This window comes from Methylobacterium sp. WL69 (genome assembly GCF_008039485.1).
GTDB lineage: Bacteria > Pseudomonadota > Alphaproteobacteria > Rhizobiales > Beijerinckiaceae > Methylobacterium.
Window position 1 is genome coordinate 1 of record NZ_VRUZ01000003.1, and the last position, 56,839, is coordinate 56,839.

At 68.9% G+C, this 56,839-nt stretch carries 53 protein-coding genes, 1 tRNA gene and 1 pseudogene (1 of these 55 cut by a window edge); 12 read left to right on the forward strand and 43 right to left on the reverse strand.

Annotated elements, in window-relative coordinates; all coding sequences use genetic code 11:
* Both FV218_RS22590 and FV218_RS01540 read left to right on the forward strand, forming a co-directional pair.
* Positions 1-388 (forward strand): hypothetical protein (locus FV218_RS22590; RefSeq protein WP_187272933.1); only part of this gene is annotated, 388 nt, incomplete at its 5' end.
* A complete protein-coding gene (locus FV218_RS01540) occupies positions 385-687 on the forward strand; it encodes a hypothetical protein (protein ID WP_246684943.1) in 303 nt (100 codons plus the stop codon). The genes FV218_RS22590 and FV218_RS01540, both read left to right, overlap by 4 nt.
* A gap of 54 nt (positions 688-741) precedes the next feature.
* Here the strand turns inward: FV218_RS01540 and FV218_RS01545 are convergent, their stop codons facing one another.
* The 9 genes from FV218_RS01545 to FV218_RS01585 form a co-directional block, all read right to left on the reverse strand.
* Positions 742-951, reverse strand: coding sequence for a hypothetical protein (locus FV218_RS01545; RefSeq protein ID WP_056094509.1), 210 nt, complete (start codon positions 949-951; stop codon positions 742-744).
* Positions 952-1,139: 188 nt separating this feature from the next.
* Positions 1,140-1,814: an HAD family hydrolase gene (locus FV218_RS01550; RefSeq protein WP_147708454.1), complete on the reverse strand. Its 675-nt coding sequence runs from the start codon at positions 1,812-1,814 to the stop codon at positions 1,140-1,142.
* A 124-nt stretch (positions 1,815-1,938) separates the two neighbouring features.
* The gene (locus FV218_RS01555) at positions 1,939-2,223 is read right to left on the reverse strand and encodes a hypothetical protein (protein ID WP_056094515.1); all 285 of its coding nucleotides are present in this window, start codon (positions 2,221-2,223) and stop codon (positions 1,939-1,941) included.
* 185 nt (positions 2,224-2,408) lie between these two features.
* A complete protein-coding gene (locus FV218_RS01560; RefSeq protein WP_147708455.1) occupies positions 2,409-2,855 on the reverse strand; it encodes a DUF2934 domain-containing protein in 447 nt (148 codons plus the stop codon).
* A 74-nt stretch (positions 2,856-2,929) separates the two neighbouring features.
* Positions 2,930-3,190, reverse strand: coding sequence for a hypothetical protein (locus FV218_RS01565; RefSeq protein ID WP_147708456.1), 261 nt, complete (start codon positions 3,188-3,190; stop codon positions 2,930-2,932).
* Positions 3,191-3,221: 31 nt separating this feature from the next.
* Positions 3,222-3,452, reverse strand: coding sequence for a hypothetical protein (locus FV218_RS23050; protein ID WP_246684944.1), 231 nt, complete (start codon positions 3,450-3,452; stop codon positions 3,222-3,224).
* Positions 3,453-4,089: 637 nt separating this feature from the next.
* Complete coding sequence (locus FV218_RS01575) at positions 4,090-4,566, reverse strand: hypothetical protein (RefSeq protein WP_246684945.1); 477 nt, start codon at positions 4,564-4,566, stop codon at positions 4,090-4,092.
* Between the two features lie 27 nt (positions 4,567-4,593).
* Entirely contained in the window at positions 4,594-5,856 is a 1,263-nt protein-coding gene (locus FV218_RS01580; protein ID WP_056094531.1) for a methyltransferase, read from the reverse strand.
* On the reverse strand, positions 5,853-6,599 hold the full coding sequence (locus tag FV218_RS01585) for a TlyA family RNA methyltransferase (protein ID WP_056094533.1): 747 nt from the start codon (positions 6,597-6,599) through the stop codon (positions 5,853-5,855). Before FV218_RS01585 ends, FV218_RS01580 begins: the two co-directional genes overlap by 4 nt.
* 241 nt (positions 6,600-6,840) lie before the next feature.
* On the opposite strand from FV218_RS01585, the gene FV218_RS01590 reads away from it, so the two are divergent.
* Positions 6,841-8,394, forward strand: coding sequence for a CYTH and CHAD domain-containing protein (locus FV218_RS01590; protein WP_056094535.1), 1,554 nt, complete (start codon positions 6,841-6,843; stop codon positions 8,392-8,394).
* Between the two features lie 13 nt (positions 8,395-8,407).
* Here the strand turns inward: FV218_RS01590 and rlmB are convergent, their stop codons facing one another.
* Positions 8,408-9,205, reverse strand: a complete 798-nt coding sequence (gene rlmB / locus FV218_RS01595; RefSeq protein WP_056094537.1) for a 23S rRNA (guanosine(2251)-2'-O)-methyltransferase RlmB — start codon at positions 9,203-9,205, stop codon at positions 8,408-8,410.
* Between the two features lie 156 nt (positions 9,206-9,361).
* Between rlmB and FV218_RS01600 the strand changes: the two genes are divergently transcribed.
* Positions 9,362-9,437, forward strand: a tRNA-Glu gene (locus FV218_RS01600).
* A gap of 270 nt (positions 9,438-9,707) precedes the next feature.
* On the opposite strand, the gene FV218_RS01605 is transcribed toward FV218_RS01600, so the two are convergent.
* The 3 genes from FV218_RS01605 to FV218_RS01615 all read right to left on the reverse strand — a co-directional run bounded on the left by FV218_RS01605 (position 9,708) and on the right by FV218_RS01615 (position 15,098).
* Positions 9,708-11,582 carry a hypothetical protein gene (locus FV218_RS01605; RefSeq protein WP_147708458.1) on the reverse strand — a complete coding sequence of 625 codons (1,875 nt, stop codon included), beginning with the start codon at positions 11,580-11,582 and terminating at the stop codon, positions 9,708-9,710.
* A 50-nt stretch (positions 11,583-11,632) separates the two neighbouring features.
* Positions 11,633-13,459, reverse strand: a complete 1,827-nt coding sequence (flgK, locus tag FV218_RS01610; protein WP_147708459.1) for a flagellar hook-associated protein FlgK — start codon at positions 13,457-13,459, stop codon at positions 11,633-11,635.
* A gap of 187 nt (positions 13,460-13,646) precedes the next feature.
* A complete protein-coding gene (locus tag FV218_RS01615) occupies positions 13,647-15,098 on the reverse strand; it encodes a flagellar hook-basal body complex protein (RefSeq protein WP_147708460.1) in 1,452 nt (483 codons plus the stop codon).
* A gap of 536 nt (positions 15,099-15,634) precedes the next feature.
* On the opposite strand from FV218_RS01615, the gene FV218_RS01620 reads away from it, so the two are divergent.
* Positions 15,635-16,672, forward strand: coding sequence for a hypothetical protein (locus tag FV218_RS01620; RefSeq protein WP_147708461.1), 1,038 nt, complete (start codon positions 15,635-15,637; stop codon positions 16,670-16,672).
* Positions 16,673-16,811: 139 nt separating this feature from the next.
* On the opposite strand, the gene FV218_RS01625 is transcribed toward FV218_RS01620, so the two are convergent.
* The 17 genes from FV218_RS01625 to FV218_RS01700 all read right to left on the reverse strand — a co-directional run bounded on the left by FV218_RS01625 (position 16,812) and on the right by FV218_RS01700 (position 31,570).
* On the reverse strand, positions 16,812-17,408 hold the full coding sequence (locus FV218_RS01625) for an acyltransferase (RefSeq protein ID WP_187272934.1): 597 nt from the start codon (positions 17,406-17,408) through the stop codon (positions 16,812-16,814).
* A gap of 44 nt (positions 17,409-17,452) precedes the next feature.
* A complete protein-coding gene (locus tag FV218_RS22595) occupies positions 17,453-17,770 on the reverse strand; it encodes a hypothetical protein (protein WP_187272935.1) in 318 nt (105 codons plus the stop codon).
* Between the two features lie 29 nt (positions 17,771-17,799).
* Positions 17,800-19,272: a type II and III secretion system protein family protein gene (locus FV218_RS01630; RefSeq protein WP_187272936.1), complete on the reverse strand. Its 1,473-nt coding sequence runs from the start codon at positions 19,270-19,272 to the stop codon at positions 17,800-17,802.
* Between the two features lie 207 nt (positions 19,273-19,479).
* Positions 19,480-19,977: a tetratricopeptide repeat protein gene (locus FV218_RS01635; protein ID WP_246684946.1), complete on the reverse strand. Its 498-nt coding sequence runs from the start codon at positions 19,975-19,977 to the stop codon at positions 19,480-19,482.
* 419 nt (positions 19,978-20,396) lie between these two features.
* Positions 20,397-20,978 (reverse strand): hypothetical protein, encoded by a 582-nt coding sequence (locus FV218_RS01640; protein ID WP_147708464.1) that lies wholly within the window; start codon positions 20,976-20,978, stop codon positions 20,397-20,399.
* Between the two features lie 56 nt (positions 20,979-21,034).
* Complete coding sequence (locus tag FV218_RS01645; protein ID WP_147708465.1) at positions 21,035-21,550, reverse strand: hypothetical protein; 516 nt, start codon at positions 21,548-21,550, stop codon at positions 21,035-21,037.
* 72 nt (positions 21,551-21,622) lie between these two features.
* Entirely contained in the window at positions 21,623-23,098 is a 1,476-nt protein-coding gene (locus FV218_RS01650) for a pilus assembly protein TadG-related protein (protein WP_147708466.1), read from the reverse strand.
* Entirely contained in the window at positions 23,095-23,715 is a 621-nt protein-coding gene (locus FV218_RS01655) for a TadE/TadG family type IV pilus assembly protein (RefSeq protein ID WP_056094571.1), read from the reverse strand. The genes FV218_RS01650 and FV218_RS01655 overlap by 4 nt, the downstream gene beginning before the upstream one ends.
* Positions 23,705-24,172 carry a TadE/TadG family type IV pilus assembly protein gene (locus tag FV218_RS01660; protein WP_147708467.1) on the reverse strand — a complete coding sequence of 156 codons (468 nt, stop codon included), beginning with the start codon at positions 24,170-24,172 and terminating at the stop codon, positions 23,705-23,707. Before FV218_RS01660 ends, FV218_RS01655 begins: the two co-directional genes overlap by 11 nt.
* Entirely contained in the window at positions 24,156-25,064 is a 909-nt protein-coding gene (locus FV218_RS01665; protein WP_147708468.1) for a type II secretion system F family protein, read from the reverse strand. Before FV218_RS01665 ends, FV218_RS01660 begins: the two co-directional genes overlap by 17 nt.
* Positions 25,065-25,070: 6 nt before the next feature.
* The gene (locus FV218_RS01670) at positions 25,071-26,003 is read right to left on the reverse strand and encodes a type II secretion system F family protein (protein WP_056094580.1); all 933 of its coding nucleotides are present in this window, start codon (positions 26,001-26,003) and stop codon (positions 25,071-25,073) included.
* Between the two features lie 24 nt (positions 26,004-26,027).
* Complete coding sequence (locus tag FV218_RS01675) at positions 26,028-27,347, reverse strand: CpaF family protein (RefSeq protein WP_246684951.1); 1,320 nt, start codon at positions 27,345-27,347, stop codon at positions 26,028-26,030.
* A gap of 109 nt (positions 27,348-27,456) precedes the next feature.
* A complete protein-coding gene (locus FV218_RS01680; RefSeq protein WP_187272937.1) occupies positions 27,457-28,587 on the reverse strand; it encodes an AAA family ATPase in 1,131 nt (376 codons plus the stop codon).
* 80 nt (positions 28,588-28,667) lie between these two features.
* The gene (gene cpaB, locus FV218_RS01685) at positions 28,668-29,642 is read right to left on the reverse strand and encodes a Flp pilus assembly protein CpaB (RefSeq protein WP_147708471.1); all 975 of its coding nucleotides are present in this window, start codon (positions 29,640-29,642) and stop codon (positions 28,668-28,670) included.
* A gap of 100 nt (positions 29,643-29,742) precedes the next feature.
* The gene (locus FV218_RS01690) at positions 29,743-29,937 is read right to left on the reverse strand and encodes a Flp family type IVb pilin (RefSeq protein WP_147708472.1); all 195 of its coding nucleotides are present in this window, start codon (positions 29,935-29,937) and stop codon (positions 29,743-29,745) included.
* A gap of 164 nt (positions 29,938-30,101) precedes the next feature.
* Positions 30,102-30,620, reverse strand: a complete 519-nt coding sequence (locus tag FV218_RS01695; protein ID WP_147708473.1) for a prepilin peptidase — start codon at positions 30,618-30,620, stop codon at positions 30,102-30,104.
* 62 nt (positions 30,621-30,682) lie between these two features.
* Positions 30,683-31,570: a ferritin-like domain-containing protein gene (locus FV218_RS01700; protein ID WP_147708474.1), complete on the reverse strand. Its 888-nt coding sequence runs from the start codon at positions 31,568-31,570 to the stop codon at positions 30,683-30,685.
* A gap of 959 nt (positions 31,571-32,529) precedes the next feature.
* Between FV218_RS01700 and FV218_RS01705 the strand changes: the two genes are divergently transcribed.
* Together FV218_RS01705 and FV218_RS01710 are read left to right on the forward strand one after the other, a co-directional pair.
* Positions 32,530-32,946: a hypothetical protein gene (locus FV218_RS01705; RefSeq protein WP_147708475.1), complete on the forward strand. Its 417-nt coding sequence runs from the start codon at positions 32,530-32,532 to the stop codon at positions 32,944-32,946.
* A gap of 12 nt (positions 32,947-32,958) precedes the next feature.
* Positions 32,959-33,672 carry a glycosyltransferase family 61 protein gene (locus FV218_RS01710; protein ID WP_147708476.1) on the forward strand — a complete coding sequence of 238 codons (714 nt, stop codon included), beginning with the start codon at positions 32,959-32,961 and terminating at the stop codon, positions 33,670-33,672.
* A gap of 36 nt (positions 33,673-33,708) precedes the next feature.
* Here the strand turns inward: FV218_RS01710 and FV218_RS01715 are convergent, their stop codons facing one another.
* A complete protein-coding gene (locus tag FV218_RS01715; protein WP_246684952.1) occupies positions 33,709-34,500 on the reverse strand; it encodes a transporter in 792 nt (263 codons plus the stop codon).
* A 564-nt stretch (positions 34,501-35,064) separates the two neighbouring features.
* Here FV218_RS01715 and FV218_RS01720 point away from each other — a divergent pair.
* Positions 35,065-36,609: a hypothetical protein gene (locus tag FV218_RS01720; protein ID WP_147708478.1), complete on the forward strand. Its 1,545-nt coding sequence runs from the start codon at positions 35,065-35,067 to the stop codon at positions 36,607-36,609.
* Positions 36,610-36,847: 238 nt separating this feature from the next.
* On the opposite strand, the gene FV218_RS01725 is transcribed toward FV218_RS01720, so the two are convergent.
* The 6 genes from FV218_RS01725 to FV218_RS01750 form a co-directional block, all read right to left on the reverse strand.
* Positions 36,848-37,945, reverse strand: coding sequence for an endo-1,4-beta-xylanase (locus FV218_RS01725; protein ID WP_246684953.1), 1,098 nt, complete (start codon positions 37,943-37,945; stop codon positions 36,848-36,850).
* A 225-nt stretch (positions 37,946-38,170) separates the two neighbouring features.
* Positions 38,171-39,586 (reverse strand): VpsF family polysaccharide biosynthesis protein, encoded by a 1,416-nt coding sequence (locus FV218_RS01730; protein ID WP_147708480.1) that lies wholly within the window; start codon positions 39,584-39,586, stop codon positions 38,171-38,173.
* A gap of 207 nt (positions 39,587-39,793) precedes the next feature.
* On the reverse strand, positions 39,794-40,330 hold the full coding sequence (locus FV218_RS01735; protein WP_147708481.1) for a cupin domain-containing protein: 537 nt from the start codon (positions 40,328-40,330) through the stop codon (positions 39,794-39,796).
* 38 nt (positions 40,331-40,368) lie between these two features.
* On the reverse strand, positions 40,369-41,304 hold the full coding sequence (locus FV218_RS01740; RefSeq protein ID WP_147708482.1) for an ABC transporter substrate-binding protein: 936 nt from the start codon (positions 41,302-41,304) through the stop codon (positions 40,369-40,371).
* Positions 41,304-42,407 (reverse strand): LLM class flavin-dependent oxidoreductase, encoded by a 1,104-nt coding sequence (locus tag FV218_RS01745; protein ID WP_147708483.1) that lies wholly within the window; start codon positions 42,405-42,407, stop codon positions 41,304-41,306. Before FV218_RS01745 ends, FV218_RS01740 begins: the two co-directional genes overlap by 1 nt.
* A 24-nt stretch (positions 42,408-42,431) precedes the next feature.
* Positions 42,432-43,574 (reverse strand): acyl-CoA dehydrogenase family protein, encoded by a 1,143-nt coding sequence (locus FV218_RS01750; protein ID WP_147708484.1) that lies wholly within the window; start codon positions 43,572-43,574, stop codon positions 42,432-42,434.
* 318 nt (positions 43,575-43,892) lie between these two features.
* Here FV218_RS01750 and FV218_RS01755 point away from each other — a divergent pair.
* Positions 43,893-44,179, forward strand: a pseudogene (locus tag FV218_RS01755) (ABC transporter permease subunit); the annotation flags it as partial.
* A 164-nt stretch (positions 44,180-44,343) separates the two neighbouring features.
* The gene (locus FV218_RS01760; RefSeq protein WP_246684948.1) at positions 44,344-45,297 is read left to right on the forward strand and encodes an aliphatic sulfonate ABC transporter substrate-binding protein; all 954 of its coding nucleotides are present in this window, start codon (positions 44,344-44,346) and stop codon (positions 45,295-45,297) included.
* Between the two features lie 70 nt (positions 45,298-45,367).
* Here the strand turns inward: FV218_RS01760 and FV218_RS01765 are convergent, their stop codons facing one another.
* On the reverse strand, positions 45,368-45,691 hold the full coding sequence (locus FV218_RS01765) for a hypothetical protein (RefSeq protein WP_056094628.1): 324 nt from the start codon (positions 45,689-45,691) through the stop codon (positions 45,368-45,370).
* 243 nt (positions 45,692-45,934) lie between these two features.
* On the opposite strand from FV218_RS01765, the gene FV218_RS01770 reads away from it, so the two are divergent.
* Positions 45,935-46,498: a PAS domain-containing protein gene (locus tag FV218_RS01770; RefSeq protein ID WP_187272940.1), complete on the forward strand. Its 564-nt coding sequence runs from the start codon at positions 45,935-45,937 to the stop codon at positions 46,496-46,498.
* A 109-nt stretch (positions 46,499-46,607) separates the two neighbouring features.
* Here the strand turns inward: FV218_RS01770 and FV218_RS01775 are convergent, their stop codons facing one another.
* Positions 46,608-48,662 carry a nitrate- and nitrite sensing domain-containing protein gene (locus tag FV218_RS01775; RefSeq protein ID WP_147708488.1) on the reverse strand — a complete coding sequence of 685 codons (2,055 nt, stop codon included), beginning with the start codon at positions 48,660-48,662 and terminating at the stop codon, positions 46,608-46,610.
* Between the two features lie 508 nt (positions 48,663-49,170).
* Between FV218_RS01775 and hflX the strand changes: the two genes are divergently transcribed.
* Complete coding sequence (gene hflX, locus FV218_RS01780) at positions 49,171-50,583, forward strand: GTPase HflX (protein WP_147708489.1); 1,413 nt, start codon at positions 49,171-49,173, stop codon at positions 50,581-50,583.
* A gap of 148 nt (positions 50,584-50,731) precedes the next feature.
* On the opposite strand, the gene FV218_RS01785 is transcribed toward hflX, so the two are convergent.
* The 4 genes from FV218_RS01785 to FV218_RS01800 all read right to left on the reverse strand — a co-directional run.
* Positions 50,732-51,691, reverse strand: coding sequence for a transporter (locus tag FV218_RS01785; protein ID WP_147708490.1), 960 nt, complete (start codon positions 51,689-51,691; stop codon positions 50,732-50,734).
* A gap of 562 nt (positions 51,692-52,253) precedes the next feature.
* A complete protein-coding gene (gene uvrA / locus FV218_RS01790; protein WP_056094642.1) occupies positions 52,254-55,247 on the reverse strand; it encodes an excinuclease ABC subunit UvrA in 2,994 nt (997 codons plus the stop codon).
* A 212-nt stretch (positions 55,248-55,459) separates the two neighbouring features.
* On the reverse strand, positions 55,460-55,720 hold the full coding sequence (hfq, locus tag FV218_RS01795) for an RNA chaperone Hfq (RefSeq protein ID WP_056094645.1): 261 nt from the start codon (positions 55,718-55,720) through the stop codon (positions 55,460-55,462).
* Between the two features lie 181 nt (positions 55,721-55,901).
* Positions 55,902-56,839, reverse strand: the 3' portion of a protein-coding gene (locus tag FV218_RS01800) for a sigma-54 dependent transcriptional regulator (protein WP_147708491.1). It continues 433 nt past the right edge of the window; the window shows 938 of its 1,371 coding nt (coding positions 434-1,371); the start codon falls outside the window, past its right edge; it ends in the stop codon at positions 55,902-55,904.

Consider the following 56,839-nt stretch of genomic DNA (forward strand, 5'->3'; position numbering starts at 1 on the left):
GGCCGCCCCCGCCCCCGTCGCGGCCCCGGCGGCGCCCGCCGTGATCGGTTGCGCGTCGCTCGCCAATCTGCGCCTCCTCCTGCGCCAGACCGGCAACGATCCCGCCAAGGCGGCGACCCACCTGTCCGACGACAAGGCGGACCATCTGGGATGCTCGATTCTCGGCCGCGAGGCCGTGACGGCGCTCGCCGACCATGCCGCCCTCAACGGAAGTGCCTACGATTGCGTCACGATTCGGACAACAAGCGTGTGTCAGTGGACCGTCGCCGGGTCCGTGACGCCGGCCGAGCAGGCGCGTCCGGGACGCCGGGCCCAGCCCGATACCGGTAAGGCTGCACCGGGCAAGAGCGCGCCGGACAAGGGCGGACAGGAAAAAACGCCGCGATGAAACATGCCATTGGTGCCTTGGGCGGCGCAGTCCTGTTGCTGGCCGGGGCCGCGGCCGCCGCGCCGGAGTCCGCACGGCCGATCATCGCCTGCGAGACCCTCGTTGGGCTTCGCCTGCTGATGGGCGACGGTGCCATGGACCACATGGCCGCCCTGGCGCGCCTCTCCCGGCATCCGGCCTGCCGCTTGGTTCCGCGTGACCGGGTCGGTGCCGCCGAGCAGCGGGCGATGATCGGCGGCGCACCGTTCGAGTGCCTTACGGTTCGGGACGAGGGCCGCTGCGGCTGGGTGATGCCCTGAAGACCCGCTCGGCCAAGCTCGGCCGCGACCCCGGCTGATCCTGCGCCGGGACGTTCAGGCGCTCAGGGGAGCACCGATTCTGGCGCGGAGCTGATGGCGCAGGTTCTGGTTGGCGGTCGCATCGGCGTCGAGGGCAGACATCAGACGCAGGAGGCGGCTGATGGGTGTCGAACGGTCCTGAACCGCTGCGGCGATCAGGTCCTGAAGCGGCGTCTGCTCGCAGGGAAACTGGGTGGTCTCGCTCGAAAGGGCCGGCTGGAGCATGGGTCCGCGAATCCGTCGCTGTGTTCAGGCTAATCCCGCGCGGCTCGCTACGCCATGGGATCGCGCGGCGCCACCCCTTTTTGCCGCCTATCCATAGCCGGCATGGAATTTATCGCCCGACTGGCCGTATTCGTCGGAAATGCGTGGATATCCATGTGTGGGAAAGCACACGGTTCCGGCGGGGCGCTTCACCGGGCCAGGGGCGATTCGCCGTAGCGGTCGCACAGATCCTGCGGGTCCGACGCGATGGCGACGCACCCGGCCGTGCGCAGTTCGGTTTCCGAGACTCCGCCGCACAGGACACCGATGGTCGGCAGGCCAGCCTTGGCCGCGGCCTGCACATCGTAGGCGGTGTCGCCGACCACGAGGCTGTCCCAGGCGTTCAGGGGGGCGAGCTTGGCAAGCGCCGACGCGAAGATGTCGGGAAACGGCTTCGAGCGCTCGGCATCGTCCGATGTCGTAGTCACCGAAACCAGGTCGGCGATGTCCAGAAGCTCCTTGTAATGCGCGACCTCGTCGGCCTTGCCGGACGAGGCCAGCGCGATGGTCTGGCCCTCGGTCCTGATCCGCTCGAACAGGGGGCGGACGCCCGGGAACGGCCGGACCTTGTCGAGGAAGTTCCGCTTGAACAGGTCGGAGCGGTAGGCCTCCATGGCCTTGCCCTCGCGCTTCACCCGGTCCCGGTCGACGAAGACGGGAAGCAACTGGTCCCCGCCCTTGCCGATCTGGCTGCGGACCTTCGCGTGCTCCGTCTCGATGCCGAAATGCGCGAAAGCCTCGACCCAGGCCTGGGCATGGAGATCGACGCTGTCGAGGAGCGTCCCATCGATATCGAAGATCACCGCCCTGACCGCTGACGCCATGTGTCCTGCCCCGTATCGACGGACAGGGCGCGCGTCCGGACGGGACGCGCCGGCCGAACCGTCGATGCTGCGCGAACGGTCGGCGTGCTCCGTCGTTCCGTCTCCGCCTAGAAGATGTGCTGCCTCAGCGCGGGAAGATGTGCAGGCCGTCGTCGGGCAGAAGGTTGCGGGCGGGGCCGCCGGTCTGCTGGCCGCGGCCCTGCTGGTAGTAGGGCAACTCGGGGCGGCGGTCGTTGTCGCTGCCGGAATCGTACTCGTAGGGGCGGCTCCACGGGGCGCGGCCGCCGACACCCGCCACGGTCTCGACCTCGCCCGGGATGGGGGCGGTGCCGTAGCCGTAGGGCGTGGCCTGCCCGGTCACGGGGACGGCGATGGCGAGGGCGACGAGGGTGGGAAGAAGGGTCTTCATGAGCGACCTCGCGGAATGCGGCCGGAGCCAAGGTCGCCGGCGGCACGGCAACGGACGGGGAGTGTTCCGTGACCCAACGTCACGCTTGATCGGCCTGTTCCCGTGTGGACGCTCGAAACGGCGAAGCCCGCCGTCCTGTTCGAACGGCGGGCTTCGAGGGCATTGGAAACGGGCGCGGGACGCCGTCAGTGCATGACCACTCCGGCCTCGAACGCCTTGGCGCGGGACGCCGCAGTCCGGGCGGAGGGGGCCTTGGCGGGAGCGGCTGTGGCCGAAGCCGCCTTGGCGGAGGCCGACTTCGTGGACGCCGACTTGGTCGTCGCGGATTTGGCTGCGGCCGTCTTCGGGGCGGCGGTCTTGGTGGTCTTGGCAACCGCGGCCTTGGCGGGCTTCGCGGTCTCGGCGACTGCCTTGGCGGCGGCGCTGCGGGCACCGGCCTTGGGCTTCAGGGCGCGGGCTGGGCTCGGCGCCAAGCTGATCTCGGCGGCCACCGGACGGACCTGGACGGGCGTGTCGGCGCAGAACTCGCGCTCGGCCCGCAGCCAATGCTCGGTGGCGTGGCCGAACACCCGGCCTTCGCCCTCCCAGATGAAGTAGGCGCGTTCGCGCACCTGTTGCTCGAAAGGATGCATCGCGGTCTCCCCGTGGATTCGAGGCCGACGATGAAAGCGGACGGTTAATGCCGGGTTAACCGTTCCCGGAGGCCTCAGCCCCTGGTCAGGCGCCGGACATTGGCCCGCACCTTTCGGCGATATCCGGCGACCACCTTGGCGGTGGAGCCGCCCGCGGCCATGAGCAGGGCCGCCTCGTTGGCGGCCGTGATCTTCTCGCTCACCATGCGGTGCGCCTCGGCCTGGGCACCGCTTCCGCCGGCGGCGAGCTTGGCCAGCCGCAGGCCGATCACCTGCTGGGATTCCATCGCCAGCAGCGTCGCGTCGAGACCCAGCTTCCACCACGCACCGTACATGCTGTCTTCTCCGTGCGCGGTTACCCCGCCGTCAATCGAACGAGCGGCCCTTCGCGGCGGACCCGCCCAGGCTGATCTTCTTCGGGGGCGAGCCGGCGAGGCTGATCTTGCGGGCCGGAGCGGGCGCGGCCTCCGTCGGGACGGCGGGCCGGGCCGGCTTCATCCGCGACTGGCCAAAGACCACCGAGCCGATCTCGCCGGCGACGCGCACGAGGTCGTCGCGTTCGCAGGCCCGGGCCACCGTGAGGCCGAGCTGGTGCATGTGGCTCTTGCCGTAGAGGTAGACCGCGAGCTTCGAGCGGGTCGGTTCGGCGATGGTGGCCAGGAGTTCGGGCAGGTCGTCGGCATCGGCCCGGTAGACCTCTCCCAGGAGATCGAGGGAGACCGGGCAGGCAGCCGGTGCAGACCGACGCGATGGCGATACGGGCGCGGCGCTCGGCCCGTGCCCAGACCGCCTCGTTGCGGGCGCGGGCCTGACGGACCTCGTCGTCCGTCATCGCCCCCGATCCGACGCCGAGGTCGCGCGGCGTCTCACCGGGCGGCCTGATGCGCAGGAGAAGCGGTTCCAGCGCCGGCTCCTGTGCCCTAGCCGGCGGGATAGCAGCCGGGAGGCTCAGTACGCCAGTGGCCAGGACGGCGAAGCGGACGAGGATCGAACGGCGCATCGGCTCCCCGGTCGGCTGTGGTGCCGGCGGACGATCGCCGCCGCATGGTTAAGAAGAGCTTACCGCCATGAACCGTGCGATGACGCAGCGGCAACCCGCCCAATCGACCGCACTGCAGCATGACCCTACCGTCGCGCCATGGACACCACAATCTGGCTCTGGATGGCCGCGGCCGTTACCTACTCCGGCTACATGGTCTTCGCGATGCGGTCGTGAGGGCGTCGCGGTTGCGCGTCAGGTCCGGTCGTCCTTGTCGATGACCGCGCAGGCCGTGACCGGACCGTCGGCGGAATTTGAGACCGAGCAGGTGACCAGAGCCTTGCCCGCGTCGACCTTGCTGTGGCGCTTGGTCTCGGCACTCGTCCGTGCCGTGCGGCCGGCCTCAGCGATAGCCTCTGCGGTGAGCCCGTTGATGGCCTGCCCGGCACGCCCGAACAGCGCGAAGTAGCCCGCCGGCAGGGTCGGCCCCTTGAACTGGGCGCCCACGGCCGAGAGGTCGCCGCAGGCCAGGGTCAGGCCGACATCCTCGGCGGCCTTGAACTCGGCGAAGTCGATGGTTCGCCGCACCAGGGTCGCCCCCGTCGCCGCCATCACACGGTCGATGAGATCCCCGCATCGATCCGCCCGGGCCGGCGTTGCAAGGGCGAGGGAGAGGCCGAGGATCGTCAACGGGATGCGCATGAGGCGCCAACTAGGGGAGGCTCCGCGCATGTCGAGCCGGATCTTCTCTAGGGGGAATCACGCCAGGGACGCACGGCGCTTGCGCACGACGGTCCGGCGAAACACCCCCACCACCTCGACGTGGCTCGAATACTTGAACTGGTCCACGGGGGTGACGGTCTCCAGGCGGTAGCCGCCCGCCACCAGGGCGGCGGCGTCACGCGCGAAGGTGCCGGCATCGCACGCGACACCCACGACCAGGGGCACCTTGCTCTCGGCGATGCGGGCGGCTTGCGCCTGCGCTCCGGCGCGGGGCGGATCGAACACCACGGCGTCGTAGGCGTCGAGCTCGATGGGCAGGAGCGGGCGCCGGAACAGGTCGCGCCGCTCCGTGGTCACCCGGCGCAGGGACGGGGTCGCCCGCACGGCCCGGTCGAGGCTCGCCAGCGCCGCCGCCTCGCCCTCGACGGCGTGAACGTCGCAGCGTTGGGCGAGGGCCAAACTGAACGGTCCGCTGCCGGCGAAGAGATCGACGACGCGCTTGGTCTTCCTATCGAGGGCGGCGAGCACCAGGGCCGTCAGGGCTGTCTCGCCGGCCTGCGTCGCCTGGAGGAAGCCACCCGGCGGGGGGCTGAGACGGATGCCGCCGGCCTCGATGACGGGCGCGCGGCGCTCGACCAGGATCTCGCCGTGGAGCGACAGGCGGGCGAGGTCCAGCTCACCGGCCAGACGCACGAGGACGGCGCGGACGCCCTCGGCGACGGGTCCATGGCCCCGGACATCGACGTCGAGGCCGGCATCGGTGGCCGTGAAGGCGACGTCGAGGGGTTTGCGCCCATGGCCGAGGGGGGCGCTCAGCGCCGTCGCCACGACGGGGGCCCGGTGGAGGGCCTCCACGGTGATCGGGCAATGGTCGATGGCGACGAGGTCGTGGCTGCGGGCCGCCATCAGGCCGGCCCGGGCCCCCGATTCACCGGCCCGAACATGCAACGTCAGGCGGCGGCGGCCCTCGCCATGGGCGTCCCGAAGAGCCTCGGGCTCGGCGTCGAGGCCGGATTGCGACAGGGCCTGACCGACGAGCGCCCGCTTCCAGGCGGCGTAGGGCTCGGGGGCCCAATGCTGGACGGCACAGCCGCCGCAGGTTCCGAAATACGGGCAGAACGGATCGATCCGCTCCGGCGAGGCGGTCTCGACGGACAGAAGCTGCCCGCGCACGCCCTCGCGCCGGATGGCGACGCGCTCGCCCGGCAGGGCATAGGCCACCGCCGTGCCGTCCGTGGCCATGCCGTCGCCCCGCGCGCCGAGCTTGGCGATGGTGACGAGGTCGGGGGAATCGATCATGGAACTGCTTTCCGGCGTGCCCCGATGAGGAACTCGCGATTGCCGTCGCCGCCGGTGACGGGGGACGGGATCAGGCCGAGGATGGAGAATCCCACGCCTGCGATGAAGTCTCGGATCTCGGCGCAGACCGCGTCGTGGACGGCGGCGTCGCGGACGATGCCGCCGCGTCCGATCCGATCGCGGCCCGCCTCGAATTGGGGTTTGACGAGTGCGGCCAGGGCCGCCCCCTCCCCCATCAGGGTGGCGACCGCAGGCACCACGAGGCGGAGCGAGATGAAACTCACGTCGATGGCCACCAGCATCGGCGCCACCGGGATCGTCGCCGCGTCGAGGCTGCGGGCGTCGCGTCCTTCCAGGCTCGTCACCCGGGGATGGGTGCGCAGGGACGCGTGCAGCTGGTCGCGCCCGACATCGACGGCATAGACATAGGCGGCCCCGCGCCCGAGGAGCGCGTCGGTGAACCCGCCCGTGGAGGCCCCGACATCGAGGCAGGTCAGCCCAGCCGGAGCGAACCCGAAGGCGTCGAGGGCGGCGACGAGCTTGAGTCCACCGCGCGAGACGAAGGGGTGCGGCGCCTCAGCCTCGATCCGCGCATCCGGTGCGACGAGGTCGGAGGCACGCGCCACCACGCGGCCATCGGCCCGCACGAGGCCCGCCGCGATGGCGCCCTGCGCCCGGGCCCGGCTCTCGAAATGGCCGCGCTCGACCAGAAGGCGATCGGCCCTGATCCGGTCCCGCGTCATTCCCAAACTCAAACCTTCGGCGTCCTGCTGTCCGCACGCCGGCACGGATGGCCCTCCGCTACACCACAAAGTGGCGTCCGCGAACGAAAATCATGCACGCCTGGGTCGCGCCGCCGTCCACACCTGTCGCATACTGGCAAGCCAGAGCGCGACCGCCCATGGGGGAACGGACGCGGGACCACGGTCTTGAGGTCCCACCGTTCGGCCCTCTCCCGACCCGGCCGCCACAACAGGACTGACCATGACAACGCCGCGCGAGATCGAGCTGAAGCTGGAATGCGAGGTCGCCGACCTGGCCGCCCTCGCGAACCATCCCCTGCTGCGGGCGGACGGGACACCCGAGGCGGTGGTTCTCACCTCGACCTACTTCGACACGGCCAAGGGCGATCTGCGCAAGGGCGGCCTGACCCTGCGGGTGCGCCGGGAGGGCGACCGTCGCATCCAGACGGTGAAGGCGGCCTCCGCGAGCGCGGGCCTGTTCGACCGGGCGGAGTGGGAGTCCGATATCGCGGGCGAGACCCCCGACCTCGCGGTTCTGGCGGAGACGCCGGTGCCCGCCCTCCTGGCGGCGGCATCCAAAGCCGATCTCGTGCCTGTCTTCACCACCGTGGTCGACCGCACGACGCGTCTCGTCGTGCACGGCGCCTCGCTCATTTCCGCGACCCTCGATCAGGGGCGCATCGAGACGCCGGAGGGCGACGTGCCCCTCTGCGAAGTCGAGCTCGAACTCGACGAGGGCAGTCCCGCCGACCTGTTCGGCCTCGCCCAGGTGCTCGCCCAGACCGTGCCCCTGCGTCTCGGTGCCCTGAGCAAGAGCGCCCGGGGCTGGAGCCTCGTCGACGGCACCCTGCGCAAGTCCAGCAAGGCGGGTGCCGTGCGCCTCAATCCGGATGCCACGGCCGGTGAGGCGTTCCGGGCCGTCGCCCAAGCCTGCCTGCATCACCTGCGCCTGAACGAGGACGTGTTCCTCCACGGCCGCCACCCGGAGGGCCTGCACCAGATCCGCGTCGCCCTGCGGCGCCTGCGCTCGGCCCTCACCCTGTTCAAGCCGATCCTGGCGCCCGATCCCACCGCCGCGCAGTTGCGCGACGAGATCAAGCGGGTGACCGAGCCGTTCGGCCGGGCGCGCAATCTCGACGTCTTCCTCGAGACCACCCTCCCGGCGGAACTCGAGAAGCGGCCCGACGAGGCCGGTCTCCTCGACCTGCGCACGCGCCTGGAAGCCGAGCGCGACCGGGCGCACGATGCCGTCATCGCCACCCTCGAATCGCCGGCCTGGCGCAGCCTGATCCTCGATGTCGCCGCCTGGATCGAGACGGGGGCCTGGCGCACGGAAGGGGATGCGCAGGGCGATGGGCCCGCCCGCGACGCTCCGGCGGCGGAGTTTGCCGCCGATATCCTCGACCGCATCCGCGGCCGCATCCGCAAGCGCGGCCGCCACCTCGAACGCCTCGATGCCGAAGCCCGCCACCGCGTGCGCATCGAAGGCAAGAAGCTGCGCTACGGGGCCGAGTTCTTCGCCAGCCTCTACACCGACAAGAAACCGCACCGGCGCCACAAGGCCTTCGTCCAGGCCGTGTCCGAACTCCAGGACCACCTCGGCGCCCTGAACGACATGGCCACCGCCCACGAGGTTCTGGCCAGCTTGGCCACGGAGGGCAGCACGATCCCGGCCCCGACCCTGTTCGCCGCCGGTCTCACGGCGGGCGACAACGAGGTCGAAACCAAGGCGCTGCTCGGCAAGGCGGCGGACGCCCATGCCGACCTCGTCGATCTCAAGCCGTTCTGGCGCTGAGGCGGCCGCGCCCTCAGCGCTCGACGCTGAGGGCGTAGAGGGTGATGGCGGCGGCGTTCGAGACGTTGATGCTGCGGATCTCGCCCCGGAACGGGATCCGCGCCAGCACGTCGCAATTGTCGCGGGTGCGCTGGCGCAGGCCCTTGCCCTCGGCACCCAGCACGATCACCGCCGGACGCTTGGCCCCCAGGGTGTCGAGGTCGGTGCCGGCCTCCGAATCGAGGCCGATGCGGGTGAAGCCGCGCTTGCCCAGATCGATCAGCGCTTCCGAGAGGTTGCGCACGACGACGAGGGGCACGTGCTCCAGGCCACCCGAGGCCGACTTGGCGAGGACGCCGGTGGCGGTGGGCGAATGGCGCGCCGTGGTGATGATGCCCGCCACGCCGAAGGCGGCGGCGGTGCGCACGATGGCCCCGACATTGTGCGGATCGGTGATCTGATCGAGCGCCAGGAGCAGCGCGTCGTCCGGCAGGTCTTCGAGATCCGGCCCCGGCAGCGGATCGGCTTCGAGGTAGAGGCCCTGATGCACGGCGTCCGGTCCCAGGAGCGCGTTGATGGCGCTCGGCCGCACCAGTTCGGGATCGATGCGCAGCTGACCGATCTCCTCCGTCAGTCGCACCATGGCATTCTCCGTGGCGAGCAGCCGGTGCAGGCGCCGACCCTCGTTGGCGAGCGCCTGGGCCACGGGATGCCAGCCGTAGAGCACCACGTGGTCGCCCTCCGGCCCGGCCGGTCGGGGCCGGAACCGGTCGCCGCCGGGCCCGGGCCGTCTCGTCTGCCGGCCCGGCGGGCCGTCGCGTCGCGTGGTCATGAGGGTCGTCCGCTGTTGTCGTGCGCGGGCGGGACGCGCCCGCCGCTGTCTCCCGCGACAAACCGGCCACCGGCCCATTCGTCAAGCGACAAACTTGTCCGGAAACGCCCGTTGCCCCCGCCTCCGATCCCGCCTATAGAGGCCTCGCTCCGACCAGCGCCCTTCGTCTAGCGGTCCAGGACGTCGCCCTTTCACGGCGAAAACACGGGTTCGATTCCCGTAGGGCGCGCCATTCTCGGTGCAATCAGCGACCTTGCGGATGCTCATCGCCTCGTCGCGATGCAGGCGACTTCGCGGACGAGATGTCCCTTCAGTCAAACGGCGGCGTTCGGCGCTTCATACGCTTGACGGTGCCGGCTCGCGATCGGCCCGCAATTGTACCTATCCCGTAACTGCTTGAAGTTCGTTGATTTCGAAGGTCAATCAAACTTTGAATTCGACGTCTCGATCGATGCCGAGATCTTCGGCCTCGGGCTGCTGAGGCCGATCCTGAAATCTTCGATCACGACATGTAGTTCACCAGGGTTAGTTTCGAGAGCATCGAGGTGACCTGATAGCTCGCCTGCAACTGGTTCTGCACGGCGAGAAGGTTGGCCGCGACTTCCTCGGTGGAGATCGTGTCCGTCCCGTCGAGGGTATTCTGGAGCTGGGCGCGGGTGGCGCCGTTCTGCGCCTTGGCGTTGGTGATCTGGGCCGAGGCGAGGCTCAGTTCCGTGGCCACCTGGGCGATGCCCTGATCGTCCTGTTTGGGCGTGAGGACGGAGCGGACACGGTCGGTCAGCGCCGTGTAGCGGCTGCGCTCGCTCAACGCCAAGGTCCGGTCCGTGGCCGAGAGGGTCGCGTCGTTGGGGTCCTTGGTGCTGGCGAAGCCCTCGCTCGCCAGGGCGGCGATGCCCGACAGGGCATTGCGAATGCCGGTCTCGTTGGCCTGGGCACCGATCCCGATGGATTGGCCGCTGCTGACCTGCACGGTGGCCGTCCCGCGCGGGTCCGCCAGGCTCTCGTCGCCCGTGTACCAGATCACGGTCTTGCCGGCCGGGTTACTGGCGAAGCCGCCCTTGGCGGTATCCACCCGGCGGGGCGCGAACACGTCGGACTTCGAGCCCGCGAAAAAATCCTTCGCGGCCAGAACGGCGGACGAGGCCGAGAGCGTGGTGCCGGCGCTGGCCTTGGTTGTCGCGAACAGGGCCTGCTGCAGGTTCTGCGCGGTCACCACCGGGTCGGCGTCGATGAGGAACACCGACGGGTCCTTGCCGTCCGTGGTGGTCTTGGCCGTGAGGGTCAGTGTCGTCGTGGTGCCGTCGCGCAGGCCGAGGGTCACCGTGATGGTGTCGCCGTTCTGGGGCGGCGTCGTGCTGCTGACCGTCAGGGTGGTGCTGGCGGCCGTCCCGCCATTGAACGTCGCCGTGACGCCGGGCGGGGACGAACTCTGGGCGGCCGCGATCTGGCTGGTCCCGAGGGCGGTCTTCAAGCTGGCCCCGCTCGCGGCGGCATTTGCGCCGATGACGAATTCGTTGGTCGCTCCCGTCGTCGCCGTCCGCGCCGTGTAGTCGACGAAGGTCTGGCTGCCATCGGCCTGGTTGACGCTCACCCGGACCACGTCGCCGTCCTTCGGCTGCGTGCCGAATCCCAGGGTTACGGTCGGCGCGGCGGCCGCGGCGGCCACGGTGGGGCTGAACGCGGTCGGGTTGGAGCTTGTGATCGTCCCCAGGGTGAAGCCGAAATTGGCGCGGTCGGCCGCGGTCTTGCCGTTGTCGCCGGTGACGTTCGCGGGCTCCGAGATCGTGACCGTCGCCGTCGTGGTGGCCGGGATGCTCAGATTGCCCGTCCCTGGCGATCCGGTGGCCCCGTCGGCCGCCTTGCGCTCGGCGATCATCGCGGTGAGGCCGGCCTTGGTGCCCTCGCCGTTGAGGATCGCGTCGGCGGACGCCACCGGCGGGGTGTCGGTGGCGCGCCCCCCGAAAATGTAGGTTCCGGCGTAGTTCTGGTTCAGGGTATCGACGAACAGGTCGAGGTTGGCCGCCGCCGTGGTGCGGGTAGTGTCGCGGGCCGAGGATGAGCTCGTGTTGGTCAGTCCCGTGGCGATGGTGCTGACGGTGGTCGACGTGACCTTCGACAGGTTCTGCAGGCTGGCCGATCCGAGGGTGATGCGGTTGAGGGCGCCGGTGATGCTGGCGGCATACCCGTCGAGGCGGGCGACCTGCGCGTGCGCGGTCAGGCTCGTGGTGCGGGCGGCCCCCAGACCGCCATAGGTTTCCGCCACCCGCCCCGTGGAGAGCTGAGTGGTGAGGCCGTCAAGCTTCTCCTTGGTCGCGAGCAGGCGCTGCGTGTTCAGGGTGGTGTTGTAGCTGCCGGCCGCGAAAGGCGTGATGGTCATGGGCGCGAACTCGGGATCGAGGGGCGGTCGGTGGTCTGCGGGGGCATGCGTCAGATCCGCAGCAGGGTGTCGAGCATGTCGCGGGCGGCCGTGAGCACCCGCGCGTTGGCCCCATAGGCCGTCTGAAGCTGGATCAGGTTGGCCATCTCCTCGTCGATCTTGACGCCGGATTCGCCAGCGAATCGGCTCTGGGCCGTCGCGAGGGCGATCTGCTGGCCCTCGTCGAGGCTCAGGCTCGAGGCGGCGTTCGCCCCCTGCGCGTCGATGATGCGCAGGGCGAAGTCGGCCACGTTGGTGGTGAACGGCGCGCGCACGCCGCCGATACCGGAGGCGGACGAGAACGTGTGGGTGTTGGTCGTTAGTCCGGCCAGGAGGCGCTGAGGCCGCGTCGCGTCGCCGGATTGCGTGGTGGGGGACGAAAGGACGAGGGCACTGGTGTCGGCCTTGATCGCCGGGTTGAGGGCGATGCGCTGGGCAAACCCCGTCAGCTGTGAACCACCGTCGAAGTTGCCCGTGTAGAGGCCGTTGGCCCGGCCGGAATCGACGAACAGGGCGATCTCGGCGTTGTTGGCCGAGTTCTTGGTCTCGGTGGCGCTGGACGGCACCGTCACGGTGGCGCCCACCGTCCCGACGGCCGGCGTCGGCGACGCGGCGCTGCGGGTGATCGTGAGCTTTCCGCCGGTGACCGCGACGGAATAGTCCGCCCCGAGGGCCGCGCCGATGTTGGTCGCCATGGCGGCGTCGGTGGTGCCGAGGGTGAAGCTTCGGACCGAGCCGGCATCCACATCCCCGGGCCGGAACGCCGCGTTGCCGTCCTTCGAGGCGACGAGGGCGATCTGCGAGCCGTCCGCCAGGGCGAGGGTGATGCGGTTGCCGCTTTTCAGCCCGGCGATGTCGATGGCTGTGCCAGCCGGGGCGCTCACCGTGCGGTCGGTGGTGGATTGCGCCAGTCCGGCCGCCAGCTCGTCGAGCTGACGCTGGGCCTGAACCAGGGTGTCGTCGCGGGCGGTCACGGCGGCCGCGAGGGAGCCCGACCGCAGGGCACCCGTGGCGATGAGGTCGATCCGGGCGCCGCCGGGCGTGGTCGCCGTGATGGTGCCAACGCCGCTCTTCCCCGCATCGGCCGAATACAGGTTCCCGGGGCCGAGCACCGTGCGGCTGTCGAAGCCAAGCGACGCGGCTGTGCCGTGATCGACCAGGGTGACGCCCGACTGGGTCATGACCGTGATCGAGCCGTCGCCCACCTGGTTGGCCTGCACGTCCATGTACTGGGCGAGCTGGTTTATGGCCTGGTCGCGCTGGTCGAGGAGGTCGGGGCTCGCGCCGATGCCGTTGGCGGCGACGATCTTCACGTTGAGCTGGGCGATGGATTTGAGGAGCGAGCCGGCGCTCTTCACGTCGCTGGCGATCTGCGATTCCATCCCGGTGCGCAGGGTCTGGATGCCGTTGGCGATGGTGCCGATCCGGCTGGCCAGGGTCGCGCCGTTGCTGGCCACGGTGGCGCGCACCGAGCTGACCGTGGGATCGTTGGCCAGCGCCTGAAGCGACTGGGTGTAGCCGTTCACTACCCCGTCCAGCGACGTGCTGGAGCCGGGCACGCCGTAGAGCGCGTCGAGCTGCGTCGCGACGTTGGCGGCGGTGTTGGTGTAGGCCGCGCCCGAGGTCTCCAGGCGCAACTGCTTCTGCGAGGTTGCGTTCAGGATACGCGAGACCGTGCCGGCGTTGACGCCCGTCCCGTCGTTCTGGCTGACGGGCGACTGAATGCGCTTGACGTAGCCGACGGTGTTGACGTTGGCGATGTTCTGCGAAACGACGCCGATCTGCGCCTGCACGGCCTGCAGGCCGGCCGTGGCCGTGTTGATCGCATTCAGCGACATCGGGACAGCCTTTCTTCGTCGCGCACGGGTCTCGCCACCGCGGGACCATCGGAGGAGCGTTGGTCTCGCATCGGGGGCCGCCACCGCCACCCTGCCGCGGAATCGGGGTGGGAAAAGCGTCGGTTATTGGGCGTACCCGAAGAAATGATCCGGATGGTTACCCATCGGTTGACATCCGGATCGAACATTATCGGATGATATTGATCAGGTCGCTCATCATCGTCTGCGCCGTGGACATCACCCGGGTGTTGGCCGAGTAGGCCTGCTGGGTCACGATCATCTTCGAGAACTCGGCCGCGATGTCCGTATTCGACTGCTCGATCTCGCCACCGACCACGGACGAGCCGTTCAGGCCGGAGATCGGTGCGCCCGAATCCAGGGTCTGCGTGTAGTTGCCGTTGGCCTCGCCCTTCAGCGCGTCCGGGTTCTTGAACTGAACGATGCCGACCTGGGCGAGGGCGGCGGAGTTGCCGTTGGAATAGGTGCCGGTGATCTTGCCGTCCCTCGTCACCGCCAGCGAGGTCAGGGTGCCGGAGGCGTAGCCGTCCTGCTGGATCGTGTCCGTGCGGACAATGCCCTCGCTGGCGGCGTACTGGGTCAGGCCGCCGGCGGGGATGTTGAGGCCGATATTGCTGAGCTTGACCCCGTCCACGGTCAGGTTGGGGATCACCGGTGATGTCGGCTCGGTGAGCTGGCCGCCTTTGAAAATGAAGGCCTGCCCGGTGTTCTGCCAGGCGTCGTCGGCGGCACCGGCCTTCGAGTTCCCGAGGTAGAACAGGTTCCAAACATCGTCGGTGGCGGGTTTCGCCGGGACCGCCACGACGGGCGGAGTCGCCGTCGGATCGGCCGCGACGGCGGCGGTCGCCGCACCCCCGTTCTGAACCTTGGCCCAGCGCACCTGGACCGTCATGGGCGCGCCGGTCTCGGTGTAGGTGGTCAGTGATCCGCCCGAGAGCGTATCATTGAGGAACTTCGTCGTGTCGCCGCCTTTGATCCCCGTCCCGAGGGCGGGGGTCGTCGGATTGGCGAGGACGGGGGTATAGGCGCCCGAGGTCAGGGTCGTGAGCAATTCCGAGCCCGGCGTCGTCGCGGAAGCGTTCTTCGTCGAGGGCGTCATCGGCAGGTTCGCCGCATAGGCGATGCTGGTGGTGGGCTTGGCCGCCAGGGAGGCCGTCGAGATCTTGATTGGGCCGGTCCCGGTGGTCTGCCCGGTCCGAGGATCGAGGCTTTGGCCCGTGAGGTAGCCACCGGCGCCGTTGACGAGGTAGCCCAGGTTGTCCGATTTGAAATCACCACGCCGGGTATAGGACGGCGTCGGCGAGAAGCTGGCCTGGCCCGCCGCGTCGCCGGTCTTGGTCTGGACCGTGAAGAACCCCTGCCCGCTCAGCGCCATGTTGGTGTCGATGCCGGTGGAGATCAGGCCGCCCTGCAGGGTGTTGGTCAGGCGTGAGAAGGCGCCGACGGAACCGGACACCTGCTTGTTCAGGGGCTGCTCGGCGATCATGTCGACGAAGTTCGTATCGACCCGTTTGAACCCGGTGGTCTGCGAGTTGGCGATGTTGCCCGAGATGTTGTTCAGCGAATACGACTGGGCCTGGAGGCCCGACACCGCCGTCTGCAACGCACTGAAGATGTCCATGATCGGCCTTGGGGTCCGCGGGGGATGCTTCCCCTCGGATCAGCAATCCGTGTGCCGCCGTTGTTTGTTAGGCTTTTCAAGGGTTTAGTGAGAGTCCTGACTTCTCCTGCAGGCTGCGTATCGGCAAGATCTGCCGCGCTGTGGGCGCTTTGTGCCGGGGCGCCACCTCGACCATCAGCAGCAATTGTCCTCCGGGGCGATGGCGGGCGATCTGTTTCACGAAAACCGGCGACACGAGCAACGCACCGACGGTCTCGACGTGATCATCGAGGCAATCGGAAGCTTGGCGCGCCCGGTCCGTTCCCCGACGCGGAAGCGGCCCGGATCGGGTTCACGCGCTCATTCCTCGGCCTGGACCTTGCCCCGCCCTCCGCCCCGGTTCTGCCGGAGGCGGACGACGCTCCCGCGGTCAGCCGGCGATCGCGAACCCGCTCCGCCGTGGGACCCGTCGACGGACTCGATCCCGGTGACGGCCACCGACGCCGCGTGCCCATCACGCTGGGGCACCCTGCCCCCTTCGCGCCTTCAACCCTCCCTTGACACTGGCGACCGTAAGTTATGTGAGGCATTCCTATGCGGATCCGGAAGGCTCTGAGTGCAATCATGCGGCTGCTGGATACTCTCAACCGATGAAATGGATCAAAGCCCTGTTCGGCCCCAGCGCCCGCCGCGAAACCGACCCAACCCTCGAATCCGATTACCATCTTCTCGCCCGCAGCGACCTGTTCGACAGCGGCTACTATCTGCGCGAGAACCCCGATGTCGCCGAGGCCGCGGCGGATCCGATCACGCATTACCTTGCCATCGGCTTCTTGGAAGGGCGCGAGCCGTCCGCTTTCTTCGACGGCACCCGCTACTGGGAGGCAGATCCGTCCATCAAAGCCGCTGGCATCAATCCCCTCGTGCACTGGCTCCGCGCCGGTGCCGGCGAGGGCCGGTCCGCGCCCGTCCGAACGGACAAAGCGTCGTTACCCGGCGAAGTCCGGTCCGACTATGCCCTGGTGGCGCGCAGCGGCCTGTTCGACATCGGCTACTATCTGACCGGCAATCCGGATGTCGGCGCCTCGGGCGAGGACCCCATCGTTCACTACCTTCAGGTTGGATACCTCGACGGACGCGAGCCCTCGGCGTTCTTCGATGGCAACCGCTACCGTGCCGAGAATGCCGATGTGCGCGAAGCACGCGTCAACCCGCTGGTCCACTGGCTTCGTCTCGGCAGCGCCGAGGGGCGCTTGGCTCCGGTCCGGTCCGCGTCTTCACCGGACCGGCCTGGAACCGATTATGCCTTGGTGGCCCGCAGCGGCCTGTTCGATGCGGCCTACTACCTCAAGACCAATCCCGCGATCGCGGGGAGCGGCCTCGATCCCATCGTTCACTACATCACCGATGGCTTCCGCGAAGGGCGGGAACCGGCCGCGTTCTTCGACGGCAAGGCCTACGCCGAGCGCTACCCGGACGTTCAGGCGGCGGGAACCGCCCCCCTCGTTCATTGGATGCGCGTGGGCAAGGCGGAGGGGCGTCGCCCACCAATCCGGGCGCCGCAGCCTCCGTGTCCGGCACCGAGCGCGGCCTGATCGCCCGTAGCGGCCTGTTCGACAGCTTCCTCCTGTCAATCAGTCCAGTCCGACGTGAGCGGTCACGGATGTCGGATCGCGCCGCGACGGTTGCATCCCAAGGGCGTTGCGGGGAGCGCTAGAAACCCGGAGCGGTGGCTCAGAACTCCCAGGTCACGCCGGTCCGCACGACACGCGCGGGGACGCCCGCGAGGGAGACGTTGGTGGGGAACGCACCCCGGACCAGGGAGCCGGCGCCGATCACGCTGTCGCGGCCGATCACGGCGTTGCGCAGGATCGTCGCCCCGCCCGCCGCCCAGACGTGATCGCCGATGGTGATGTCGCCGGCGGGATTGAGGCGTTCGCGGGTCACCACGTCGAGCACCTTGTGGACGTCGCTTGACGCGATGCGGCAGCCGGGCCCGAACAGGCAGAACGCGCCGATCCTGATGGTCGCGCGCTCGTGTGCCGTGATCTGGCTGCAGCCGTTGAACGAGCACCAAGCACCGATCTCGACCACGGCCCCTTCCGCGGAGGCCGTGACCACGAGCTGGTTGAGGTTCGTGTCCGCACCGACGATGACGGCGGCCCCGCCCGAGAGGATGAACTTGGCGGCATTCGGCGCGAAGGGTGTCTCGACGTGCAGGCGGTTGCCGCGGCCACGGATGGTGACGACGGCGTCGCTCTCCTCCAGAAACCGCGGCGACAGGGTGATCTGGTTGTCGTCCGGAAATTCGATGTCGAGTTGAACAGGCACCGTGCCCCCCGCGTCCTCCTGGTCCTTTTCGAATGCGCGCGGTCCTACCGGTTCAGCGGATTTCCCGCCGGCGGCGCCGCCGTCGCGCCGATGGGAACCGGAGCGATCCCGCCGCCGCCGCCGAAACCGGCCTGCGGATTGCGGTAGCGCTCGATGCCGTGCTGGAGGCGTTCGCCGTCCGTATCGCGCACGATCCGGGCGGAGGCCGGCGGCGACGGATCGATGACGTGGACCGCCATGTTGGCCTGGACGGCCTCGCCGGATTCGAGGGTCAGGGTGTCGCGCCGTTTAAGGTAATCGGTGCAGCCGGACACGGCCAGGGCCACCGCGACGATCACCGCGACGGCAAGGCCTGGACGCACCGCGCGCGCGGACCGACGTGCCGCCGGACTCAATTGAGCACCTGGACGGTGCCCTGCGGCACGGCAATGGCGGCGGGCAGCGTCGCCTCGGGCAGGATATGGCCGTGGGGCCCGACGGCGCCGCCGCGCTGATTCACGAACTGGCGCATGTTGCGGCGCAGCTCCGTCTTGCCGTTCACGAAGAAATCGACGTCGTTGGCCGGCACGCTCGCATCGAAGGGCGTCGCCAGCATCTGGCCCGGCCGCGCCGGATTGACCAGGGACGGGGTGACGATGACGACGAGCTCGGTCTCCCGCTCCTGAAACTCAGACGAGCGGAACAGGGCGCCCAGGACCGGGATCGATCCGAGCCAGGGCAACTGGTCGATGGAGCGGGTCGAGTTGGTCTGCAGCAGGCCGGCGATGGCGAAGCTCTGGCCGTCGCGGAGCTCGACATTGGTCTTGGCCCGGCGCTTGGTCAGGCCCGGCACCGAGATGCCGCCGCCCACCGCCACCGCCAGGGTTGGGTCGATGTCGCTCACCTCGGGCTCGAGCTGGAGATGGATCATGCCGTTGCGCAGGACCGTCGGGGTGAAGCCGAGCTTCACACCGAATTCCTTGTAGGACACGGTGATCTGCGGCGCGCCGTTGAGGCTCTGGTTGGCGATGGGGATCGGGATCTCGCCGCCGGCCAGGAATTCGGCCCGGTCGCCCGACATGGCGATGAGGTTCGGCTCGGCGAGGCGCCGCAGGAGGCCCTTGGTCTCCAGGGCGCTCACGAACAGGTCGAGCTGCCCGGCATTGCCCCGGAACCCCTGGACGAGGCTCGCGAACGGCACGCCGCCCGTGGTCGCGGCGTTGACCGCCGAGCCGACGATGCCCGAGATCACCCCGCCCGAGGACGAGACTGGGTTCTGGGCGCCGTAGGCGCCGACGCTGGCGAGGGTACTGCGTCCGCCGAACTCGAACCGCGCCCCGAGCTCGCGGCCGGCATTGCGGTTCACCTCGACGAAGCGGACCTTGAGCATCACCTGCTGGGGCGAGCGGACGCGGGTGAGGTTGAGGGTGCCGGGGGGGGCCACCTGCATGGCCCGGTCGACGCTCACCGCATCCCCCGCGACGCCGCCGAGGATCACGCGCTCGCCCTGGCTCTCCACGCGCAGGCCCGGATCGCCGGTGCTCTGGCGGACCTGCGATTCGATGACGCCCGTGTCGGGCCGGACCTCGACGTCGATGAGGCCAACGAGCTTGCGCTCGGAATCTATGAGGGACACGTTGGTGGTGCCTGCGCGCTTGCCGAGGACGTAGAGGGTCCGGTCACTGATCGGCACCACGTCGGCGATGTCCGACGACCCGACGAGAACGTCGGCGAAGGCGCTGCCGACCTTCACGGTCTGAGACTTGTTGATCGTCAGCTTCAGGCGGCTCAGGATCGCGTTGCCGCCCGTGCGCGGCACAGCACGGACCTGGGCCCGCGCCTCGCCGACCGGCGCCGGGAGTACGGCGGCCGTCAACGACAGCACCACGGCGAGATCGATTACCCGGCGAAATGTCGGTCGAGCCTTTCGCCGGCAACCAATCACGCAAACATCCTTCTGGTTAAAATCAGGTTAAGCGGGTCGGCGCGGTCGCCACAAGATCAGGTGCTGATTGCCACAGTTTTATCGGGAGGAGAGAGGCGTTCGAGCAACGCTCGGGCGCGAATCGAACGATCAGATCGCGGCGCCGGCTTAAAAGGGCGTGGATCGGGTCGGACGCTGGGCCGAGCGCAAGATCTGAATATTGTTCAGGATCACGGTATTACCCGGGTCCATGGCCAGGGCCTGCTCGAACTGGCCGAGCGCCCGCTTGCCGTTTCCGCGCAGCATGTACGAATACCCCCGGTTGTTCACGATTTCGAGGGTTTCGCCGCTCAAGCTCGTGGCCTGATCGTAGGCCCGGTCGGCGAGTTCGTAGCGCCCGAGGTTGTCGTAGGACGCCGCGAGTCCGAGCCAGGCCGCCGCATCGTCCTTGTTGACCTCGACGGCCTGCCGGAAATTCCGCTCGGCCAGACCGTTGTTGCCGGCCGCGAGGTTCACCCGGCCGACCCGATAGGCCTCGTTGGTGGCCGGCAGCGTCGGCTCCACGCCGGGGACGACGGCGATCCCCTCGTCCGACCGGGTCTGACACCCGGCCAGCCACAGGCAGGCGCAGACCCCCATGGCCCGCACCGCACGATACACCCTCATCCGTCCGTTATCCTCGGCCAAGACGACGACCCTGCCATAGGAGCGGCCACGCTTGTATCCACGATCGCGCGATGACTGGGGAGAAGCATGGGACAGCTCTGAACATGCCGGGTGTCTCCCATACGGCGGCCGGGGCGAAGAGTTTCAGGCTGCCTCACAAAACGTCCGGTCCCGGTCGGTTCTTCCCCGAACACGGCCGCGCAACGGGAGTTCTGTGAGAGACACTCGGTCGGCCCGCGAGAATCCCGACGACAGGGATGGCCGACGCGCATGTCGTGAGACGCCCTCTCGGACGGACCCGATCGAGTGAAGCGATCCATTCCCGCGTGACATGCCAGAGTCGGCGGGACCGACCAAGCGGTTCATCGACCCTCGCTGGGTATCCGAACCGCCGTGACAAGAATATCGCGCGGGATTCGTCACTCGGATGTGGCGAGACAAGTCGCGAGGAAGTCGTCGAACGCGATGAGATCGGTGCGCCGCACGACGGGCGCGAACACGACGGCCGGGACGGCCGTTCCGAACAGGCGGTGGCGGAGCGCCGGGCCGGCCGTCCGCATCAGGAGATCGAAGCGCTCCGGGCCGGCCTTGAGCAGGCGGACGAAGGCTGGCACGAACCCATCTCCCGACGATCGGGTCTCCGCCAGGGTGAGGACGCGTCCCTGAACGATCTGGGCACGGCCGATCAGGGCGAGGTTGAGCCTCCCCGGCGACCCCGACGGGCGCAGGAGGATCTCGCCGGAGGTCGCGGGGGCCGCGACCGCCGGCATGGGGTCGAGCAGGGGATGGGGGAGGCTCAGCCGCCAGCGGCGCTCATGGCCCTCGCAGGACAGGACGAGGAGGCCGGCCGCGCCCGAGGCTGGCGTCACGCCGGTGCGCAGGACGGCGAGATCGCGGCCGAACCGCTCCAGGACCCACCCGTCGGCCCCGAGGGTGAAGCTCTGGTCCGGCCCCCGCTGCGGGGGAGATGACGGCGTCCTGCCCTGTCCGAGGGATGGCACCGGGACGAGAACCAGGGTGAGGAGACACGTGCCGAGACAAGCCGGCCGCCGAGCCGTCACGGCACGGGGTGGGGGATCGGGACGGATCGGCGGCGTTCGGATCGGATGCGCATGGCGAAGGACAGGTGGCTGATCGCGAAGGCGAGGAAGGAACTCCCCAGCATCACCGTGATGATGGCGAAATCCGGTCCCTGGATCGCCGCCACGGGCCTGAGGGACACAGCCTGGAGCGGCCCGCGCAGGCCGAGCCAAGCGTAGGTCAGGGCGGCGGCGAAGACGAAACTCAGATTCGCGATGGCCGCCACGCCGAACCGGAACCGCAGGGTGCGGACCGCGAGGGTGATCAGGGCGAGCACGGCGGCGTTGCGCAGGGCATCGACCCCGAACAGGACGTGGAGGGGCGAGGTCTCCACCCGCGCGGTCTCGAACGGCCGGAATACCGCGAGGTTCAGGTACCAGGCGAGGCTCGATCCCGGGGCGGCCGCGAGCCAGGCGGCGGAGGCTTCCGCCGCCGCGAAGGCGCCGATCACCACGAGCGAGCCGAAGGTCTGGGCATTCAGGGCGCGCGACATGGCGCATCCTGGCAAGCGGTCCTTAAGGCGCGGTTCGCGCGGCCCGGCGCGCCGCCGAAGGCGGATTCGTGGTTAATGGGTCTCGACGAGTTGCACCACCGGCCGGAGCTTGCCGTCGTCCTTCCGGGGGGTGAGCATGCCGACGAGTTCCACCAGAAGGGAACCGCCGCTCGCGGGCTCCGTCAGGAAGACCTTGGCGACGTGGCGGGACAGGCGGGCGGGGCTCGGGTCGGCGGAGAACGCGCGGCAATCGGCCACCGACAGGTAGAGGACGCGCCGGCGCGCATCCGTCGCCGGCCGCACGCCCGGATAGCAGACCGGAATCGGGCTCTCGCGCACGAAGGCGAAGGGGCCGGTCAGGGGTCCGCCCGTCGGCATGGTCTTGCCCATCAGGCGGTTGCCCTGGGTAGCCACCGGCCGGGATTCGGTCTCCGGCGTGAGCCCGAGTTCGCGGAGATAGATGTCGTAGCGCGTCGGCGCCTCGCGCAGGGAGGCCTGGAAGCCGTTGTCCTTGTCGGCGTGATTCCACAGGATGTACTCGTCGATGGCGCGCGCCACGGAGATTTCGCCGAGGCCGCCATAGGCCGCCGTCACCGCCCAGTCACCCAGCCCCTGGTCGTAGGCGGCCGAGGGCCGGACGGTGCGATAGGCCGCGTCGCGCGGCAGGTGGTAGGGCGGGTTCACGTCGCCGGAGGATGGCGGCGAGGAACAGGCCTGGAGATGTCGCCCCTGGATCACGCTCGGCGCCGGGGGAAAGGCCGCGAGGTCGCTCGCCACCGCCGCGATGCCGTTGAAGTAGCGGTCGAACCGGATGTTCAGGGCGTCGTCGAAGTCGCGCGGGGCGATGTTGCGTCTTAGGGAAACACCCCGGCCGTAGCAGAAGGCGGGGGCGTCCGAGGCGAGGTTGCGCAGGGTGGTGCGGCTCGCGAGATCGTCCGGCCTGTCGAGGGGGATGACGGAGCCGTCGGCGATGTTGCCGTCCATGCGCAGGAGATACTGGCGGCCGGGCCGGGCGGACGCCGCGAAGCGCTCGGGGTCCGCATGACAGAGGACCATCGGGGTGACGTCGCAGGCGTAGTACTGCGCTTCCGCGACGGCCCGGCGTCGGATCGGGGTGCCGAGAACCTGCAGCAGGCTCTCGGTCAGGGTGAACTCGGCCGTGGTCGCCTCGACGAACACGGCCTGCGCGCCGGCCGTTTCCGGCAGGGTGTAGGCGGGGTCGGTCCGGAGATCCGCCAGCGTCGCGGCGAAGCGGAAGGTCAGGCGCGGGCCCGCGCGGTTGCGCCGGGCGAAGGCGACGCCGTTGGTCAGCGCGTTCCCGGCGGTCACCGCCCGCTCGATGGCGCCCTCGGTCCAGTCGAGCTGGCCGGCGGCGGCCAGCGCCGCGGCGTCCACGGTAGCGGCGAGTTGCGTGTCGAAGGTCATCAGGCGGGTGCCGTCGACGGCGAGGCCGAGGAGGCCGAGGAGGGCGGGAATGCAGACAGCCGCGAAGACGAGGACGAAGCCGTCCTCGTCCCGGCCGAAGTTGCGCAGCGAGCGAGCCGTCATCGGCGGGTCACCAGATCCTCGCCCGGCAGGGTGGCGGTGGCGTGAAGCGGCAGCGCCTTGGCGAACAGCAACCCGGCGAAGATCGGATCGAACGCGAGATCGACGATCTGCACGGTGACATCGACGGGGACTGGCGGTGGGCGTCCGACATAGCCGAGGCCGTTGGTGGCGTAGGTTACCCGCAGGTTGGCGGGTTCGAGCCGCGGCAGCACCGCCTGCATCGCCCGCAGGATCGGCGCGAGGTTGGCCGGCGAATAGCCGAACCGGCACGAACTCCCCGGGCAGACGCAGCCCCTCGCGAGATCGCAGACCACCCGGAAGGCCGGGCACGGACTGGCCTCGCCACCGGACGCGCAGCGGGCGCCGGGCGGGCGCCCGGACCAGTAGGCCGCGCCGTCGGCGGGCGTCAGGCCCGGGCCTTCCGCCACGGAATCCATGACGATGGCCGCGCGCACGCCGAGATCGGCCGCCTTGGCGGCCAGCCCCCGCTGCCAGAAATACAGGGACAGGTCGGCCAGGGCGAAGACGAGCATCAGCAGCATCGGCAGCACCAGGGCGGCCTCGACCAGGGCGGCGCCGTCCTCGTCGCGCCGGAAGGCGGTCAAGTCATTCGCCAACGTGCGGCTCCTGATGCCGGGCCTTGAGGGTCCAGCGTTTGAACGGAACGGGGCCGGGAAATATTACGTCGAAGGCGACGCTCGCCTGCATGGCCACCGTGCCCGCTGGCGGGTCGGGCTGCGGCGCCACCGTCACCGCGTCGGACGGCAGGCCGGTGTTGTCGCGGATCTGGCCTTCCGTGATCCGCACGGCGCGGGCCGCACCCGGCGCGCAGGCGGGGTTGCAGACCGGATCGGGAACCCGCGCGAGGATGCGGGCGCCAGCGCGCACGGCCCCCTCCAGGGCCTGGCGCACCAGGAGTGCGCGCCCGACCTCGAAGCAGCCGTAGACGAGGACGACGAGGATCGGCAGCAGCAGGGCGAATTCGAGGATCGCCGCCCCCGAATCCCCGTCGCGCAGGGCCCGCAGCCGTCGGGCGAGGGACTCACGGGCGAGGAATTCACGGGGCCGTGGCACGGAGCACCTTCATCACCGCCGGCGCCAGGATCACGATGAGGACTACGGGAAAGATGAACAAGCCGAGCGGCAGGGTGAGCTTCGGCGGCAGGGACGCGGCCTTCTCCTCGGCCCGCGACATCCGCCGGTCGCGCATCTCGTCGGAGAAAGTGGTGAGGGCCAGCGACACGTCTGTGCCGAGCTCGATGGTTTGCTGCAGCAGGGCCGCGAAGGAGCGCGCCTCGGGCAGGCCGAGGCGCTCGGCGCAGGCCTTCAGGGCCTCCGGCGTGCTCTTTCCGGCCCGCATCTCGCCGGCCATCAGGTCGAAATTCGCCCGGAACTCGGCGTCCGAGGCTCCGATCTCGCCGGCCGCGCGATCGAGGGCGGCGTCGAGGCTCAGGCCCGCATTGATGCAGACCACGAGCATGTCGAGGAAGTTCGGGAAGACCGAGCGGTAGCGGATCTCGAGGTGGCGCTGGCGCCGGTTGAGGTAGGCGCGCGGCAGGTAATGGGCGACGATGAACAGGACGAGGGCGATGAGCGCCGCCTCGGCGAGGCCCGAGCTCGGCAGGAAACGCGTCACCACGACGGTGCCGAGGGTCGGCAGGCCGACGAGGAGTCCGAGGCGCGCCAGGGTGAAGATGACCACCGCCGAGGGCGCGAAGAAGCCCGAGCGGATGAGTTCGCGCCGTAGGGCACGGCGGGCATCGACGTCGAGGCCGAGGCGGGACGGATCGATGTCGAGCCAGCTCTCCTGATCGCGCTCGACCTCCTCGGCCGTGGCGGCCGGCGCACCGAGCTCGCCGTAGCGGCGGCGCACGCGCTCGCGCTGGGAAAGGGCGGAGGTGGCGGTGTAGAGGGCGAGCGCCACGCTGGCGAAGGCGAGCACGGTGACGAGGAGGACGACGCTCATGCCACCTCAGACCTTGAAGTTCACGAGGCGGTAGATGGTGAGATTGCCGAGCAGCAGCAGGACGATGGCGACACCCAGGATCGTGTTGGCGGACGGGCTCACCCAGAACTCGGCGTAGTAGGCGGCGCTGACGAGGTTGATCACGACGAACAGGATGATCGGCAGGCCGCTGAGGGCGTAGCCGCTGAACCGCCCCTCGGCGGTGAGCGCCCGCACGCGCCGCGACAGGCGGAAGCGCTCGCGCAGCATCCGCGACAGGCGCGCCAGGACCTCACCGAGGTTGCCGCCGGTCTGGTTGGCGATGGAGATCGCCGCCACCACGAAGGCGAGCTCGGGATGGCCGACCCGGAGGTAGAGTCCGTCGAGGGCCTCGGCGATGCTGCGGCCGTAGTTCATTTCGTCGACCACGAGGGCGAATTCCGGTCCGGCCGGCTCCGGCGTCTCGCGGGCGACGAGGCCGAGGGAAACCGGGAGGGGATGGCCGGCGCGCAAGGATCGGACGATGACGTCGAGGACCTCCGGCAATTGCTCGCCGAAGCGCGCGAGGCGGCGCGCCCGCTTGATCCGCAGGACCAGGAGGCACAGCAGGCCCGCGACGCCGAGGCTCGCGGCGAGGCGCAGCCAGAAGCCCGGAACCGGCAGAACCAGCAGGAGGAGGACGGCGAGGCCGAGGGTCCGTCCGGCCAGGGCCGCCGAACTCTTGCCCGTGCCGGATTGCAGCAGGAGCCGGTTCCAAGCGACGACGAAAGCGGATTTCCCGGCCTCGCGGCGGCGCAGGGACTCAGGCGCGGCGGCGACTACAGGGCCGTCGAGGTCCGCGCGCCGCTGCCGCCGGCGCTTCCGGCCGCGCAGGGCGCCGGCCAGCCCGACCTGGAGCTGCTGGGCCGCCACCACCGAGCAGACGAAGATGAGGAGGTAGATCAGCCAGGGCTCAGCCACGGCGTTCCTCCCGGTGACGCGGCCTCACAGGGCCACCGACGGATCGAAGGCCTGGGCCGGCATGTCGACGCCCTGCGCCTTCAGCTCCTGCAGGAATTTCGGCCGCACGCCCGTGGCGCGGAAATGGCCCAGCACCTGATGGCGCTCATCGACGCCCTCGCGCACGAAGCGGAAGATCTCCTGCATCTGGATCACGTCGCCCTCCATGCCGGTGATCTCGGCGATGCTGGTGACCCGGCGGCGGCCGTCGCTTAGGCGCTGGAGCTGGAGCAGCATCTGCACGCCGGACGCGATCTGGCTGCGGATGGAGGTCACCGACATGTTTGCCGCCGCCATGCCGATCATCTGCTCGACGCGGGCGATGGCGTCGCGAGGCGTGTTGGCGTGGATGGTGGTCATCGAGCCTTCGTGGCCGGTGTTCATGGCCTGGAGCATGTCGAACGCTTCCTCGCCCCGGCACTCGCCGAGGATGATGCGGTCGGGCCGCATGCGCAGGGCGTTCTTGAGCAGTTCGCGCTGACGGATCTCGCCGCGGCCCTCGACGCTCGGCGGCCGGGTCTCGAGGCGCGCCACGTGGGGCTGCTGCAGCTGCAGTTCGGCCGCGTCCTCGATGGTGATGAGGCGCTCGCGCGGCGAGATGTAGGACGACAGGGCATTGAGCATGGTGGTCTTGCCCGAGCCGGTGCCACCGGAGACGATGAGGGAGATGCGCCCCTTCACCGCCACCTTCAGGAGCTCCGCCATGGGCGGGCGCAGCGCACCGAGCTCCACCAGGCGGTCCATGGAGATCGGGCGCTTGGAGAACTTGCGGATGGAGACGAGGGGGCCGTCGACGGCGATGGGTCGGATGGCGACGTTGACGCGCGAACCGTCGGGCAGGCGCGCATCGACCATGGGCGAGGATTCGTCGATGCGCCGGCCGACGGCCGCGACCATCTTGTTGACGATCCGCAGGAGGTGCGCCTCGTCCTTGAAGTGGACCAGGGTCGGTTCGAGCTGGCCGCCGCGCTCGACGAAGACCGAGCGGTGGCCGTTGATGAGGATGTCGCTGACGCTCGGGTCCTTCAGCAGGGGCTCGATGGGTCCGAGGCCGATCATCTCGTCGAGGACTTCGGCCGAGAACGCCTCGAGCTCGCGCTGGTTGAGGGCGAGGCGCTCCTTCAGGGCGTATTCGGCGACGAAGCGGCCGACCTGACGGGCGAGGTCCTCCGGCGAGATCTTGTCGATGAGGGCGAGGTTGAACTCGTCGATGATCTGGCCGTGGAGCTTCACCTTGGCGTCGGTCAGGGACGCCCGCGGCGCCGGCTCGGGCGGCGGTGCGGGTTTGGGCGCGACCTTGGGCATGACGGGCGCCACGACGTCCGGGGCCGGGCCTTGCACGGCCGGCGCCTCCGCCTTCACGGTCCGCCAGCGATCGGACAATCCGGCGTTCATGCGTCCTCCGGTGGTGGGCTCACGCGAGTTTGGCCGCCGTGACGCACCACTCCGCCAGACGGCCGATGTCGCGGGTCAGCCTAGCGTTGGGGGCGATCTCGAACAAGGATCGCCCGGCATCGAGGGCTCCCTCGGCGGTGGCCCCGTCGCGGCGCAGGCAGAACACCGAGCGCCCGGACAGGGGCCGTTCGATCTGCGCCCGATGGGCGATGCGGCCGAGGAGATCGGTCTCGCAGGCGTTGACGGCCACCGCCAGGCGGTCGGCGGGAATCTCAAGGGTCTCGAGATGGGTCAGGGACTGGGTGAGGACGCGCAGGCCCGGCACGGTGGCGCCGCCGGACAGGACGATCGCGTCGGAGCCCTGCAGGATGTTGTCGATCCAGGGCACCCAGGCCTGGGGCAGATCGACGAGGATCGCCTCGTAGCGCCGGGCGATGGTGTCGATGAAGGTGAAGAGGATCGCCGGCGGCACGTCGCCGAGCGCGATGCGACGGGGCGGACAGGCGAACACGTCGAGGCGCGGGGTATGCCGGCTCGTGAATACGTCGACGAGCTGCTCGTCCAGGCGCTCCGGCTGGGCGACGATCTCGGCGATGTCGAAGCGGGGTTCGACGTCGAGGGCGTCCGCGAGGGTGCCGCCCTGCAGGTTGAGGTCCAGGAGGGCGACGCGCAGGGGCTGCTTGCGCCGGCTCGACAGGCGGATGCCGGTCTCCACCGCGAGGGTGGTGTTGCCGACCCCGCCCTTGCTCGGCAGGAAGCTGATGATCCGGGCGGCGCGATCCGCCGGCTCGGCGGCGCCGAGCCCCTTCGTCACGTCGCGCAGTTCCTGGGCGGCGTTGCCCCAGCCGATCCACTCGCCGGACTGGCTGCGCACCAGGGCCTTGTAGAGTTCCGGAGCCAGGGCGTCGGCCACGTAGACCACGAAGGCCTGGCTCGGCTCCGCGCGCGCGAGCTGGATCGCGCCTTCGGCGGCCCCCTCCCCCTCCGGCACCAGCACCAGGGGCCGGCGCGCTTCGGTGAAGGCCCGGTCGCGGTTCAGGGCGGCGAAGTCGGTCGCGTACAGCACCGTGTAGCCCAGACCCTCGGCGAGCCTGACCAGCGCCTGCACGCGGGCCGCGCCGCGCTCGGCCGCGATGAGAAAACAGTTCACGACGGCTCCGGAAGGGGCAATGGATTCAAGGTGCGGACATCGGTACGCGCCGGCCGCGACCGGTGGTGGTCACGCGCGGCTCAATCCTCGGCATCCACCGAATAGGGTTCGCGCTTAGATCCGTTGCGGATGACGTTAATGGTCAGCTTCGGCGGCGCCGGCGCAGACGGTGCGATGCCGGGCGGCATGCGCTGGCCGAGTTCGACGCGCAGGCGGGTCTCCATCTCGGCGAGCTGCGCCCGCGCGCCCTCGCCGGCCTGGGCCGCGGCGGCCTCGGACGCCTTGCGCAGCGCCTCGACCTGGGCGGTCAGTTCGGCGATGCGGTCCTTTGCGGCGGCACTCTCTCCGGGCCCGAGGTCGGCGGTGGTGACGCGTTGGGCGGCCTGTGCCACTGGCTCGCCGGTCTGGCGCAGGACCAGGGACAGGCGCCCAACCCCTTGCGCGAGCACGACCTTCTGCGCCTCAGCGACGGAGAGCTCCAGGGTGACGGCGCGAGCCACGGTGGGCTTGTCCTGCCGGTCCCCGGCGACCTGATCGATGGCCAGGACCTTGGCGTTCTGAATCAGCACGTCCGCATAGGCGTTGTCCTGGGTTCCACCCTCACCACGGGTCAGGATCAGGTCAACCCGGTCGCCGGGCAGCACGAAGCCGGCAACGCCGCGCACCTCGTCGACGCGCACGGAAACCGCGCGCATGCCCTCGTCGATCTGGGTCGAGAGGGTGGCACGCTGGTTCGGGGCGGTGACTTTTGCCGCCAGTACCGGTTCGTTGCGCTGGAGCGGCGCCAGGGCGAGGCGACGCCCGTCCCGGGTCAGGTCGGCGATGGAGGTGAACGCGCCGTCGAGGACGTCGCCCGCCGGCCAATCGACCTCGCGCAGATTTGCCGAGGTAAGTGCCGTGCCGAACCCAACGGGGGCGGAGGCAACGACCATGCGCCCCTGGACCGGGCGCCGCGCCTGCGGATCGACGTTGAGCAGCAGGCCGCGCGCTAGGAAGGCGGCCAGGGCGCCGAATGTCAGGGCCACCCCGAGGGAAATCGCCGAGGATGCCCTCATGCGCCGCGCTCCTGAACACCCATAAGCCACCCCCGCCCATCTGGCGCGACGTTCCGTGCCGCGCGATGAGGCGCGGTTGCCGGTTTCCGTATGGTGGCGATCACTGGGTCTGTGTGCAATCCGCCGTCGGCGTGGCGATCTTGCAGCTGATCTTCGCGAACTGCGCGTTCAGACTGGTGCCCGTCGCCGTCAGGCCGACGATGGCCACGAGGGCGATCAGCGCGACCAGCAGCGCATACTCGACCATCGCCGCGCCGTCGTCCTCGCGGCAGAAGCGCTTGATGAGATGCTTCATGTGACCTGTTCCCATTTGTCGCCCGGCGCGCGTGTTCCGCTGCCGTGCCGAACCAAGATGGTAAATGATCCCTTAAGGCCGTTCGGGTGTCAATCTGAATGCGTCGCTCGTCAACCATAAAACCTGGAGATAATGCATTCGAACCGATGCATTGCGTTCAATACCTATCGCGATAAGACAATCGTCATGATCCAGGCCAAGGCAATACTTGGACCGAAGGGGATCTTGACCCGGTGGTCATCCCGCCGTGCGGGGAAAAACCCGAATTTGGCTCCGATGCCGTACAGGCCGGTCAGGCAGAGCAGGGCGATCGCGAACAGGAGCGCATTCTCCGGACCGGTCCACAGGCACGCCGCCGCCATCAGCTTCGCATCCCCGGCCCCGACCAGTCCGAGGGAGAAGGCGCCGAACATCAGGACCAAGACGAGGGTCGCGAAGACGCCGTGCCAGAAGGCATCGTGACCGGTGCCCGACAACCCCGCGGCGAGACCGAACAGGCCGACCAAAACCAGGATGGCACTGTTCCGGATGCGAAACCGCCGGGCATCCTCCACCGCGACGAAGACGAGCGTCGCACAGGCCAGTCCGTCGATCAGCGTAACCAGGGGACCGTTCCTGCCAAACCACGCCGCAGAGTAGGCGGAAAAAGGGAGACCGCGCCGAAGCGCGGTCTCCTTCCGGATCTCTCCGTATCACGCCCGCCATCCGTTCGCGCACGGACGGATGGCGGGCCCGGTAGGCTCGACTAGCGAACGGCGCCGTTCAGGCCGTTCGGGAAGAAGCCGCCCGGCTGAGCCGTGCCGCTGGCATAGACGATGGCCAGGACCTGGGCCGGCGTGCGGCTGATGGCGAGTGCGTTGGAATCCGTCGGAACCAGGTCCGGCCGCGCGGAGGTGCCGATGCCGAAGTCGAGGTCGCTCGGGCCGTCGAAGAAGTCACGCAGGTCCGAGATCGCCTGGGCCTGCTGGAACAGACCGCGGCTGGCCAGCACCGTGCGGATGATACCGGCATGGTAGGCTTCGACGGCGAGGATGCCGGCGGTGGCCTCGAGGAACTCGTTGTTGCGGATGAGGGGGGCGGCGCCCTTGTAGGCTGTAACGCCGACATCCTCGAACACGAAGGCGGCCAGGAGGAAGTTGGTCTCGTTGGCGAAGGCGTCGAAGGTGTTGCCGAGACCGGAGAACCGGGCCAGGGCGTTGAAGCTGTCGACGAAGTTGATGGTCGGACGGGCGACGCGCGAGCCACCCAGGATCGCACGCAGGAACCGGACGTGCTTCTCCTCGTCGTCGGCGATCTCGTTGGCGTAACCCTGGATCAGCGGGGTGGCGAAGGTGACCTGACGACCGCCTGTGACGGCGCCGAGGGTGCCGGTGCCGGAGATGTCGGCATCCGCGAGCCCACGACCGAACGCGGCGCGCAGGTAGAACTCAGCCTCGAGGTATTCGAGGTTCAGGGCGAAGTTGAACACCTCCGCCGCGCCGACGGTGGCCGTCTGCGCATTGACCGGGCCACCGGCCGCGCTCAGCAGCGCCGCGCCGGCTGCACCGAGACCGAGTGTCCGCATGAACGCCCGGCGTCCAGCAGTGTAGTCAAAGCCGGCAAAATTGGGCTGGAGATCGGAAGTGTTTTCCATGGTTCTTGTTCGCTCCCTTGTATTGATCGGACGTAATCGATCGCCAGATCGTAGATGAAATGCCGACTTGTTTACAAGCGGCATCCATCGAAATAACTTTTTTGTGATGTAAAAAGGAAAAAATTGTGCGATATCAGGGTGTTGGCAGAATTTCTATACCAGTCTGATCTTGAATGGAGATTGTTCAGAAGGACATTTACGTATGAAGGAGTTGGAAGGTTTCATCGCTGCAGAATCACAAAAGCGTGACTGGTCGTTCTGCGTCGCTGGACGCGATCGAGTCTGTGGATCGGATGGAAGAACGCGTTCGGACTCAACGGCTTGATGCGGCTGTCGTGCTTGCGGAGCTCGTGTGGCTGTGGGGTCCTGCTGGCGGTCGGGATATGACCCGTGTAGATCCGCCATCGGCTCGAATGTTGGGCTGGGCGCCTTGTCGGTCGCCGGTGTACCGACGATTCTTGCCACTGTTCCAACGGACCGGAATTCTATTCTGGGATCAGGAAAATCGCGCATTCAAGCGACGAATGCTTGGGGTCGGTGCAGCTTTCGCGTGCGCCGCCGATGAGCGTCCGAGCACCCCGAAGCAGGGAGGTTTCCTGCCGGTGGATGTGATCGGGTTTCCATGGTCATGAGGTTTTCGAGAGCACGATGAGGCCGATTCAGATCGACACCGCGCGGGACGCGGGGCGGCCATCGACGGTCGCGGCGGCGGTCGGAGCCCGGCTACGTCGGGGGTTGCGGACAAGATCGCGTTCGGACTGGAGGGGGGACGATCTGTGAACGAACCGACGCGATTGCGGGGCGGTGGCACCGTTCGCGCGGCAATCGGTCAGTTGATACGCAGCGTTCTCGCCGCTGTTCGCCCAAGGCGGAAGGCTCGCGACCACGCCGGTCTGCCGACCACGCCGGATGAGCCGGGTCCCTCGGACGAACCGCAAAGGCCGTCGGAGCCAGTCGTCATGACCCTGCGACTGCGTCCGCTCGCCGACATCGTTCGGGACGCCGCGGGTGGTCCCGAGCCGATCACAACGTTGGTGTCCTATCCGCGCGAGACCGTGGCGCTCGCGCCCCTCCGCAGTGGCGCCGAGGCGCTCGGCCGGGTCGCGATCCGGGAGAACGAGCGGCACAGCTTCTGGCAGCAGACCGCGTACCTGTCCCTGCCGACGTCGGCCTACGTCATCGCGAACGCCCTCGTCCACGGATCGGCCGGCCTCATCGGCATCGGCGGCCAGGTGGTGACCGAAACGACGTGGCACACCGAACCGGGCCGGCATCGGTACCGGATGGAAGACGCCGGGCTTCGCATCGAGGCGGATCAGGTCCCGCTCCTGCCCGGCACCCATCTGTGTCTCCTGACGCCCGGGGCCGGCAATTAATGGCACGCGCTCATCGATGGCGTCGCCAGATTGTCGGTCGTTCCCGGGGCTCGGATGGACGCCATCGAGACGATTCTGTTCTCGTCCGATGCCATCGGCCAGGAGGAGTTTCTCGGGCTGGCCGGCCTGCCGCGGTCCGTGGCCCTGCGGCCCGTCCAGCCAGGGGAGACGTTCAGGGTCGAGACCCTCGTTCTCCCGTGGGATCTTCACGGGGTGTTCGATTATCACCCCGTCCTCAATGGCTTCTTCGATACGGTGCTAAGGCACCATACGCTCGACGGACGGAATCGGATCGAGCGGCTCTACATCGATCGACGCGGGTCCCAGCAGCGGAGGCTGCTGAACGAGGACGACGTCGTGACCGCCCTCGAAGCGATGGGCTTCGTGCCGGTCCGGCTCGAGGATCTGACCATCGACCGGCAGGTCGCGCTCTTTCGTCAGGCGGCTATCATCGTTTCACCGCATGGGGCCGGACTGACGAATATCGGCTTCGCATCGCCCGGATGCATCGTCATCGAACTCATGATGGATGCGTACCTGAACTGGTGCTTTCGTCGAATCGCCGCCCTGCGCGGGCTCGACTACGATTGCGCGATCGGCACCGCCCAGCGCTCGTGGGCCGATCTCAATCCGGGCTTCCACGCTCAGGTCTGGGAGATCTCCGTCGCGGATGTCGTCAGGACGGTCGATCGGGCCCTGTCCGAACACGCTTCGAAGATTGCATAGGCGGCGGGGGGCATCGAGGTCCCGCCGCTGAGCGCGTCAGAACTTGCGCATGAGCGCGCTCGGCGCGGGGGTCTCGCCCTTGTCCTGATAGAGCGGCACCGTGGCCCGCAGCCAGCCGCGCGTCTCGAGCCCGGCATAGTTGCGCTGGACCACGTCCCGCGTGACGTAGGCCTGGAGATTGACCGGTCCGAAATTGTATCCCACGAGCCCGCCTACCGCGAACTGGCCCTGCCGCGCATAGGACGGATTGTTCGTCGGCAGATCGGTCGAACCGAACGCAACCGGCCCGATTTCCCACTTGGCGAAGTGCTTCGTGGCCGTGAGGTCGAGGTTGAGGAAGTCGGGATAGAAGGTGCCGGTGGCCGATCGCGTATCGAAGAAAGTCCCGTACAGGACGTTGCCCGTCAGGTTCCAGCCATCGCCGTTGTAGGTGACGGCGAAGCGCTGGTGCAGGACGGGGTTCTGGATGACGATCTTGGTGTCGCTCGGCAGGTACGCGCCGAGCAGGTAGCTGAAGTTGAGGTCGTGTCCGAGCTTCCAGGCCACCTGCGCCGCGAGCAGGGTCTGCCCGAACCCGCTCTGGTAGGCGGCGCCCCGCGTGCTCGACGCGGTGATCGGCTGCAGCACGACGAATTGCAGCCGTCCGCCGACCACTTCGGCGGGCGTCGCCCAGAGGAAGGACGGCAGGTTGATGGTCGAGTCGGTGGAGCGCGGGGTGATGTCCCGCGAGCCGAAACTCGATGTGTCGATGAAGTAGAGGCCGATGGGCAGCGGCGCGCCGGGGGGTTGCCCCACGGTCTGTCCGGGCTGCGCCGAGGAGCCCGCCATGACGGGCGTGCCGGCCCACCCCAGGGCGGTGGCGACGGCACCGATATGTGTCGCCCGGAAAAATTGAACTGTCTTCATTCCGCGGTCCAAACCAGCCCGTCCTCGAGGTCGGCTCTCATCGCATGGCGGCCGGGATTATGCGGCTGTCTCGTGCGTGCGGTGCCCATTTGCGGGGCGAGCGTCGCCCTCGGGCAACAATGCGCGCCGCCGTGAAGGTCGGGCTGTGCGAGGGCACCCGGACATCGGGGGCGTGCCCGCCCGAACGCGGCATTAACGTCTCCATGGTACGCGGATCGGCGCTCAGTGTCCCTCGCGAAACGCCCGTCGCGCCGTCGTTCTCGGAGCGAGAACCGACCGTGACCGGGCGTTCTGTGAACCACGGGCGATGCGCTGCGTATCAAATTTCATCCACGGATGCGGCGAAACCGAGCCATGAGGTCAGACGTGCCGTCGGACGTTGCGCGATCCCTCCGAGCGAGCTCACCCTTGGCGGGCTCACCCACGGCTCGACCGCGGCACCCTCGGCTCGTCGCCCTCATCGATGGGGTCCATGGTTTCGCCCTGTTGATCGTCCTGGTCTCGACGGTCGTATCGATCCTGATCTACGACAGGTCCTGGTGGGTCGATGTCATCTTCGACGACGGATATTACTACCTCGGCATCGCGCGCGGATTGGCGGAGCAGGCTCGGAGCTGGTTCCTGCCGCCATTCGAGACCAACGGGTATCAACCGCTTTGGCAGATGATCCTGTGGGCATCGGCGGTCCTGTTCGGCACGTCGGATGGATCGCTCGCCATTCAGGCCTTCGCGATGAACGTCATGGCCGTCGTCCTGTTCTGCGCGGCCTCGCGGGTGTTCTACGGCGTTCTGGCACCGGCTGTCCTGGCGGCGTTCCACTTCACCCTGGTCAGTCTCTATGGGATGGAAACCGCGCTCCTGCCGGTTCTCGTCCTGTGCTACTTCAACACGCGGGACTGGCGCGTTCGCGGTGGTTTGGCCACCCTCATGTTCTTCACCCGCCTCGATGCGCTGGCCCTGATCGTCGCGTACGACTTGGTCAATGGGGTGAGGGACCGACGTCTCAGCGTTCGCCACTACGTCGTCCTGATACCGGCGGCCGCCGCCTACGCCATCCTCAATGTCGCTCTGTTCGGCGTGCCCGTTCCGGTCTCCGGCCTGGTGAAGGCCATCGGCAACGCACGCGGTGAAAATCTCGGCGTCGTGCTGACCTTCGCCGCGAGCCTGAAGTACCCGCTCATCGCCGCGGGGATCGTGGCCCTGTCGGCCGGACTCAATCGAGCGTGGCCGCAAATTCTGTATCGCCGGGAAATGGCGGCGCTGCTGATCGCCTATGCGGTCTCGGCGACCTACTATGGGGTCAACTCGGGATGGGGCGTCTGGGGCTGGTACTTCTGGCCGGCGATGCTCCTGGACTTCTACCTGCTTCTCAACCTCGTCAACGTGCTCGCATCGAGCGTCCGGACGCGCGGGTCGCCGTCGGACTTCCGCGTGCTGCTTCCCCTCGCGGCGTGCCTCGTGCTCGTGCTTCGGCCGGTCCATTTCGCCTGGGATCGCGTCGCCATGGCCTTGGGTCCGACCCACGGCTATACGGATCGCAAGACATCCGGCATCCAGAACATCGCGCTCATCGAAGCGATTCGCAGCCGCGCGTTCCCCGACGAGACTTACTTCGCCATGGGTGATCGCGCCGGCTCGTTCGGGTTCTTTCTCGGACACCGCTACCGCTTCCTGCATACCGAGGGCCTGGTCGGACCGGTCGCCTATTACCAGGCCATGCGCGATGACAGGGGCGGCGACTTCGTCCAGGCTCAACCCATCGATTATCTCGTGACCGATCGGACGGCCTATCTGACCGACGGGGACGTTCTCGGGGTCATCGAACCGGTCCAGGGGATCTCGGCGCATCGGGGGCCGTACATGCTTTGCTTCCCTAAATCGGCGATCGCCCTGCAGCAGACCTATATCGGCGGCCAGCGCTACCTGTTCGATTTCAAGAAGCGCATCCCCTGTCCCGCCTCGCTGGAGCGGCGGTTCATCGAACTGCGTGCCCGCCCGAACGGCGTACGCGATTTCAGCGTCTCCTGGTGACCCGCGCATCAGGGGCTCGCGACGACGGGGAGGTGGAATTGACCGAGGCCGTCATGTCCACCTGATCGCGGGCATTCCGATTCGGGAGACCGACCCGAGATCCTCACTTCGACGCCCGAAACGGACCTCGGACGCCCTGAGCCCCGCCCCGGCGCTCCAAGAGCACCTCACGAAACTCCCCATCACCAGCCGTGCTCGCCCTGGGCACTCCGGTGCCACGGGAGTTTTATGAAAGACCCTACGTCCCAAATGCCGCGGCGATGGCGTGGTAGGCCGCCTTCGGTCGGCAGTCGGCATCGAAGGGGAGCGGCCTTGGCCGGCGCGAACCCTTGGCCTGCTCCTGAAGCCACGTCTGTCCGTCCGTCAGCTCCCAGGTCTGGACGACCTTCACGGCTGGGTTCGTCAGTGCCGGGCGCAGCAGCATGGCATATTTCTCCGCCACCAGCCTGTCGCGGGTCGCCAGATCCGCCGGGAACTCGGTGTCGTTGACGTCGATCTCCGTCAGGTACACGTCGAGTTTTCGATCGGCGATGGACCCGATCAGACCGGAAAAGCCCTTCGGGTCGAATTCGAAGTTCGGGAAGTAATGGCACTCCAGCCCCACGGCATCGAGCCGGATGCCGGAGTGCTGCAGATCGTCGATGAGGCGCATCAGGTGCGCCTGCTGGCGCTCTCCCGAGGTGAAGCTCTTCTTCCACTCCGAGCCGGCCTCGTTGAGGACGAGCTTGACCTTCGGGTCGGCGCGATGCGCGATGGTGAACGCCTGCCGGATGTAGTCGGGTCCGAGCTTCGCGTACCACGGCCCGCCGCGCAGGCCGCCCGGGAGGTTGTCGTCCGGCCACAGCGGCTCGTTCACCACGTCCCAGGAATGGAGGCGCCCGGCATAACGGCCGACGGTCTCTTCGATGTGCCGCTCGAGCCAGTAGGCGGCCTCACGGCGGGTCAGCCGCTCGACCCAGTCCGGCTGCCAGGCGTTCCAGGCGAGCGTGTGTCCCCGCACCGCAAGGCCGGAGCGGGTCGCCAGGTCGATCAGCGCGTCCGCTTCCCAATAATCGACCACCTCCGGCCGTTGCGGCCGCAGGGAGCCGAGCTTCAGCGCCGTATCCGTGGTGACGATACGGGTCTGGTGGCGATAGAGCGCGGCAAGCCGCGGGTCGGTCAGAGCCGTGTGGTCGATGGCGGCGCCAAACAGCACCCCCCGCTTGGCGGCCAGACTCCCGAGCGAGGGAATATCCGCGATCGCCTTGCCGTCGTCGGTGCCGGAGGCCGCGCGCGCGTCCCACGCGAGCGCGCAGGCGCCCGCCAGGAGCCCTCGGCGCGTAAGGTTGTGTACCATGCGCTTCACGGTTGCGTTCTCCGATGCCGGACCGCCGGCGCGGCGCGGTCTGTGTCTGAGAGATAGCGTCGATCCATTGCCATCAGGCTTTCAAAAGGCCCTGGCGGGATGCCTTTTTCGGCTGGGGCTCACCGAATCGTGGACGGACGGGCTCTGCCGCGGTTCTGGAATGGGGACCCCCACGATGCCGGCCCGAACGGCGAGGTCGAATCGGCAAAACGGTCGTCAGCCGGGTTGCAGGCTGGATCGACCTGCGCCCGCCGGCGCGGTTCTGCCCAAGGCTTGGTGGTTGAAATCACGCCGCTTTCGGCTCAGGCGCGAATCGCGCTCGGCCCCCTCCATGCACATGATGATGATGATGAGCAGGAGGAACGCGATGCCTTTGCTCGACAGTCCGGTCGATGAGGCGTTGAGGGCGATGAACATGGCCACGGCCATCAACGACCGCAGGCAGACGAGACGCGCGATATCGATGACAAAAAGCGTCAAGCCGATGAAAATGAGGCTCGCCGCGAAGATGCCGCTGCTCAGGATATAGGCGATCGGAAAACTCTCGATGCCGATCTCCGTCCCCTCGACGTACTGGAGATAGCTGAGCATCGCCGGGTCCGGTCCAATCAGCAGATCACCCCAGCTGAACCCATCGAAGAGCCGGAACATGCGAACGCGGGTTTCGGCGCTGCCAGCGTCATCGATGAATCGATCGATGAATTTCGCAAAATAGGTGGTTTCGGAAAGCTGCAGTCCGATCACGGCCGCCGCCGGTAGACCCAGGCTCGCCCAGACGATCATCTTGATCGGGAATCTGTTCCCGAGAAGGACAAAGACGAACTTCTTCAGGATCCAGAGCGCCATCAAGAGTCCGAGCAGGACCGTTGCCGTGCGTCCACCGAAGGCGGGCAGGGAGAGAAGCTGAAGGCAGAAGAGCGGAAGGGCCAGCGACCAGCGCAGGTTTCCGCGAGGACCCGTGAGGAGGAGAAGCGCATAGATGGCTGCGATGGCGGAATTCTGCAGCGGGTGTCCGAGAAGCGCGGTCGAACGGGCTTCTTCGTAGTTGAGCAACTCGCCGCCCGTGTAGATCGGAATCAGGTGGAATCCGAATACGGATTCCGCGATGCCGAGGACGGCGTTGATCGCCATGACGATATGGATGTACCGGGCATAGCGATTCAGTCGAGCGGGCTCGGTGCGGAAAAGAAGCACCCATGCCACGACGGGTACGACAAGCGTGTCTAGGATGAAGCTGACAGGCCGCGCGACGATCAATGTCACATACAGCGCGTAGTAAAATGTACACAGGATATAGATCAGCGCCAGAGGATGATATTTAATCATCTGAGCTGAAACTGTGGATGGCCCGATCTCTGCTAAAAGGAAGCCGAACGCTACGATCAATATCAAGGTTGCCGGATGGAATTTCTCGAAGGGGAGGCCGCCGGGGTGATCGTAGTGGTAGCCCAAATACGTAAGCAGCATCGCCGAGCAGCAGAATGCCACGAGAACACCGAGCTCGGTCGACAGATTGCGGAAGAACGTCGCGCGACTTGCCGTGGTGACGGGTGCTGCCGGCCATGGAGTCGCCATGGTGGGATCGTCATCGCGAGGGCGCGCTGCGGCAGCTGGAATGTCGGGCGCGCCCATCGAAGTCTCCCCGACACGCCCTGCTCCGACAGCGGCCCCGCCGAGTATGGCGACCAATCGTGAAGGAGCGCTTGCGCCGGGGGCAGCCGGTCGGGCCCGAGGCTCGTTCGAGCCGCTGTGCCCATGTCCACCTCCAGCGGTCAAACGCCCCGGGCGGCCTCGACGCCGACGCGTCGCGGGTCCGTTCCCGCCCGGCGATGCGTCGTCTTACGGGTGCTTGTGGATCGGATCGACCCAGTGGACGGTCTCGGGCCGCTCGACGGGCTCGACATCCGTGATGTTGACCACCACCGCCTCGTTGTCCGAGCGCACCAGCACGCATTGCAGGGGCTCGTCGGGGGAGGCGTTGATCTCCTGGTGCGGCACGAAAGGCGGCACGAAGATGAAGTCGCCGGGGCCGGCCTCGGCGACGTATTCGAGGCGGTCGCCCCAGCGCATGCGGGCGCGGCCGGAGAGGACGAAGATTACGCTCTCCAGGGCGCCGTGATGGTGAACGCCGGTCTTGGCATCGGGCTCGATGGCCACGGTGCCGGCCCAGATCTTCTGCGCGCCGACGCGGGCATGGTTGATGGCCGCCTGCCGGAACATGCCGGGCGTCTGCGCCGTGTTGGCGTCGAGCTTGTCGCCGGGGATCACCCGGATGCCGTCGTGCTTCCAGCGCGCGGCCTCGGCGGCCTCGGCGGGCGCCGCGGGCGCGGCGTGCGGATGAGCGTGGTCGTCATGATCGTGTTCGTGTTCGTGCATCGCCAAAATCCTGGCCTGAAATCTCGCTGGCCGGCCGATCATCGCACGGCGGCGGCCTGGGGGAACCCGGTGTCGAAGATCGCCTCGGCCTTCGGTGCCCGCGCCTTCGGGATCAGCCCGGCGCGCACGTAGAGGTCGATGTTGGCCTGCTCGTCGGCGATCACCGTTTCGTCGATGGGGACGGTGCGGTACTGCGCCCGGCCGAACCAGCGCAGGGGCACGGCCTCGGGCAGGCCGATGAGCTTCGACCACACGGCCGCGTAGGGCGCGGGTTCGGCAAGAGCCCAGGCCCGCGCCCGCGCAAGGCGTTCGCCGAAATCCGCCAGCAGGGCGCGCTTCTCCTTGAGCGCCGCATCGCTCGCCACGGCGAAACTGAGGCCCGGCGTGATGCCGTTGCCGTCACGGACCACGCGGGCGAGACCGGCGAGTTCGGCCGTGGAGGTGTAGGGCTCCCAGGTCGCCCAGGCATCGACGCTGCCCGATGCCAGGGCGATCTTGGCATCGGCGGGCGGAAGGAAGCTCAAGGCGACGCTGTCGGCGGGCAGCCCGGCCTCTTCGAGGGCGGCGAGCACGACCTGATGGCCGATGGAGCCGCGGTTGGTGGCGATGCGCCCGCCCTTGAGGTCGGCGACCGTGCGGAGGGGCGAGTCCTTCGCCACCAGGATGGCGAGGCCGTCCTGGCGGTTGCGGAAGGCGAGGAAGGCCTTCACCGGCACGCCGGCGGCGGCCGCGAAGGTGAAGGGCGCGTCGCCGACGCCGCCGGCATCGATGGCCCCGGCGTTCAGGGCCTCCAGCAGGGGAGCGGCGGCGGGAAACTCGCTCCAGGCGAGGCGGTAGGGCAAGCCGTCGAGGACGCCGGCGGCCTCCATCAGGGCGCGGGCGTTGCCGCGCTGGTTGCCGACCCGGAGAACCTCCTGCGCCCGTGCGGGGACGAGGACGGCGAGGAGGGCGAGGGCCGTGAGGAGCACGCGCATCAGGCGGCCTTCACCGTGGCGGTGCGGCGGGCCAACTCGGCACGGAACGCCGGCAGGAGTTCGCGGCCGTACCGGACCGCATCGTCCAGGGGGTCGAAGCCCCGGATCAGGAAGGTGCGCACGCCGAGGTCGTGATAGTCCAGAAGAGCCTCGGCGACCTGATCCGGGGTGCCGACGAGGGCGGTGGAGTTGCCGGCCGCCCCTGTCTCGGCGGCGATGGCGGTGTAGAGGCGCCGGTCGAGGCGCGATCCGCCCGCGGCCGCGGCGAGGAGGCGGCGGGCGCCCTCGTTCTGCGGTGGTGCGGCGGGGCCGAGCCCCTGGGCCGCCCGCACGGCTTTGGTTCGGGCGAGGATCGCCTCGGCCCGCGCCCAGGCCGCGCCTTCCGTGTCGGCAAGGATCGGCCGGAATGACAGGCTGAAGCGGGGCGTGCGCCCATGGGGCGCCGCGGCGCTGCGCACGCGGGCGATCAGGTCGCGGACCTGGTCCAGCGTCTCGCCCCACAGGGCGTAGGTGTCGGCATGGCGCCCCGCCACGTCGAGGGCGGCGGCCGACGCGCCGCCGAAGAAGACCGGGATGCCGCCCTCTCGCACGGGCTTCACCTCGGAGAAGCCCTGCACGACCTGGTAGAACGTCCCCGCGTAGTCGAACGGCGCCTCGGCGGTCCAGGCGAGGCGGGCGATGTCGAGGAACTCCCGGGTGCGGGCGTAGCGCTCGTCCTTGGTGAGATGGTCGCCGTCGCGGGCCTGATCCCGGTCGTCGCCGCCGCTGATGGCGTGGATCGCGATGCGCCCGCCGGTGAGCTGGTCCAGGGTCGCGAACTGTCGCGCGGCCACCGTGGGGGCGGTGAAGCCCGTGCGGTGGGCGATCATCAGGCCGATCCGCTCCGTCACCGCCGCGATCTCGGAGGCGAGGAGCAGGGGATCGGGGGCCGTGGCGTAGAAGGCGACGAGGATGCGGTCGAAGCCGCCGGCTTCGTGCGCCCGGGCCAGACGATGCAGGTAGTCACGGTCGATGACCGGGCCCGTCGCCGGATGAATCTCCGAGGTGAGGCGGGGGGCGGCAAAGCCGATGAACTCGACGGCGTCCGGCGGGAGAGGGCTCATGCGGGGATTCCTGATTGCGAGAAGTCAGAGGCCGAGGGCGGCCCGGCCGGCGCCGGCGCGCACGGAATCGCCCTGCGGCCAGTGGATGCGCGCGCACAGCACGTCGCGGAGGTGGCGTTCGAGGGGATTGGCGCGGGACAGTCCCGGATTGCCGGCGAGCTCGACGGCGCGCTGGACCAGCGCGATGGCGTTCTCGGTGGCCGTGACCTTGAGGAAGCCCGCCTCCCGTGCGTCGGGTACGGCGCCGGCATCGACCTCCGTCGCGAGACCGGCGATGAGCCGGGCGTTGACGGAGAGCAGGCGCTCGTTCTCGCCGACCCCCTCCTGGAACCGGGCGAGGGAGGCCAGCGGCGCCCCGAGGCTGCCGGGCGTCCGCTCGGTGACGAATCGGACGAGCCAGGCCTGCGCCGCCCGCGCAACCCCGTCGTAGAGGGCGGCGAGAAGCGTGCAGCTCCAGGCCTGCTGCAGGGGATCGGGCGCGCGCCACCCCTCCGGCGTCCGCAGGTCGACGGCGTGGTCCGCCGGGACGGCGACGGCCTCGAACAGGACATCGTGGCTACCGCTCGCCCTCAGGCCGAGGTGGTCCCAGGTCTCGACGATGCGCACGCCCGGCGCGTCCATGGGCACGAGGACGTTGCCGACCCGTGGCGCGGCCTCGTCGGTGCGGACGAAGACCAGCCCGTAGGCCAGAGCCGGAGCGCCGGTGGAGTAGATCTTTCGCCCGTCGATGCGCCAGCCCGTCTGCGTGCGCCGGGCGATAGTCTTGGGCATCCCGCCGCGCGCGGGCGTGCCGAGTTCCGGCTCGACCCGCAGGGCGTTGACGAGGGCGCCGTCCTCCACGGCGGCGCGACCCACCGCCTCGGCCAGCGCCGGGGGCCAGGCGGGGTTCGTGTGGATCAGGCCGTGCTGGAGCAGGTGCATGGCGAGCACGAGGGCGGTGGCCGGATCGCCCTCGGCGATGAGGCGCACGATCCCGGCGGCACGGCCGAGGCCGAGGCCGCCGCCCCCGAGGTGTCGCGGCACGGTCCCGCCGAGGAGGCCGGCCTCGCGCAGGGCGGCGATGTTCTCGTGAGCAAAGCTGCCCGCGCGGTCATGCGCGGCCGCGCGGCCGGCGAAATTGCGGGCCAGCGCGGACACGCTCTCGGTCGGTGTGACGGTGGCGTTCATCCGGGGCGTCGGTCCAGGGAATTCGGGGGTCGACATCCCATGTCGGGCGGGCACGTCGCAGTCGGCGCAGGGTCATTCCGTGCGGCGGGTAAGTCAACGAAACTGAATTCTAAATTCGAAAGATTGAGAGGAAGGATATGCTTCCGATTCTTGCGTGAGCGCAGAACTTTCTCGCGAAACGGTCGAGGCTATCCTTCGCGCGTCTTGTCTGTCTGCCGGAAGCCCTCCGGCATTTCAGAATAAGCTCTTCTCGATCCCCGCGTGGCACCGGGGCGCCCCAGGCCGAGGCGCATTACAGTCGGGGCCGAACGATTCCGCGGTTCTCCGCGATGCTGACTCATCCGCGAGGTCGTGATCCCGGCGGCCTTCCCGCACGCCTTCGTCGGGGTGTTCGTGGGCCTCGGCGGCTCCTTCGCCGTCCTCGTGGCGGCCGAGATGCGCTGCGCAAAATCTGGCCTCGGCTGGTCCCTTCAACGGGCACAGGGCTGGGCCGCCTACGCCAACCGGTACGGGCGCTCATCATGGCGCTCAGGTGCTCGGGGCTGATCACCGCTTCGGGTCGCCTGCGCCGCGAGGTGCTGGAGATCCTGGGCCATACGGCCTGACCCCGCACACCGGACCGGCGCGGGCCGGGCCCGCTGCCGGTCCCGGGCTCGATCTGCTATCCACCTGGCATCGGCCGCCGCCCCTCTCTCCAATGGACGGGCGGCGTCGCCACGTCCCGTCGCCAAGGCCCGCCATGCCCCTCTCCCACAGGCCCCTCTCCCCCATGCACCGTTCCATCAAGACCGCTCTGGCCCTTGCGGCCTTCCTCCTCGGCAGCGTGCCGAGCGCCGAGGCGGCCGAGAAGATCCTCCGCATCGGCTACCAGCGTTCCTCGACCCTCGTCGCCCTCCTGCGCCAGGATGCCGGCCTGGAGAATGCCCTCAAGCCTTCGGGCGTGACCGTGTCCTGGCACGAGTTCACCAGTGGCCTTCCCATCATGGAGGCGCTCAACGCCGGCCAGATCGACGTCTCGGCGGATGTCGCCGACACGGTCCCGATCTTCGCCCAGGCGGCGGGGGCCAAGATCAGCTACATCGCCCAGGAGGCGCCCTCGCCGGAAGCCCAGGCAATCCTGGTGCCGGGCGATTCACTCCTGAAATCGGTGGCCGACCTGAAGGGCAAGCGGGTCGCCGTGACCAAGGGCGCGGGCAGCCACTACCTGCTGCTGGCGGCCCTCGCCGAGGGCGGCCTGTCGTTCAAGGCCATCACCCCCGCCTACCTCACGCCCGCGGATGGCCGTGCGGCGCTGGCGAGCGGCGGCGTCGAGGCCTGGGTGGCGTGGGACCCGTTCCTATCGGCGGCCCGCCAGCAATCGGGCGCGCGGGTCCTGCGCGACGGCGCCGGGCTTTCCCTCTACACGCGCTACTACCTCGCCTCCGACGCGTATGTGGCCCAGCAGCCGGACGTGCTGGCCGTGCTGTTCGCCAAGCTCGCCGAGACGGGCACCTGGGTGAAGGCCGAGCCGGAGGCCGCCGCCGCCCGCCTGGCCCCCCTCTGGAAAATCGAGGCGGACGTGATCGTGCGGGCGAACGCGCGCCGCAGCTACCGGGTCGAGGCGGTCACGCGGGAGGGCCTGGGCGAGCAGCAGAAGATTGCCGACGCGTTCCGGGCCGAAGGCCTGCTGCCGCGCGCCGTCGATACTTCGGCCCTCGGCCTCTGGCAGCCGCCGAACCGGTAGGGCAGATGGCGCCCCGGGTGGTGAGGCGGTCGTCCTTTGGATGGTCCGGTCTCCGGTCGGACCGGGCCGGCTACTTCGCCGAGGCGGTGTCGCGGACGAATTGAAGGCAGCGGAGGCGGTCCTCCGGGTCCCGGATGCGGATAAAGGCTTCGATCAGGTCGGCGCATTGCTGGCTCACGACGAGTTCGCTCGGCCGCGAACCGTCGCGGGCAGATTCGACCGCGCCCGACGGGGCGGGCTGCCCGCACAATTGCGTGGCGGTAATCCCGAGTTGCTCCGCGATCTCGTCGAGGAGCTGCCGCCTGCGCTGGAGCCGGTCATGGGCGCCCTGCCGATCCGCATCGGGGTCTGCCGGTGAGGATCGTTCATCCTCGCGTGTCAACTTGCGACCCATCGCAGGCCTCCGCAGTGGATCGACAGCCGCTCGTACCAGGGAAACATCAGTTCCAATCACCGTACGATCTCATGCAGACATGTACAATGTATTATGCCAATCGGGCACATGACCCGGACGGCAGTGAGCGCTGTTCGGTGACTTCTTAATCCGATACCTATCAAATGACGTTCATTCGGATGGGTTTTGGGGGGCCAAATGGGGCAACGCGTGTCACCGGCAGCGGCGGCTGCTCAAGTCCTGTTGCAGGACGCCATCGATGCTTCCGATGTGATCGGCCGATGGGAGTATGACGTGCCCAATGACCGGGTCTACGCGGATACGCTCGCGGCCCTGGTGTTCAACCTCGACCCCATGGTGGCGGAGATGGGCGCCCCCTTGAGCGCGTTCCTGGAGGGCATTCATCCCGAGGATCGCGAGCGGGCCGCCCGTACCATCGCCCAAAGTGCGGAGGACGGCCTCTCTTGCGTTCTGGAGTACCGGGTGTGTTCCGCCGACGGTGTGATCCGCTGGGTCCTGGATCGCGGCCGCATCGATCACGATCGCGCGGGACGTCCGACCCGCGGCAACGGCATTCTCATCGACATCACCCAGATGAAGCGCGATGAAGCCGCCTGCATTCACACAGCGACCTCGGTTTCAAACACCCCGTTGGAACGCGCGGCCGAGCACTGCCTCGCCGTCCGCCAAGCCATCTACGAGCTCCCGCCATCGGTGCTCCATCAGATGAGCGACATGCTCCTCCTGGAGATCGGACGGAGGCTCTCGGGGATCGCCGCCCTCGAACGTCCGGGCGTCACGAACTGATCCCGGTCCGGTGAGAGTTCACCGGACCGGATTGGCCTCGAGGGGCCGTGCACCGCCTCCGCTTCGAAGCGGGGGCCGTCAACGGGGGGGCACGTCGGGGAGGTTCTCCTTACGCCGCCCGCACGGTGGCGAGGAACCCGTCGACTTCCCCGCGCAGGGCCGAGGCCTGGCGGGCGAGGTCGCTGGCGGCGGTGAGGACCTGATCCGAGCCCGCGCGGGCGGAGTCCGCAGCTGCGCTGACGCCGGCGATGTGGGTCGAGACCTGGCGGGTGCCCTCCGAGGTGTGGATGGTGGTGCGGGCGATCTCCCGGGTGGCGGCGTCCTGCTGCTGGACCGCCGCGGCGATGTCCTGCGACAGGATGCTGAGGCGGTGGATCACCCCGGCGATGCCGCCGATGGTCTCCACCGAGGCCGCCGTGGACGTGGTGATCTCGGCGACCTTGGCGGCGATCTCGTCGGTCGCCCGTGTGGTCTGGTTGGCGAGCTCCTTCACCTCCGCCGCGACCACGGCGAAGCCGCGGCCCGCCTCGCCGGCGCGGGCCGCCTCGATGGTGGCGTTGAGGGCGAGCAGGTTGGTCTGGCCGGCGATGCTGGAGATGAGGCCGACGATCTCGCCGATGCTGCCCGCCGCCGCCGCGAGGCGGCGCACGTCCTCGCTCATGCGGGCGGTGTCGCGCTCGGCCTGGGCCGCCACCGTGGCGGAGGTCTCGACCCGCGAACCGATCTCGCGCACGGAGGCGCTGAGTTCCTCCGTCGCCGCCGCCACCGTATCGGCGCTGAGCGCCGCGGTCTGCGAGGTGCTGGCCACGGCGCCGCTCAGGCGGGACGTGTCGCTGGCGGCCTGCGACAGGGCGTAGGCCGCGGCCTCGAGCTGGGTCGAGGCCGCCGACACCGCCTCGACGATGCCGCCGGCCCGGGCCTCGAACCCGTCCGCGAGGGCGAGCATCGCGTCGCGCCGCTCGGCCGCCGTGCTCGCGGTGAACCGCTCGGTCTCGGCCCGGATGCGCTGGCCCTCGGCCAGGCTGTCGCGGAACTCGGCCGCCGCCGCCGCGATGGCCCGGACCTCGCGGGGCCCCCCGACGGGGAGCGGGCCGGATGCCGCTCCGCGTCCGATGGCCGTGAGGGCGTCGGCGATCCGGCTCAGCGGCCGGGCGATGGCGGTGCCGAAGCCGAAGGCGACGAGGCAGGACAGGGCGAGGGTCGCGAGGCTGGCGCCGAGCCACAGGGTCGCGCCGCGTTCCGCGTCGGACCGCGCCGCGGCCGCGGCCGCGGCGAGGTCGCCGGTCAGGCGATCCTCGATGCCCTTCAGGGCGTCGATGCGCTGGGTCGCGGCGGTGAACCAGGCCGGCGCGTCGGTGAAGCCCAAAGGCTGGCCGGGGATCGTCGCCAGCACGAGGCCGCGCAAGCGCTCGACCTCGCGGGCCGCCGGGCTCGCCGCCGCGGCGTCGAGGAGCGCCGCCTGGGCCGGGTCGGCCGCGAGGCGGAACAGGGATTCGTAGGTCGCCTGGCCGGCGCCGAGGGCCAGCAGGCGGGAGAAGCCCGGCAGATCGACCTGGCCCGCACCGATGATGCCGGCCCCGGTGGCCCGCTCCTGGCCTGCGAGCTCCTTCAGGGACAGGAACGACGCGTAGGTCGCGACCCGGGTGCTCAGGGCGGCGTCGGCGGCGACCTGCGACATCTCCCGCACGAGGTCGAGGGCCCTGGCGATCATGTCCGAATAGGTGGCGAGGTTCTGGGCGGGCGTCGGCGCGAGGCCGTCCACGGCCCGGCGATGGGCGCCGAGGCCGTCGAGGGCGGCGGTGAGGGCCGCGCCGCGACCGGCGAGGCTGCCGCCGGCCGAGGCCGGCTCCATCGCCGCATAGGTCTCCATCAGGCGGGCCCGGCTCGCATCCGTGCGGGTGCGCTGGGCGTCGAGTTCCGTCCGGAACCGGGTGCCCTTCGAGGCGAGGAACAGGCTGGAGGCGCCGCGTTCGCGCTGGGCCTCGTGGACGAATCCGCCGACTTGGCCGGCGAGTCCGAGGAGGTTTTCCACCGCGACCATGTGGGCGCGCTCGGTCATCCGCCCGGAAATCGCCAGGCCCGCCACGACCGCGAAGGCGAGGCACGGTGCCAGGGCGACGAGGAGGATGCGACCGCGGAGGGATTGGAAGAAACTGGCGAGCATCGAGAAGAGCTTTCCTGGAACGTCAGGTTTCCTTAGTCATGGAGATCCGTAAACGTGGTCTTTCCCAGCGAATGCATGCCTGGTTTTTCCGCACCGATGATGATTTCATGGGCGGATCTGTTGCGTGATCGGGACGACCTGCACGACAACGCAGGATCGGATGGCGATCCGCGTGGTGGTATCTTCCCGGACGGCGTGGCGACCGCCGGTGCGACCGGGATATCTGTTCTCCCGTGCATCGCTGTCGTGCGGCGCCCGCTCGCTCTTCCGCGGCGCGTCGGCGGCGCGTCGGGACGGCTCGCCCGTCGGGACGGACCGGACCGCGGCGGAAAACCTCGGACCGCCGGAGGCACGACGGACCGGCGCGACGGCCCTCGCGCCGGGCGACGGCGTCGTCCCGCGCACCCATTGCGCCGGCGATTCGCCGGAACAGCACCGCACGCCCTTGTCTGGGGTGGTCCAAGGCCCAATGTCGGAAGATCACGAAAAAGGGTCTGACACGCACGCGATGACGGAAACCATGACGCCCGGCGAAGCCCGGCTCCAGGCGATGGCGGCCCCCGAAGGCGACATCGCGGCCGCGACCCACACCCTCGTGGTCGGGCCGTATCTCGGCCGGGTGGCCCAGCGCAGCGCCGGGGGTGTCCACAGCGCCGAGATCCTGCGCTCCAACGAGGCGCGCCTCGACGAGGCTTCGGGCCTCGCCGCCGCCATCGAGCTCGACGTGGTCGAGGCGATCTTCGCCCCGGTGCAGCGCATCCGGCCCTCGACCTATCTCGGCAAGGGTCGGGTCGAGGAACTCTCCGGCGTGATCAAGGCGCGCGAGATCGGCCTTGTGGTGATGGACTGCGCCCTCTCGCCGGTGCAGCAGCGCAACCTCGAGAAGGAGTTCGGCTGCAAGGTCATCGACCGCACCGGCCTCATCCTCGAGATCTTCGGGCGGCGCGCCTCGACCCGCGAGGGCACGCTCCAGGTCGAGCACGCGCACCTGGCCTACCAGCGCAGCCGCCTCGTGCGGTCCTGGACCCATCTCGAGCGCCAGCGCGGCGGCTTCGGCTTCCTCGGCGGCCCCGGCGAGACCCAGATCGAGGCCGACCGGCGCATGATCCAGGAGCGGATGACGAAGATCGAGCGCGAGCTCGACGGCGTCACCCGCACGCGCGGCCTGCACCGGCAGGGCCGGGCCCGGGTGCCCTACCCCATCGTGGCACTGGTCGGCTACACCAATGCCGGCAAGTCGACGCTGTTCAACGCCCTGACCAAGGCCCAGGTGATGGCGCAGGACATGCTGTTCGCCACCCTCGACCCGACGGCGCGGGCGACCAAGCTGCCCCACGGCGAGACCGTGATCCTCTCGGACACCGTGGGCTTTATCTCCGAACTGCCGACCTCCCTCATCGCGGCCTTCCGGGCCACGTTGGAGGACGTCATCGAGGCCGACATCCTGCTCCACGTCCGCGACGTCTCGCACGGCGACAGCGAGGCCCAGGCCGAGGATGTCGGCGCGGTCCTGCGCGAACTCGGCATCGAGACCTCCGCCACCCGGATCATCGAGGTCTGGAACAAGGCCGACCTCCTCGACGCGGACGAGCGCACCCGCCTGCTCAACCTCAGCGCCCAGGGGCGCACGGACCGGGACAGCGACGCGCCGGTCCTCGTCTCGGCCCTCACCGGCGAGGGCCTCACGGCACTGATTTGCCGGATCGAGGCCCGCATCGCCCGCCAGCGCTCGACCTTCGCGGTGGTGCTGCCGCCGGAGGACGGGGCGTCCCTGCACTGGCTCTACGAGAACGGTGAGGTTTTGGACCGGCGCGAAGAAGAGGGCGGCACCATGCACCTCGCCTTCCGCATCGCCCCCGAGAAGGAGCCGCGCTTCCTCAACCGCTTCGCGGGCGCGCGCCGGCTGAACCGGGTCGGATAGGCGGACCGAGGAAGCGGGGGGCAGGCCCCTCTCCGCAACGACGGGACACCGTCCGGTTCCCGGTACAACAAAAAAGCCGTCCCTCCCGAAGGAGGAACGGCTTTTTGCGTTCCGAGGCCCGCGGACCCGGAGGTCCGCGGAAACCGGATCAGTACTTGCGCATGATCGCCGAAGGTGCAGCTGCGACCGGAGTGGGCGAGTACAGCGGCACGATCAGGCGGCCCGAAATCTCGGTGCTGTCGAAGCTGACAGCACTTTTGGCAACCGTGCGAGCAACGTAGACCTGGGCAGTGGCGACACCGAAGTCGTAGCCGATGAGACCACCGAGCAGGAATCTGCCCCGATCATTGAAGGCGACACTGCGGGCGCTGGTGTCGAAGTTCACGGTGCCGTAGCCGATGGCGCCGATCTCGAACTTGCCGAACTTCTTGGTCGCGGTCAGGTCGAGGTTGAGAGAGTCGGAGATGACGAACGGCCCGCGGGTGCCGAAGAAGTTATTGCCGCCGAACCGGCCCGGCGAGTCATAGAAGTTGCCGGTCAAGTTAGCAGTGAGGTTGTAGCCGTCGCCGGTGTAGCTAGCGGCGATGCCGGCGCGGTAGGTGTTCGAAGCAAGCTGCGGCAGCACCGGACCACCGGCAAGGCCGCCGGCATTGCTCTGAAGCAAGCCGCGGTCGCCGTTAAGGTCGTTGAGGTAGACACCGCCGAGCAAGCTGACGCCGAAGTTGTTGCCGAGATCGAAGGCCCAGATGCCGCCGACGAAGGTACCCACGCTAATCGAGATGTCACGGACGCCAGCTGCGCTATTCCGGTTCTTCCCGAAGACGAACACGGTGGGGGGAGCGACGAGGAGCTCGACGCGGCCGCCGAACGGCACGAACGGGGTCGACCAGACCAGCACGGGGACGTTGATGCCGACGTCGACCGGTGCCGGATTATCGCGCATCTGGTAGACGAAGGTGTTGAGGGCGTAGATGCCCTCGGGCAGCGGGGCGCCGGTGGCGAGGCCGACCTGCTCACCGGGAACCGTGGTCGTCTGGGCGAAGGCGGCGGTGGCGGACATGCCGACCGAAAGCGCCACCGCTCCGGCGGCGAGCCAGTTCTTCATCATGTGTCTGTCCTTCCCAAGGATTTCAGCCGGGCGCCGCGTAGCCTTCCGCACCATTCTGCCGGTCCGCCGCTTTTCGAGCGGCGTGTTCCCGTTGGTTTGGAAGGCCCCCCTTGCGGCCCGAATTCGTGTCTCAACGAGGGGAACTATTCTACAGCTCGGCCCGGAAGAACAGCGCATTGCACTGAAACGGGGCAGTTCCAAACTGACCGTTGCGTAAAAGCCGCATTTCGGCCGCGGTGCAACACCGGGGTTCGTTAACCTTTGCGGCGCGGCGCCGGACGCCCCGGGTCATCGAACCGGAACGATATCGCTGACGGCGTAAGCGTTTGCCGCGACCGCAGGGTTCGGGAGAAAGCGGAAATCCGCCCTCGGCGATTGCGCAAACGTTAACCTTCTGCCCGCCGGGCCTCGGGTCGGTCCCGCGGCGCGGGACGGACGTTGGCCGCCGAAAGGCCTTGCGCACCCTGCGAATCATCGCCCGGCGCCGCCGGCCCCACCCCGAATCAGTCCGGGAAGCGTGTCCTTGGCGATGAGCCGGCGGTTCGGTCGTCGCGACGGTGTCCTAACCGGCGGCCTTGCGGCCCTTCGGAACGACGACGGGCGCGGGCGGCCGGCGGGCGAGCACGTCGCGCAGGAAGCGGCCGGTATGGCTCTTCTTCGACAGGGCGATCTGCTCGGGCGTGCCCTCGGCCACCACCATGCCGCCGCCGTCGCCGCCCTCCGGCCCCATGTCGATGACCCAGTCGGCGGTCTTGATGACCTCGAGGTTGTGCTCGATCACCACCACGGTGTTGCCCTGGTCGACGAGCTCGTGGAGCACCTCCATGAGCTTGGCGACGTCGTGGAAGTGCAGGCCCGTGGTCGGCTCGTCGAGGATGTAGAGGGTGCGGCCGGTGGCGCGCTTCGACAGCTCCTTCGACAGCTTCACCCGCTGGGCCTCGCCGCCCGAGAGCGTGGTGGCCTGCTGGCCGACCTTGACGTAGCCGAGGCCGACGCGGGCCAGGGTCTCCATCTTCTCCCGGATGGTCGGCACCGCCTTGAACAGGTCGGCGGCCTCCTCCACGGTCATGTCGAGGACGTCGGCGATGGAGCGGTCGCGGTACTTCACCTCCAGGGTCTCGCGGTCGTAGCGGCGGCCCTTGCACACGTCGCAGGTGACGTAGACGTCGGGCAGGAAGTGCATCTCGATCTTGATGACGCCGTCGCCCGAGCAGGCCTCGCAGCGCCCGCCCTTGACGTTGAACGAGAACCGCCCGGCCTGGTAGCCCCGGGCCTTGGCCTCGGGCAGGCCGGCGAACCAGTCGCGGATCGGCGTGAAGGCCCCGGTATAGGTGGCGGGATTCGAGCGCGGGGTGCGGCCGATGGGCGACTGGTCGATGTCGATGACCTTGTCGAGGTGCTCCAGGCCGTCGAGGCGCTCGAACGGGGCCGGGTGCTCCAGGGCGCCGTTGAGGGTCTTGGCCACGGACTTGTAGAGGGTGTCGATGATGAGGGTGGACTTGCCGCCGCCCGAGACGCCCGAGACGCACGTGAAGGTGCCGAGGGGAATCTCCACCGAGACGTTCTTGAGGTTGTTGCCGCGGGCGCCCACGAGGCTGAGCTTGCCCTTCTTCGGCTTGCGCCGGGCGGTGGGCACCCGCACGCTCATCTCGCCGGTGAGGTACTTGGCGGTGAGGGAGGCGGGGTTCTTCAGCACCTCCGCGGGCGTGCCCTGGGCGATGATCCGGCCGCCGTGGATACCGGCGCCGGGGCCGACGTCGACGACGTAGTCGGCCTGCAGGATCGCGTCCTCGTCGTGCTCGACGACGATGACCGAGTTGCCGAGGTCGCGCAGGCGCTTGAGGGTGCCGAGCAGGCGCTCGTTGTCGCGCTGGTGCAGGCCGATGGAGGGCTCGTCGAGGACGTAGAGCACGCCGGTGAGTCCCGAGCCGATCTGCGAGGCCAGCCGGATGCGCTGGCTCTCGCCGCCGGACAGGGAGCCGGAGCCCCGCGCCAGGGTGAGGTAGTCCAAGCCGACATCGACCAGGAAGGTGAGCCGGTCGCGGATCTCCTTGAGGATGCGGAACGCGATCTCGTTCTGCTTGTCCGTGAGCTTCTCGGGGAGCTCCGAGAACCAGCGATGGGCCTCGCGCACGGACAAACCCGTGATCTCGCCGACATCCTGCATGGCGATCTTCACGCAGAGCGCCTCGAGCTTGAGGCGCTTGCCGTCGCAGGTGGCGCAGGGCGTGGCACTCATGAACCGCGCGATCTCCTCGCGCGACGTGTCGCTCTCGGTCTCCTTGTAGCGGCGCTCCAGGTTGGGGATCACGCCCTCGAACGGCTTGTTCACCTCGTAGGCGCGCAGGCCGTCGTTGTAGGCGAAGCGGATCGAATCCCGCTCCGAACCGTAGAGGATTACCTTGTGCGCCGAGGCCGGCAGATCGCTCCAGGCGACGCCCGTCTTGAAGCCGTAATGCCTGGCGAGGGCGTCGAGGGTCTGGCCGTAATACGGCGAGGTCGATTTCGCCCAGGGGCCGACGGCGCCGCGCTTGAGGCTGAGCTTGGGGTCCGAGATCACGAGTTCGGGGTCGATGCGCATCTCGTGGCCGATGCCGCCGCAGGTCGGGCAGGCGCCGAACGGGTTGTTGAACGAGAACAGGCGCGGCTCGATCTCCGCGATGGTGAAGCCCGAGACCGGGCAGGCGAAGCGCGACGAGAACGTGATCTTTTCACGCGCCGGCTCGCCCTCGGGGGTGTCGGCGAACTCGATGAGGGCGATGCCGTCGGCGAGCTCCAGGGCGGTCTCGAACGAATCGGCCAGCCGGGCGGCGATGTCGGCCCGCACGACGATGCGGTCCACCACCACGTCGATGTCGTGCTTCACCTTCTTGTCGAGGACCGGCACGTCGTCGATGGCGCAGTACTCGCCGTCGACGCGCAGGCGCTGAAACCCTTTCTTCTGGAACTCGGCGATTTCCTTGCGGTACTCGCCCTTGCGGCCGCGCACCACGGGCGCGAGCAGGTAGAGCCGGCTCTTCTCCGGCAGGGCCAGGACCCGGTCGACCATCTGGCTCACGGTCTGGCTCTCGATGGGCAGGCCCGTCGCCGGCGAGTACGGGATGCCGACCCGCGCCCACAGCAGGCGCATGTAGTCGTAGATCTCCGTCACCGTGCCGACGGTGGAGCGCGGATTCTTCGAGGTGGTCTTCTGCTCGATGGAGATGGCCGGCGAGAGCCCGTCGATCTGGTCAACGTCGGGCTTCGACATCATCTCGAGGAACTGGCGGGCATAGGCCGAGAGCGATTCGACGTAGCGGCGCTGGCCTTCCGCGTAGATGGTGTCGAAGGCGAGCGACGACTTGCCCGAGCCCGAGAGGCCGGTGAACACCACGAGGCGGTCGCGCGGGATCGTCAGGTCGACGTTCTTGAGGTTGTGCTCGCGGGCGCCGCGCACGGAGATGACCCGCGCGTCCCGGGCCCCGTCGAACAGCTTCTCGATATCAGCCTCGATCTTGTCCGACTGCGCTTGCTTCTCGACACGCGCTTGCCGGGCGGAGGCTTTGGCTTTGGCCATGGGGTCTCTTCGAAGTCGGGTCGCCGCGGGCGTCATGCGTCCGAGGGGGAACGGTACCCAAGGAACGGCACCCAAGGAACGGTAAGCCCGGAACAGAACGCATGTCGGGCGCCGGGGCCCCGTGGGCAAGGTGCGGCGCTCGGTCTCCCGAAGGGATGTGCAGGTTTCGCGGCGACCCGGACCGGCCCCCGGAGGGGGACGTGCGTCCCGGTTCAGGCGATGGCCTTCTCCGGCGCGGTCTCGTCCGGCTCGAACAGCTGTACGGGATGGCCCGGCATGATGGTCGAGATGGCGTGCTTGTAAACGAGCTGCGAATGGCCGTCCCGACGCAGGAGCACGCAGAAATTATCGAACCAGGTGACGACGCCCTGAAGCTTGACGCCGTTGACGAGGAAGATGGTGAGCGGGATCTTGTTCTTGCGAACGTGGTTCAGGAACGTGTCCTGCAGATTCTGAGCGCGTTCGCCCGCCATTGTTCTTATCCTTGCTCAAACTGCCGCCCGCCGCACATGACGGGTTCTCATCAGTTGGGTGCGCGTTGTACGGGACCGCACGATTTGACATCGGCGCGGTCCGGAATACGCGTAACCCATTACACGTGCATCGGCGCTGCGATGCAAGTCCATCTCCACACGTCCCGCCGTCGTCCGGAGCTCAGGGGCCGATGCCGAGGGACTTGAGTTTCCGGTGCAGGGCCGAGCGCTCCATGCCGATGAACTCGGCCGTGCGGGAGATGTTGCCCGAGAACCGGGCGATCTGCGCCACGAGGTACTCGCGCTCGAAGATCTCGCGGGCCTCGCGCAGGGCGAGACTCATGAGCTTCTCGCCGCCCGACCCGTTGGGCGTCGTCGGCACCAGGGCGCCGATCTCCGTCGGCAGCATCTCGGAGGTGACCTCCTGCTCCGGGTCCGTGTGGGTGAGGATCATCAGCCGCTCGACGTTGTTGCGCAGCTGGCGGACGTTGCCGGGCCAGTCGTGCGACTGCAGCACCGCCATGGCGTCGTCGGCGATGCGCCGGCGCGGCAGGCCGGTGGCGCCCGAGATCTGCTCCATGAAGAACGCGATCAGCTCGGGCACGTCCTCGCGGCGCTCGGACAGGGCCGGCACCCGGATCGGCACCACGGACAGGCGGTGGAACAGGTCCTCGCGGAAACGGCCGGCGGCGATCTCCTCGGCGAGGTCGCGCGACGACGACGAGATGATGCGGACATCGACGTGGACCCGGGTGGTGCCGCCGACGCGCTGGAAGTTCTGGTCGACCAGGACCCGCAGGATGCGGTTCTGGGTCTCGCGCGGCATGTCGGCGACCTCGTCGATGTAGAGGGAGCCGCCATGGGCCTCCTCCAGGGCGCCGACCCGGCGCACCCGCCCCTCCCCCGCCTCGACGCCGAACAGCTCGGCCTCCATGGTGTCGGGGGTGATGGTGGCGGCGTTGATGACGACGAACGGACCGTTGGCCCGGGTCGAGGTGGCGTGCAGGGTGCGGGCCGAGAGCTCCTTGCCGGAGCCGGGGGCGCCCAGAATCATCACCCGGGCGTTGGTGGGGGCCACGCGCTCCACGGTCTGGCGCAGCTGGTTGCACACCACCGACG

Coding starts and splice junctions, on each gene's coding strand:
- FV218_RS01730 (WP_147708480.1), bottom strand. CDS start 39,586: ATGGGCGCGCCCGACATTCCAGCTGCCGCAGCGCGCCCTCGCGATGAC.
- FV218_RS01585 (WP_056094533.1), bottom strand. CDS start 6,599: ATGACGCGGGACCGGATCAGGGCCGATCGCCTTCTGGTCGAGCGCGGC.
- uvrA (WP_056094642.1), bottom strand. CDS start 55,247: ATGGCCAAAGCCAAAGCCTCCGCCCGGCAAGCGCGTGTCGAGAAGCAA.
- FV218_RS01550 (WP_147708454.1), bottom strand. CDS start 1,814: ATGGCGTCAGCGGTCAGGGCGGTGATCTTCGATATCGATGGGACGCTC.
- FV218_RS01635 (WP_246684946.1), bottom strand. CDS start 19,977: ATGAGGGTGTATCGTGCGGTGCGGGCCATGGGGGTCTGCGCCTGCCTG.
- FV218_RS01785 (WP_147708490.1), bottom strand. CDS start 51,691: ATGATGAAGAACTGGCTCGCCGCCGGAGCGGTGGCGCTTTCGGTCGGC.
- FV218_RS01575 (WP_246684945.1), bottom strand. CDS start 4,566: ATGCGCGGAGCCTCCCCTAGTTGGCGCCTCATGCGCATCCCGTTGACG.
- rlmB (WP_056094537.1), bottom strand. CDS start 9,205: ATGACCACGCGACGCGACGGCCCGCCGGGCCGGCAGACGAGACGGCCC.
- FV218_RS01775 (WP_147708488.1), bottom strand. CDS start 48,662: ATGCTCGCCAGTTTCTTCCAATCCCTCCGCGGTCGCATCCTCCTCGTC.
- hflX (WP_147708489.1), top strand. CDS start 49,171: ATGACGGAAACCATGACGCCCGGCGAAGCCCGGCTCCAGGCGATGGCG.
- FV218_RS01665 (WP_147708468.1), bottom strand. CDS start 25,064: ATGAGCGTCGTCCTCCTCGTCACCGTGCTCGCCTTCGCCAGCGTGGCG.
- FV218_RS01750 (WP_147708484.1), bottom strand. CDS start 43,574: ATGAACGCCACCGTCACACCGACCGAGAGCGTGTCCGCGCTGGCCCGC.
- FV218_RS01705 (WP_147708475.1), top strand. CDS start 32,530: ATGACCCTGCGACTGCGTCCGCTCGCCGACATCGTTCGGGACGCCGCG.
- FV218_RS01560 (WP_147708455.1), bottom strand. CDS start 2,855: ATGCATCCTTTCGAGCAACAGGTGCGCGAACGCGCCTACTTCATCTGG.
- FV218_RS01675 (WP_246684951.1), bottom strand. CDS start 27,347: ATGCCCAAGGTCGCGCCCAAACCCGCACCGCCGCCCGAGCCGGCGCCG.
- hfq (WP_056094645.1), bottom strand. CDS start 55,720: ATGGCGGGCGAACGCGCTCAGAATCTGCAGGACACGTTCCTGAACCAC.
- FV218_RS01650 (WP_147708466.1), bottom strand. CDS start 23,098: ATGACGGCTCGCTCGCTGCGCAACTTCGGCCGGGACGAGGACGGCTTC.
- FV218_RS01725 (WP_246684953.1), bottom strand. CDS start 37,945: ATGGTACACAACCTTACGCGCCGAGGGCTCCTGGCGGGCGCCTGCGCG.
- FV218_RS01545 (WP_056094509.1), bottom strand. CDS start 951: ATGCTCCAGCCGGCCCTTTCGAGCGAGACCACCCAGTTTCCCTGCGAG.
- flgK (WP_147708459.1), bottom strand. CDS start 13,459: ATGTCGCTGAATGCGATCAACACGGCCACGGCCGGCCTGCAGGCCGTG.
- FV218_RS01745 (WP_147708483.1), bottom strand. CDS start 42,407: ATGAGCCCTCTCCCGCCGGACGCCGTCGAGTTCATCGGCTTTGCCGCC.
- FV218_RS01735 (WP_147708481.1), bottom strand. CDS start 40,330: ATGCACGAACACGAACACGATCATGACGACCACGCTCATCCGCACGCC.
- FV218_RS01645 (WP_147708465.1), bottom strand. CDS start 21,550: ATGTCGCGCGCCCTGAATGCCCAGACCTTCGGCTCGCTCGTGGTGATC.
- FV218_RS01605 (WP_147708458.1), bottom strand. CDS start 11,582: ATGACCATCACGCCTTTCGCGGCCGGCAGCTACAACACCACCCTGAAC.
- FV218_RS01555 (WP_056094515.1), bottom strand. CDS start 2,223: ATGAAGACCCTTCTTCCCACCCTCGTCGCCCTCGCCATCGCCGTCCCC.
- cpaB (WP_147708471.1), bottom strand. CDS start 29,642: ATGAGGGCATCCTCGGCGATTTCCCTCGGGGTGGCCCTGACATTCGGC.
- FV218_RS23050 (WP_246684944.1), bottom strand. CDS start 3,452: ATGCACCAGCTCGGCCTCACGGTGGCCCGGGCCTGCGAACGCGACGAC.
- FV218_RS01580 (WP_056094531.1), bottom strand. CDS start 5,856: ATGATCGATTCCCCCGACCTCGTCACCATCGCCAAGCTCGGCGCGCGG.
- FV218_RS01690 (WP_147708472.1), bottom strand. CDS start 29,937: ATGAAGCATCTCATCAAGCGCTTCTGCCGCGAGGACGACGGCGCGGCG.
- FV218_RS01590 (WP_056094535.1), top strand. CDS start 6,841: ATGACAACGCCGCGCGAGATCGAGCTGAAGCTGGAATGCGAGGTCGCC.
- FV218_RS01700 (WP_147708474.1), bottom strand. CDS start 31,570: ATGGAAAACACTTCCGATCTCCAGCCCAATTTTGCCGGCTTTGACTAC.
- FV218_RS01715 (WP_246684952.1), bottom strand. CDS start 34,500: ATGGCGGGCTCCTCGGCGCAGCCCGGACAGACCGTGGGGCAACCCCCC.
- FV218_RS01540 (WP_246684943.1), top strand. CDS start 385: ATGAAACATGCCATTGGTGCCTTGGGCGGCGCAGTCCTGTTGCTGGCC.
- FV218_RS01760 (WP_246684948.1), top strand. CDS start 44,344: ATGCACCGTTCCATCAAGACCGCTCTGGCCCTTGCGGCCTTCCTCCTC.
- FV218_RS01740 (WP_147708482.1), bottom strand. CDS start 41,304: ATGCGCGTGCTCCTCACGGCCCTCGCCCTCCTCGCCGTCCTCGTCCCC.
- FV218_RS01765 (WP_056094628.1), bottom strand. CDS start 45,691: ATGGGTCGCAAGTTGACACGCGAGGATGAACGATCCTCACCGGCAGAC.
- FV218_RS01615 (WP_147708460.1), bottom strand. CDS start 15,098: ATGGACATCTTCAGTGCGTTGCAGACGGCGGTGTCGGGCCTCCAGGCC.
- FV218_RS01565 (WP_147708456.1), bottom strand. CDS start 3,190: ATGTACGGTGCGTGGTGGAAGCTGGGTCTCGACGCGACGCTGCTGGCG.